General features: G+C 49.0%; 40 protein-coding genes and 1 tRNA gene (1 of these 41 running past the window's edge). 23 read left to right on the forward strand and 18 right to left on the reverse strand.

Annotated elements, in window-relative coordinates; translation table 11 throughout:
• Positions 1-129 precede the first annotated feature (129 nt).
• The 4 genes from E5331_RS20645 to E5331_RS06305 all read right to left on the reverse strand — a co-directional run bounded on the left by E5331_RS20645 (position 130) and on the right by E5331_RS06305 (position 8,547).
• Entirely contained in the window at positions 130-1,167 is a 1,038-nt protein-coding gene (locus E5331_RS20645; protein WP_123483660.1) for a PD-(D/E)XK nuclease family transposase, read from the reverse strand.
• A gap of 328 nt (positions 1,168-1,495) precedes the next feature.
• A complete protein-coding gene (locus tag E5331_RS06295) occupies positions 1,496-3,910 on the reverse strand; it encodes a glycoside hydrolase family 127 protein (RefSeq protein WP_123483661.1) in 2,415 nt (804 codons plus the stop codon).
• Between the two features lie 116 nt (positions 3,911-4,026).
• A complete protein-coding gene (locus tag E5331_RS06300) occupies positions 4,027-6,423 on the reverse strand; it encodes a family 43 glycosylhydrolase (RefSeq protein WP_135984116.1) in 2,397 nt (798 codons plus the stop codon).
• A gap of 138 nt (positions 6,424-6,561) precedes the next feature.
• Positions 6,562-8,547 (reverse strand): glycoside hydrolase family 97 protein, encoded by a 1,986-nt coding sequence (locus tag E5331_RS06305; protein WP_135984118.1) that lies wholly within the window; start codon positions 8,545-8,547, stop codon positions 6,562-6,564.
• A gap of 219 nt (positions 8,548-8,766) precedes the next feature.
• Here E5331_RS06305 and E5331_RS06310 point away from each other — a divergent pair, with 219 nt between their 5' ends.
• From E5331_RS06310 to E5331_RS06350, 9 genes are all read left to right on the forward strand, one after another.
• Positions 8,767-11,220, forward strand: coding sequence for a glycoside hydrolase family 127 protein (locus E5331_RS06310; RefSeq protein WP_275441111.1), 2,454 nt, complete (start codon positions 8,767-8,769; stop codon positions 11,218-11,220).
• A gap of 29 nt (positions 11,221-11,249) precedes the next feature.
• Positions 11,250-14,294 carry a SusC/RagA family TonB-linked outer membrane protein gene (locus tag E5331_RS06315; protein WP_135984120.1) on the forward strand — a complete coding sequence of 1,015 codons (3,045 nt, stop codon included), beginning with the start codon at positions 11,250-11,252 and terminating at the stop codon, positions 14,292-14,294.
• Between the two features lie 12 nt (positions 14,295-14,306).
• Entirely contained in the window at positions 14,307-15,974 is a 1,668-nt protein-coding gene (locus E5331_RS06320) for a RagB/SusD family nutrient uptake outer membrane protein (protein ID WP_123483665.1), read from the forward strand.
• A gap of 30 nt (positions 15,975-16,004) precedes the next feature.
• Positions 16,005-17,018: a DUF4859 domain-containing protein gene (locus E5331_RS06325; RefSeq protein WP_123483666.1), complete on the forward strand. Its 1,014-nt coding sequence runs from the start codon at positions 16,005-16,007 to the stop codon at positions 17,016-17,018.
• A gap of 56 nt (positions 17,019-17,074) precedes the next feature.
• Positions 17,075-17,473, forward strand: coding sequence for a hypothetical protein (locus E5331_RS06330; RefSeq protein WP_123483667.1), 399 nt, complete (start codon positions 17,075-17,077; stop codon positions 17,471-17,473).
• 6 nt (positions 17,474-17,479) lie between these two features.
• A complete protein-coding gene (locus E5331_RS06335) occupies positions 17,480-18,739 on the forward strand; it encodes a BACON domain-containing protein (RefSeq protein WP_123483668.1) in 1,260 nt (419 codons plus the stop codon).
• Between the two features lie 78 nt (positions 18,740-18,817).
• Positions 18,818-21,106: a DUF6055 domain-containing protein gene (locus E5331_RS06340; protein WP_135984122.1), complete on the forward strand. Its 2,289-nt coding sequence runs from the start codon at positions 18,818-18,820 to the stop codon at positions 21,104-21,106.
• Between the two features lie 476 nt (positions 21,107-21,582).
• Positions 21,583-22,032, forward strand: coding sequence for a hypothetical protein (locus E5331_RS06345; RefSeq protein ID WP_135984124.1), 450 nt, complete (start codon positions 21,583-21,585; stop codon positions 22,030-22,032).
• 265 nt (positions 22,033-22,297) lie between these two features.
• Entirely contained in the window at positions 22,298-22,735 is a 438-nt protein-coding gene (locus E5331_RS06350; protein WP_168355162.1) for a DUF2442 domain-containing protein, read from the forward strand.
• 195 nt (positions 22,736-22,930) lie between these two features.
• Here the strand turns inward: E5331_RS06350 and E5331_RS06355 are convergent, their stop codons facing one another.
• Both E5331_RS06355 and E5331_RS06360 read right to left on the reverse strand, forming a co-directional pair.
• Complete coding sequence (locus E5331_RS06355; protein WP_275441112.1) at positions 22,931-23,536, reverse strand: GNAT family N-acetyltransferase; 606 nt, start codon at positions 23,534-23,536, stop codon at positions 22,931-22,933.
• 3 nt (positions 23,537-23,539) lie between these two features.
• Positions 23,540-23,719: a hypothetical protein gene (locus tag E5331_RS06360; protein ID WP_123483673.1), complete on the reverse strand. Its 180-nt coding sequence runs from the start codon at positions 23,717-23,719 to the stop codon at positions 23,540-23,542.
• A 353-nt stretch (positions 23,720-24,072) separates the two neighbouring features.
• Here E5331_RS06360 and E5331_RS06365 point away from each other — a divergent pair, with 353 nt between their 5' ends.
• Both E5331_RS06365 and E5331_RS06370 read left to right on the forward strand, forming a co-directional pair.
• Positions 24,073-25,458 (forward strand): DUF6055 domain-containing protein, encoded by a 1,386-nt coding sequence (locus E5331_RS06365; RefSeq protein ID WP_275441115.1) that lies wholly within the window; start codon positions 24,073-24,075, stop codon positions 25,456-25,458.
• Positions 25,459-25,469: 11 nt separating this feature from the next.
• The gene (locus E5331_RS06370; RefSeq protein ID WP_136013227.1) at positions 25,470-29,438 is read left to right on the forward strand and encodes a hybrid sensor histidine kinase/response regulator transcription factor; all 3,969 of its coding nucleotides are present in this window, start codon (positions 25,470-25,472) and stop codon (positions 29,436-29,438) included.
• A 204-nt stretch (positions 29,439-29,642) separates the two neighbouring features.
• Here E5331_RS06370 and E5331_RS06375 read toward each other — a convergent pair whose 3' ends face one another.
• The 6 genes from E5331_RS06375 to E5331_RS06400 all read right to left on the reverse strand — a co-directional run bounded on the left by E5331_RS06375 (position 29,643) and on the right by E5331_RS06400 (position 37,403).
• On the reverse strand, positions 29,643-31,241 hold the full coding sequence (locus E5331_RS06375) for a xylulokinase (RefSeq protein WP_135984132.1): 1,599 nt from the start codon (positions 31,239-31,241) through the stop codon (positions 29,643-29,645).
• A gap of 11 nt (positions 31,242-31,252) precedes the next feature.
• On the reverse strand, positions 31,253-32,782 hold the full coding sequence (gene araA, locus E5331_RS06380) for an L-arabinose isomerase (RefSeq protein WP_123483676.1): 1,530 nt from the start codon (positions 32,780-32,782) through the stop codon (positions 31,253-31,255).
• Between the two features lie 174 nt (positions 32,783-32,956).
• Positions 32,957-33,643 (reverse strand): L-ribulose-5-phosphate 4-epimerase, encoded by a 687-nt coding sequence (araD, locus tag E5331_RS06385; RefSeq protein ID WP_123483726.1) that lies wholly within the window; start codon positions 33,641-33,643, stop codon positions 32,957-32,959.
• A 77-nt stretch (positions 33,644-33,720) separates the two neighbouring features.
• Complete coding sequence (locus tag E5331_RS06390; RefSeq protein WP_123483677.1) at positions 33,721-34,380, reverse strand: NUDIX hydrolase; 660 nt, start codon at positions 34,378-34,380, stop codon at positions 33,721-33,723.
• A gap of 42 nt (positions 34,381-34,422) precedes the next feature.
• Positions 34,423-36,120 (reverse strand): sodium:solute symporter, encoded by a 1,698-nt coding sequence (locus E5331_RS06395; RefSeq protein ID WP_135984134.1) that lies wholly within the window; start codon positions 36,118-36,120, stop codon positions 34,423-34,425.
• 122 nt (positions 36,121-36,242) lie between these two features.
• Complete coding sequence (locus E5331_RS06400; protein ID WP_135984136.1) at positions 36,243-37,403, reverse strand: aldose epimerase family protein; 1,161 nt, start codon at positions 37,401-37,403, stop codon at positions 36,243-36,245.
• Between the two features lie 427 nt (positions 37,404-37,830).
• Here E5331_RS06400 and E5331_RS06405 point away from each other — a divergent pair.
• A tRNA-Leu gene (locus E5331_RS06405) sits at positions 37,831-37,915 on the forward strand.
• A 69-nt stretch (positions 37,916-37,984) separates the two neighbouring features.
• Here E5331_RS06405 and E5331_RS06410 read toward each other — a convergent pair.
• Positions 37,985-39,313, reverse strand: a complete 1,329-nt coding sequence (locus E5331_RS06410) for an OmpP1/FadL family transporter (protein WP_123483680.1) — start codon at positions 39,311-39,313, stop codon at positions 37,985-37,987.
• Between the two features lie 147 nt (positions 39,314-39,460).
• On the opposite strand from E5331_RS06410, the gene E5331_RS06415 reads away from it, so the two are divergent.
• The 9 genes from E5331_RS06415 (at position 39,461) to hisIE (ending at position 48,792) form a co-directional block, all read left to right on the forward strand.
• Positions 39,461-41,362: an AAA domain-containing protein gene (locus E5331_RS06415; protein WP_123483681.1), complete on the forward strand. Its 1,902-nt coding sequence runs from the start codon at positions 39,461-39,463 to the stop codon at positions 41,360-41,362.
• A 227-nt stretch (positions 41,363-41,589) separates the two neighbouring features.
• Complete coding sequence (gene hisG / locus E5331_RS06420; RefSeq protein WP_123483682.1) at positions 41,590-42,441, forward strand: ATP phosphoribosyltransferase; 852 nt, start codon at positions 41,590-41,592, stop codon at positions 42,439-42,441.
• Complete coding sequence (gene hisD / locus E5331_RS06425; protein WP_123483683.1) at positions 42,441-43,736, forward strand: histidinol dehydrogenase; 1,296 nt, start codon at positions 42,441-42,443, stop codon at positions 43,734-43,736. The genes hisG and hisD overlap by 1 nt, the downstream gene beginning before the upstream one ends.
• Before the next feature lie 5 nt (positions 43,737-43,741).
• Positions 43,742-44,776 (forward strand): histidinol-phosphate transaminase, encoded by a 1,035-nt coding sequence (hisC, locus tag E5331_RS06430; RefSeq protein WP_123483684.1) that lies wholly within the window; start codon positions 43,742-43,744, stop codon positions 44,774-44,776.
• 25 nt (positions 44,777-44,801) lie between these two features.
• On the forward strand, positions 44,802-45,908 hold the full coding sequence (gene hisB / locus E5331_RS06435; RefSeq protein WP_169477639.1) for a bifunctional histidinol-phosphatase/imidazoleglycerol-phosphate dehydratase HisB: 1,107 nt from the start codon (positions 44,802-44,804) through the stop codon (positions 45,906-45,908).
• A complete protein-coding gene (gene hisH / locus E5331_RS06440) occupies positions 45,905-46,489 on the forward strand; it encodes an imidazole glycerol phosphate synthase subunit HisH (RefSeq protein ID WP_420813759.1) in 585 nt (194 codons plus the stop codon). The genes hisB and hisH overlap by 4 nt, the downstream gene beginning before the upstream one ends.
• An 18-nt stretch (positions 46,490-46,507) precedes the next feature.
• A complete protein-coding gene (gene hisA, locus E5331_RS06445) occupies positions 46,508-47,230 on the forward strand; it encodes a 1-(5-phosphoribosyl)-5-[(5-phosphoribosylamino)methylideneamino]imidazole-4-carboxamide isomerase (protein ID WP_123483686.1) in 723 nt (240 codons plus the stop codon).
• Positions 47,231-47,264: 34 nt separating this feature from the next.
• Positions 47,265-48,020 carry an imidazole glycerol phosphate synthase subunit HisF gene (gene hisF / locus E5331_RS06450; protein WP_123483687.1) on the forward strand — a complete coding sequence of 252 codons (756 nt, stop codon included), beginning with the start codon at positions 47,265-47,267 and terminating at the stop codon, positions 48,018-48,020.
• A gap of 163 nt (positions 48,021-48,183) precedes the next feature.
• Entirely contained in the window at positions 48,184-48,792 is a 609-nt protein-coding gene (gene hisIE, locus E5331_RS06455; protein ID WP_123483688.1) for a bifunctional phosphoribosyl-AMP cyclohydrolase/phosphoribosyl-ATP diphosphatase HisIE, read from the forward strand.
• A gap of 28 nt (positions 48,793-48,820) precedes the next feature.
• Here hisIE and E5331_RS20310 read toward each other — a convergent pair whose 3' ends face one another.
• Positions 48,821-48,964, reverse strand: coding sequence for a hypothetical protein (locus E5331_RS20310; RefSeq protein WP_168355163.1), 144 nt, complete (start codon positions 48,962-48,964; stop codon positions 48,821-48,823).
• 228 nt (positions 48,965-49,192) lie between these two features.
• Between E5331_RS20310 and E5331_RS06460 the strand changes: the two genes are divergently transcribed.
• A complete protein-coding gene (locus E5331_RS06460; protein WP_168355164.1) occupies positions 49,193-50,782 on the forward strand; it encodes an ATP-binding protein in 1,590 nt (529 codons plus the stop codon).
• 66 nt (positions 50,783-50,848) lie between these two features.
• Positions 50,849-52,420: an ATP-binding protein gene (locus E5331_RS06465; RefSeq protein WP_123483728.1), complete on the forward strand. Its 1,572-nt coding sequence runs from the start codon at positions 50,849-50,851 to the stop codon at positions 52,418-52,420.
• Positions 52,421-52,904: 484 nt separating this feature from the next.
• Here the strand turns inward: E5331_RS06465 and E5331_RS06470 are convergent, their stop codons facing one another.
• The 4 genes from E5331_RS06470 to E5331_RS06485 all read right to left on the reverse strand — a co-directional run.
• A complete protein-coding gene (locus E5331_RS06470; protein WP_275441116.1) occupies positions 52,905-53,627 on the reverse strand; it encodes a Bax inhibitor-1/YccA family protein in 723 nt (240 codons plus the stop codon).
• A 143-nt stretch (positions 53,628-53,770) separates the two neighbouring features.
• On the reverse strand, positions 53,771-55,546 hold the full coding sequence (argS, locus tag E5331_RS06475) for an arginine--tRNA ligase (RefSeq protein WP_123483691.1): 1,776 nt from the start codon (positions 55,544-55,546) through the stop codon (positions 53,771-53,773).
• Positions 55,547-55,739: 193 nt separating this feature from the next.
• A complete protein-coding gene (locus E5331_RS06480) occupies positions 55,740-56,003 on the reverse strand; it encodes an HU family DNA-binding protein (protein ID WP_123483692.1) in 264 nt (87 codons plus the stop codon).
• 236 nt (positions 56,004-56,239) lie between these two features.
• Positions 56,240-57,671: the 3' portion of a glycoside hydrolase family 3 N-terminal domain-containing protein gene (locus tag E5331_RS06485; RefSeq protein ID WP_123483693.1), read on the reverse strand. Its footprint extends 908 nt past the window's final position; the window shows 1,432 of its 2,340 coding nt (coding positions 909-2,340); its start codon lies off the right edge, out of view; it ends in the stop codon at positions 56,240-56,242.

Raw genomic sequence — 57,671 nt, forward strand, 5'->3', positions numbered from 1 at the left:
TGTAAAATCCGGTGTTCTGGATGCCGTTTTTCGGAACGTCAAACTGAACACCCTACAAAATAGGGAAAGGGATGGAGTCTGAGACCCCATATTCATACACTTCATTTGGAAGATGCCGATATTTCCTGTTTATTTTTTCAAAAGTTTAGATATTTCTTTTTCAGAGAGATTTGTCATGGATGAAATCTGTTGTAGTGTATAACCGGCATCCAGCATATTCTTTGCGACAATATACAATCCTTCAGCACGTCCTTCAGCACGTCCTTCCGCACGACCCTCTGCACGTCCTTCCGCACGTCCTTCCGCACGTCCTTCGGCAAGTCCTTCGACACGCCCCTCTGCGCGCCCCTCTGCGCGCCCTTCGGCAAGTCCCTCTTCTCTGGCATGCTTTCGTGCGTATGACATCTCTGCATGATAGTCTCGTGCTTTCTTGAGGTCATATTCATACTGATAACGCTGTTCAGGACTTAACGTGGCTAAGTTACTCACAGAGGCGAGTCGCTGAAATATTTCCTGATGGGAGGTAAAGGGCATTGTATTCATAGTTCTCATGTTTTTAAGTGCAAAAATCCATTTCTCAAAATCTGTCCGACATTCCTTCTCATCATTGATTGTAAACGCCGGAAGTTGTATAAAAGCATAACGCATTGCGTTGCCGATAGGTTTGTTGTTGTCGGTATCGCAGAGCCTGCCATGTGTGACGAGTTTATGCTCAAGACCATGTATATAGAAATTGGAGAAGAACACTCCCACTACCGGAATAAGCTCATAGTTCCAATATTTTTTGTCGTTGTCATTATTCTCGTTGCCTGCTACAGAATCATTTTTGTCGGAAAATCTCCCCTTATAGCCTTGATATGCGATTGACCGAGCGACATAGTATATTGCACGACTAAGGAAATTCTCCTGTGGGTTTTTCTGCATCTCGACAATGAAACGATGCCCATGTGACGTCTCGCAATACACGTCGTAGACAATGGTCTTCCCCTCTATCCATTCACGCACGTTCTCATTGTTGAGATAACGCACGCTGACAATCTCCTCAAAGTCCGGTTGACCCTCAAAGAGGGCGTTGAGGAAATATTTCAGAATCTCGTTTGAGACATTATTAAGACCGAACACTATCTTAAAGCCCGTGTCAGTAAACGGATCAATATACTTAGCCATACGTCAATATATTAAAGCATAAACAACTTCATCTGCAAAGATACTAATATTTTGTATAATATTCAATATCCGTAAGTTGAAAATCGATGGTATATTTTAATGAAAATATGGAATGGGGTCTTATTTTGCTTGACATCAAATTAGGTTACAGTTTTGAGATATGATGAATGAAAGGTGTGAGATGTGGGGATGGTCAATGAGGAAGTAGTTGATATGTAGAAAGAAATGTCATGAGCGACTTAGAACTTTGATTCTGTTCCCAAGTCGCTCATGACATATTGTAGATGGTATGATATCAGTTGTGATTCGTTATTTACCGGTTGTCAGATCAGTCGAGTTGCCACTCGAATATGCCGGCGGAGTTATCGTCCGGGAGAACCACTTCAAGTTTCATGGCTTTTGTCTTAACCGGGTCAAAGTTGACCGTGTTTGCGGCTCCTTTGACTGTGCCGTACTTGTCAGCTCCGGTGACAGGTTGCCAGTTGCCTGAGCCATCCTTGTAGTATATCTTCCATGACTTCGGCACGCGGCATCCACCCCACGGTCCATCGTCATACCAATAGACAGTTGCACTCTGCACGGTCTCCTCTTTCGGTAGTTCGTAGGCAATCCATTCAGTAGTGCCCTGTTTAGGCCACCAGTGAGTGTATGGTACCGAACGGTCGTTCTCATCCTTCGGTACGAGTCGGTCGTTGAGTGAGGAAAGAGAACCCATCTTCTGCGAAGCCGTTACCTTGCTCTGAGATGCGAGTGTCGGAGGCATTACCGGACGCGATGCGCTCAACTCCTGCGGTAGCCACACTGCCATGTTGCCGCTTCCGCGATGACACCATGCGTAGTAGGGGATGAGGTTCAGTTTCACATCCTTTGCTGCGAGACGACCCTTGTCGTCGTAGCTGAGCACCTGTCCGTCGGTCGTGAGAGTCACGATACCTTCAAGAAGTTCAGGCTTCTCAGTGACGGTGAACTGCGGTTTCTGATTTACGAATATGCTGAGCACGTCAAAGTCATTGTCAGGCCATTCGGCGCAATATACAATAGGACCTCTCTCCACAGCAATTCTGCCACGGTCAGCCTCCACACGGTTGTCTGCTTTCACGGTGCGCGGCTCCATGTCGAGATGAAGCTCCACCTTGTCACCCTTCTTCCAATTGCGGGCAATCGAGTAATATCCGTCGGCTGTCAGAGTGCCATCGGCAGGTTTGCCATTGACAGTCACAGTATAGCCGAGACGTTTGCCGTCGCTATATTTGTAGAGGTCGCTCGGCACGGGGCGGTTCTGTACCCATCTCGGAATACGGAGTTTCAGGTCGAAGTTGCCTGCCTTATTCTTGTCTACGGTGAAAGCAATGTTGCCGTTCCAAGGATAATTTGTCTGCTGGCTTATCACCACGTCCTTACCATTGACTTTAAGGTTTCCGGTGTTCGACATGAAGAGGTTGACGTAGACATCATCCCCGTTGACCGCATAGACGTAGCCTGGAAGCGACGGGATGAAACGTGCGATGTTGGAGGGGCAGCATGCACATCCGAACCATGGCTGACGCTGGTGCTGACCCATGCTTTCGAGTGGGTTGGGGTAGAAGAAGCCACCCCCGTCAAGAGCCACGCCGGAGATAAGACCATTATAGAGAGTGCGCTCCACCACATCGTAATATTTTGAATCGCCGTGGAGAAGGAAGAGACGGTGGTTCACGTAGACATTGCCGATTGCGGCACAAGTCTCGCAATAAGCCGACATGTTGGGTAGCTCATAATTCTTGCCGAAAGCCTCACCGTTGCTTGTTGCGCCGATACCGCCGGTGATATAATATTTCTTCCCTACGATATTATCCCAGATGCGGTCTATAGCCTTGATATATGCGGAGTCGCCTGTGAGGGCTGCCACGTCAGCCATGCCGGCATACATGTAGGCTGCACGCACTGCGTGACCGACAGCCTCATCCTGCTCGACCACCGGCTTGTGAGCCTGGCTGTATTCATCTGTGCGGGATGTATAGCCGCGTTTGTCGAGGAAATATTTGGCCTGGTCGAGATATTTCTTGTCGCCGGTGACGAGATAGAGCTTTGCAAGAGCCATCTCCGCGATCTGATGCCCCGGCACGCGTGCCACCTGACCCGGACCGTCGCCGATCTCGCGGCATACGCAGTCGGCATATTTTATTGCGATCTCAAGGAAATTCCGTTTCCCCGTAGCTTGATAGTGGGCTATCGCACCCTCCACCATGTGTCCGAGGTTGTAGAACTCATGGCTGAGGTCCTCCACCATCTCCCAACGCTTCGAGCCTGCCCATTCGTGAGGATGTTTCGGGTTCATAGTGCGCGATGTGTAGAGATAGCCGTCGGGTTCCTGAGCGGCAGCCACAATTACGAGCACACTGTCTATATAGTTCTCCAGTTTCTTGTCGGGATAAGTCTGGAGAAGATAGCTTGCGCCCTCGATAGTCTTGTAGACGTCGGTATCGTCAAAAGCGAGACCACCTACGTGTATCGTATCGCTCGGATGGGCTGCGTTGACGAAATTAGTGTATCGTCCTGTCTCCTCGCATTTACTGAAAGCGAGGGGTATTGTCACTTCGCGACTCGCCTTCAGGCGTTGTCCCCAGAAATCATCGGTGACTTTCACAGAGGTGAAGGGCACCGGATCAATCGGATAGCCATGATGGGAGGCTTTCTTATCCGATTTAGCCATAGCCGGGATAGCAAGGGAGGCTATCAGGGTGGCGGTGAGTAATTTTTTCATGTGTATATGTGTTAGGAATTTAGAATTTAAAATTTAGAGTTGAAAATTTAGAATTTAGAATTTAAAGTCAAATATTAACGATAAATTCTCCATTTTAAATTTTCAATTTTCCATTCTCAATTATCCATTATCTCGTCGGAGAGTCGGAGCGAATGGATGTAGCCGGTGAAGGGCCATTCATTCTCCGCATTGCGTCCGAGTGTGACAAACTGTGATGGTTTCACGAGTAGCTGAATATCCTTCTCGCTTACCAGCTTGCCGTTGATGTAGACCCTCTCGATGCGTCCGTCGAAACATACTCGGATGGTTTGCCATTCTCCGGCAAGATCCTTCACGTCTTGCCATCCGGCATCCTCATACCAGCCGTAATGATTCATCATTCCGCAGCGAGGTTCAGTGCCGTTCACTCCCATGATTTTCTCCAGCTCATCGTGAGAGGAGGTGAAGTCTGCATAACACTCATTCTCCGCTATCTCCGGATTGAGGATGACGGCTTCAAGTGTGTATGGGGTGTTGTCGCGTATCGTGGCGGGTAGTGGGAAGGAGGAGCGGAAGAACGTGTCGCCGTCGAATCGGAACGCCTTCTTCCCCTTGATCTCCTCCACTATAGCGGGCTTCTCGACAGCCTCGAAATAACCTCCGGTCAGGGCGGTGTTAGGTATGTAGCCCACTGTGTCGCCGGGATTGAACGCATCGGCGTTTATCTCCACGACAGTGCCTAAATTCTGCCGCTCTGCCACGGGATTACGTCTCAACGGATTTGTGGAGTCAAATCGTTTCTCACTGTCGGTAAGCTCCCAATTGTAATAGCGAAGGTTAGTGAGAGTCAGGGGTGACTGACCGCTTTCTATCGTCAGTCTGCCGTCAGATATACATTTGCCGAGGTCAGCCGCCCTCCACTCCTTCCCGTCGAATGACAGGGCGGAAAGTGTATGCGGTTTTTTCGGGTCGATTAATGCGCTTTCATACACGAGCTTAGTGCCGGGGGAGAGCACAATGGCGTCATGCCCGTCAATTCTCTTCGACTCCACGTGCCCCTGCAAGAGACGGAATGAGCCGCCGAGTTGTCCGAGATTGTTCCTCCATTCCGTGCCGTTCCAGTCCATACCGTTCAGCCCGATCCATTGCTGCGGTGCGCTGTCTTCAATGCCGTCGAACACTTTCACGTTCCACAGTGCACCATTAAAGCCGCGTTTCTCGCCACCGGTGGAAGTGATGCGGATGTAGCGTGCACGGGTATCACCGAAATCCACCATCGGGCTCCCTGCCAGACGGTTGTCGCGCTTATCGGCAAACACAGTCCAGTCCTTGCCGTTGTCTGATGTCTCGATAAGATACTGATAGAACTGGGTGCCATATTCCCACTGCGTCCATATCGTCCTTATGGGTTCGCTCTTGCCGAGGTCAATCTCGATCCATTCCTGACCCATACCGGCAGGACGCCAGAGTGTGCCGTTGTTGTCGTCTACGGCATATTCCGGCTTGAAATTCTCATCATAGAAGGAGGATGCCCTTACGCTTTTCCCTGCGGCAAGGTTTCTTGATGTCACAGAGGATTTGGTGGGGAAACTTACCCCGGCATGAGAGGCGTTGACGGGGCGAATCCTACCTTTCTTGTCAAATTCAAGTTTGTCGATACATATCTGGCGATGGAAACCACGGTTGGAATGAGGATTGTCGTGGCGGTGATAGACTATATAGTAGTCATTACCCTCCTGGAGCACGCTGTGATGCCCCGGACCATGTATTGTGCCGTCAGTATTCGTCTCAAGGATGCACCCCTGATATTTGTAGGGACCGAGCGGCTTGTCGCTTGTGGCATACTGCACACGGTAGGTGTGGTCATGACATGAGCCGGAGGAATACATGAAATAATACTTTCCGTTCCTCTTAAGCACGAAGGGTGCCTCAAAGAAATCGGTAGCCTCGGTGTTGGGGATGAGTCTTGTTTCAGTAAACCCCTTCATGTCGGGAGTCAGTTTGCCGGCACCGCATCCGAAACCGTCGTATATGCCCCACGTGCCCCAATACATATAGATTGAGCCGTCGTCATCCACGAATGTCTGACCGTCGAGTGTGATGGCATTCTTCACGAAACGGTCGGGCACGAGCACCGCCTCGCTCTCACCGAGGATATTCTTCCAGGGACCGCGTGGAGTGTCGCCGACGCCTACGTGTATCTTGCATGGCTGGCAATACACGTAGTAATATTTCCCGTCGTTGGCATTCTGCATCACATCGGGAGCCCATATCCAATGGCTGTCGGGCCAGTTCATCGGCATAAGCGTCCAGTTCTGGAGATCCTTGCTCTGCCAGAGCTGGGCGGGACCGAATCCGGCACCGCTCCCGTCGGTCGTGGCATACACATAATATGTGTCGCCGAATTTCTTTATGGTTGGGTCGGCGAAATACCCAGGAATGATTGGGTTGAGTGCGCCGGGTGCGTCGAAAGCCACATCTGCAGCAGCCGACATCGACGCGAGAAGCAGAGATATAGATAGGAGATGTTTCATGATAGAGGTATAGCGCCCCCCTAACCCCCGATATGGGGGATTATAAAGAGGGTAAATATGGTAGAATTTGTATAGGGTTAAATTATTAGATTGATATTTAAACTTCCCCCCCCTTAGAGGACAGGGGGGATGAGTCGTCTAAGGAATCAGACGGATTGCGAAGCCGCCGCCGGGAGCCATGTGGATCGTCTTCTTGGTGCCGGAATTGACCGTCAGAGTCTCCAGCTCATAATCCTGTGCCTGCTTCGTTGCGTTTACGCCATCTTTAAGAATCGTAACCTTGAAATCTTTCCCCGATGGGAGAAACGCAAAATCTACGGTATAGTCCCGTGGATTCCAATCCGTCTGTCCTCCTATGAACCAACTATTATCTTTCTTCCTTAAGGTCACGATATATTCACCCATTTTTCCATCCATTATTGAGGTTTCATCAAAGACGGTGGGTATGGCTGTTATGAAATCTGTACATTCCTGATTGTCGAGATAGTTGGAGGGGGAGTCTGCAAGCATCGTGAAAGGGGAGTCCTGCACGATGTAGTTTGCCACCTGATGTGCGCGGGTACCTTGGCTCTCAGGATTATAGTAGACAGCCTTCCAATCCTTTTTTGAGGCATTGCGCATCGCGCCGGGTGTGAAATCCACCGGTCCGCACATCATGCGTATGTAGGGGAATGTCACGTCATACTCCGGCATATCCACCGATGTCGGGCTCCATTTCATCTCCTCCATGCCGAAGACGCTCTCAAAATTCACCACGTTGGGATACGTGCGGTTCAATCCTGTCGGCTTATAGAATCCGTGGAGGTCGAGCATAAGGTTATGCCGGGCAGTGGCATCGGCTATGCGGTAGGTCATATCCACGGCTGTCTGGTCGTCGCGGTCGAGGAAATCCACCTTAAACCCCTTTATGCCGAGGTCGCTGTATTTCTTGCACGCCTCCTCCAACTGTGTGTCGAGCACGTTGAAGACAGTCCAGAGCCATAGCCCCACACCCTTCTTGTCGGCATACTTCACGAGCGCAGGAAGGTCGATCTCCGGTATCGTCGTCAGCATATCGCCGCTTTTCGGCACGTACCAACCTTCATCAAGCACCACATACTCTATCCCGTTATCGGCTGCAAAGTCGATGAAATAGCGGTAGGTTTCATTATTTATACCAGCCTTGAACGGCACTCCGCGCAGACCCCAGTCGTTCCACCATTCCCATGCCGCCATACCAGGCTTTATCCAGCTCGTGTCAGCCACGCGCGACGGTGATGCGAGGGCATACACGAGGTTATTCACCGGCATCTGTCGGTCGTCGGTAGTCACGGCAAATATCCTCCAGGGGAAATTGCGTTTGCCTGAGATCTTGGCGATATAGTTCTCACGTCCGGTGACGTACTCCTGTTTCCTCCAGGGGTAGAAATCGGTTGAGGAGGGGTATTTTGCGAAGACCCCCTTCAGCGAACGGGATGTGGAGTCAGCCTCCACAAACATTCCGGGGTAGCTTTCGAGGTCAGATTCAAGAATGGTCATCTTCAGCCCGTCGCCATAGTCGAGAGTCGTTGGGAGGAACGCGAGCAGAGGCGACGCGCTACTGATCGGTGTGACGGTGTAGAAATTCTGGAACGCCATAGCCTCCGGAGCCTTCTCATTGGTGGAGTGAGGGAGATAGATGGTGGGGTTGCCCGCCACATTATATAATGCCTTTTCATCCGTCACCACATTCCCCGTCTTGCCGTCGGTCGAGAAGCGGTAAGCCACCCCGTCGTCGTAGGCGCGGAACGTCACGCTGTTCCCGTCGGTGAGGCGCACCGTCAGTTCGTTGCACTGCGTGGTGAAATGCGGGTTGCGGTAGAAGGGAGCGTCGAAACTCTCCTTTATATCCTTTTTAATAGATGTGGATTTTATCTTCCTTGCCTTTTTGCCCCCTTCAAAGTCCATCGCTATCTGCGAGGGGAGGAGCAGTTTCTCGCCGTTGGCGGATATAGAGAAAGTGAGGTTGCCGTCGGGGGCATCCTCCACCGCTACGGAGATGTTGCCGGAAGGGGAGAGGAGAGTGGCGTTCTTCGCTGTCGCGCTTACTGCCGACGTGGCGAGGAGAGCCGCGATTGCTGATGTTATGATGAGTTCCTGTTTCATGATAAAGGGTAACAAATTTTCACAATGCAAAGATAATTCAAAGAATTGGAGTTTCATGCAAAATCCGTACAAACGAATAATAAAATCGTACAAAAATACTATTTTTCAGTTGTTTTGGACGATTGTATCATAATATTGGACGATTGTGTTGCCGTTTTCGATTGAATGGATATTAACTTTGCGACAGATTTTTTAACGTTTTAATCGTTTGACCACACCATGAGACTTAACCTATTCACAATGCTACTTCCGGGATGCGCGGCACTGGTGGGCTTCACCGCATGCACAGGCGCGGAAGCCTACGAGCGTCCGGATGCGCCCGTAAAGGAGGTAGCCTTCACTCAGGTGCACATTGACGATAGTTTCTGGGCACCACGTATAGAGACCAACCGTAAGGTATCGATCCCCTCTGCCTTTAATGAATGTGAGAAGAACGGACGCTTTGATAATTTTGCAATTGCAGGCGGTCTGAAGAAAGGGGAGCATCGCGGCGACTTCTCATTTGACGACACCGACCCCTATAAGATCATAGAGGGCGCATCATATTCCCTCGCTGTGGAATATGACAAGCAGCTCGACAATTATCTCGACAGCGTGATTAACCTTATAGCTGCCGCGCAGGAACCTGACGGCTATCTGACCACGTGCGTCACCAATAAATGCACACGTCTCTCCGGATGGTGGGGCACCCACCGCTGGGAGAAGATCAACAGCCACGAACTCTACAACAGCGGCCATCTCTACGAGGCTGCCGTGGCGCATTACCTCGCCACCGGGAAACGTTCGCTCCTCGACGTGGCTATAAAGAATGCCGATCTCGTCTGCAAGACCTTCGGCTATGGTGAGGGACAGATACAATACCCCTCCGGACATCCCATCATCGAGATGGCACTTGCCAAACTATATAAGGTGACCGGTGACAAGAAATATCTCGACGAGGCTAAATATTTCGTGGAGGAGACAGGACGCCTCTCCAACGGACGCAAGCCCAGCCCCTATTCGCAGGATCATCAGCCCATCCTTGAGCAGGAGGAGATAGTGGGTCATGCTGTGCGTGCCGGCTATCTCTATTCCGGAGTTGCCGACGTTGCATCGCTCACCAACGACTCCGCATATTTCAATGCCCTGACCCGTATCTGGGATAATATGGCAAGCAAGAAACTCTACATCACCGGCGGCATCGGAAGCCGCGCACAGGGTGAGGGTTTCGGTCCGAACTACGAGCTTAAAAACCACACTGCATATTGCGAGACCTGCGCATCAATCGCCAACGTCTACTGGAACTACCGCATGTTCCTCGCCACCGGCGATGCCAAGTATGCCGACGTCTACGAGCGCGCCCTCTACAACGGCGTGCCCTCCGGCGTATCCCTCTCCGGCGACAAGTTCTTCTACGACAATCCGCTCGAGAGCATGGGTCAGCATGAGCGTCAGCCTTGGTTCGGGTGCGCCTGCTGCCCGGGTAATGTGACCCGCTTCATGGCGAGCGTGCCACAGTATATGTATGCCACTCAGGGTGATGACGTTCTCGTCAACCTCTACATACAGTCTACCGCCGACATAAAGACCGACGGCAACAGCGTGAAGCTGCGTCAGACCACCGACTTCCCTTGGAACGGTGCCGTCAGCATGGACGTGGATCCGGAGACTGAGGGTGAGTTCGCGTTGCGTCTCCGCATACCGGGATGGGCACAGGATGCTCCGGTGCCAACCGACCTCTATTCCTACGTGGAGAAACCCTCAGCTAAATATGAGCTGAAGGTGAACGGCGAGAAGGTGAATGCCATGACAGGCGACGGATATGCCACCGTGAAGCGCGTATGGAAGAAGGGTGACAAGGTGGAGCTTACTCTCCCGATGGACGTGAAGCGTGTTAAAGCTAACGACAACGTGGATGACGACAAGGGTAAACTTGCCATTCAGCGCGGACCGCTCATGTACTGCTTCGAGGGTCAGGACCAGAAGGATAGCCTCGTGCTCGACAAGTATATCCCGACTGATGTGAAGTTTGCCGAGAAATTCGAGCCTCAACTTCTCAACGGCGTGATGACGCTCTCCGTGACGGGTAAGAAACTCCTTGCCGACAATAAGCTGGAGGATGTGACCCTCACCGCGATACCCTACTGCACATGGAATAACCGTGGTGCCGACCAGATGGCGGTGTGGATGCCGACCCAGGCAACGTATGCCGTGGCAAAGCCGGAGCCGTCGTTGGCAAGCGGTGCACAGATGTATTCCGAGCCTACAGAGCTGACCTCCGACGCGCCCGCCGCCACCTCCAACCTCAACTGGGCGTGGGGATACAACGATCAGTGGGAGCCGAAGAGCAGTGCCGACACCTCGAAGCCATACCATTACTGGTGGCTACGTCAGGGCACAACGGAGAATGTGTGCTACCGATTCAACGAGCCGAAGGAGGTAAGTTCTGTCGATGTCTACTGGTTGGCATTCAACCACTACGACGGCGACTATGAGACGCCGGAGAGCTGGCAACTCTATTACCGCACCCCCGACAACCGTTGGGCACCGGTGAAGACCGCCGACACCTACGGCGTGGAGAAAGACAAGTATAACCACGTATCATTCGAACCGGTGACGACCACCGACCTGAAGGTCTCGGCGAAGTTGCGCGACGGCAAGAGCGGCGGCGTCATCGAATGGAAAGTAAACTAACAAATATTAATTAAATACCTTAACATCTTATGAAACCGCGAACAATCTCACCTATTCTCAGCGCAAGAGTGCTGAAGATTGCGGCGTTCGCATTGCTGGGTGGCACATGCTGCATCCCGGCTGCGTATGCGGAACCTTTGCAGGCCGTCGCGCCTGCCGAAGCGGGACCCGTCACAGGTGTTGTTGTCGATTCGGAGGGTGAACCCCTTATCGGCGCGACTGTACTCGTGAAAGGTTCGTCAACAGGTGCTGCCACCGACATAGAAGGCAGATTCACAGTAAAGGCGGCTCCCGGTCAGGAACTGCAGATCTCTTACGTAGGCTATCAGACCATCACCATCAAGGTGCAGGCAGGGAAAGCCAACCTCGGCAACATCGTCCTTGCCGCCGACTCACAGGTGCTCAACGACGTGGTAGTCATCGGCTACGGCACTCAGAAGAAAGGCGACGTCACTTCAGCCGTGGCATCCGTGAAAGCCGAAGACTTCACGGTGGGTGCAATCGGAGATGCTGCCGAACTTGTGAAAGGTAAGGTGGCAGGTCTTACAATCGCGAAAGGTTCGGGCGACCCGAACGCCGAGTCTACCATACGTCTGCGTGGTGTCATCTCCCTTATGGGCAGTTCAAGCCCACTTGTCCTTATTGATGGCGTTGAGGGAAATTTAGGCACTGTTGCCCCGGAGAATATCGCGTCAATAGACGTATTGAAGGATGCATCTGCAGCGGCTATCTATGGTACGCGTGGTGCAAACGGTGTGATCCTTATCACTACTAAAGCCGGCACACGTGAGAGTAGTGCAACGGTAAGTTATTCCGGATACGGCTCTTGGGCAACGCTTGCCAAGAAACATAAATTCATGACCGCGGATCAGATCCGTCAGGGACTTACCAACTATTCCGACCGTGGTTATGACACTGATTGGCTTGATGCAATCACGCGCACAGCATTCACTCATAACCATGACGTGCAGATCAGCGGCGGTTCAAAGAGTACCACTTATTCCGGCAACTTCTCATATAAAAAGGCGGAGGGTGTCATCCTTACTACCTTCAATGAGGAGATGAAGATGAATTTCGATGTGTCGCAGTGGTTTTTCAACGACATGATCAAACTTCACCTTGGTCTTTTGAAGGCATATCATAAGGATAACGGTCTTGATGCGGGCAGCGAGATTTACCGTCAGGCAATCATGCGCAACCCAACCGAGCCTATATATGACGCTGATGGACTTCCATACGAAAACTTCGGTATCACCTACTACTACAACCCGGTAGGACTCATTCAGGAGCGCGATGGCGACGGTAAGAGCGAATGGAGCCGAATGACCGGCGACATAACGGTGGAGCCTATCAAAGGATGGCAGACGAAAGTGCTTCTTTCTACCAATAGGAGCAACTATCATAGTGCTGATTTTAAATCATCCAACTATCAATCGCATCGTCTTGATGGCAAGGCAGGTGATGCTGGTCATAGTTATGGATATACGAAGACCGACCTCTTGGAGGTTACCTCGAATTATCGTACCACACTTGCTGACAAGCACCGTCTGGACGTACTCGTCGGCTATAGCTGGCAAAAGAATATGAACGAGGGTTTCAGTGCTTGGAATGCAGACTTTAATAACGATACGTTCAAGTGGAACAACATTGGAATCGGTCAGGAGTTGAAGAATGGTAAGGCCTCTATGGGCAGCTATAAGAATGATAACAAGCTCATCGGCTTCTTCGGTCGTATCAGCTACGGTTTTGATAACCGTTATAACATACTTGTATCCATTCGTCGTGAAGGATCATCTAAGTTCGGTGCCAATCACAAATGGGGTAGCTTCCCATCCGTATCAGCAGGTTGGAATATCATGAATGAGGAATTCTGGGGCAAGCTTCCTGTAGCTGAATGGTGGAATATGTTCAAGCTGCGTGCAGGTTATGGTGTGACCGGTGTCATACCGGGAGATTCGTACCAGTCTCTTACTCGCTATCTTTTCGGAAAGTATGAAAATGGTTCTGGAATGTATTTCTATAATAACGGGAAATGGATCCAGGGTATGCAGATTGCCTCCAATCCGAACCCGGATTTGAAATGGGAGACTTCCGGAGAGTTGAACGTTGGTCTTGACTGGGAGATGTTCAACGGTCGTTTCGGTGGTAGTTTTGATTTCTATAATAAAGAGACCAGGGATATGCTATGGCAGTATGACGTTCCGGTTCCCCCGAACCGTTATCCTTGGACGTTGGCGAATGTAGGCAAGATGCGCAACTGGGGTGTCGAGCTTATGTTGAAGGCGATTCCTGTCACTACAAAAGATTTCGAATGGAATACAACCCTGACACTTTCTCATAACTCCAATAAACTGATATCGCTCTCCAATGACCTTTACGAGACTGCCAACGAGCATGAGACGGCATATCTTGGCGAGCCTATCTCTCAGGCATCTCACCGTATGGAGGTTGGAAAGGCAGTTGACCGTTATTTCGGTATCAAATCCGTAGGGGTGAGTGATAATGGACTATGGTTGGTGGAGAACCCGACTACAAGGGAAGTGGCGGAGTTGACTGATGCGATGCTTCCGGATCCGGATTGGAAACAGGATCTTGGCAACTCTCTCCCGAAACTTTATCTCGGTTGGGGTAATACTTTCCACTATAAGCAGTTTGACCTCTCGATGCAGTTCACCGGTCAGTTCGGGTTCAAGATTCTCAATGAGGCACGCGCTTACTATGAGAATAATTCAGTCAACTATAACCGCCTGCAGTCTGTGCTTGATGCTCCTTACGGAGGTGAGAACACACTTGCAGGAAATCAGAAGCAGACATTCGTAAGCTACTATCTTGAGAATGGCGATTTCTTGAAACTCACCAACCTCACATTGGGCTATAATGTGCCTTTCAAGTCAAACAAATGGATCGAGGGTTTGAGAATCTATTTCTCGGCAGAGAACCTTTTCACCATCACAGGCTACAAGGGTCTTGATCCGGAGCTTCAGAATGCCGATGCCGGTTCTTCCGGTATTGAATGGCGCGATAATTATCCTACGACACGTTCATTTACAGTAGGTCTTCAGGCAACCTTCTAAATTATTAAAGACATGAAAACAATTAAATCAATATTATATTCCGCTGTCGGGGTTGCTATGCTTGGCATGTCTGCCGGGTGCACCAACCTTGATGAGGTAGCATATTCAGAAGTTGTGGATGATGGTCACGAGTTTTCCGAAATGGAGAGGACTGCGATGTTCTATCCCGTCTACAATTCACTCCGCGATTTTGTGTGGGGTTGGTTTGGTTTTACCGATCTTGCGGATATGGCATCCGATCTGTGGTGTGTCCCTTATCGTATAGGTATCGGTTGGGGCGACCTCTATGTGCCCACTCATAAGCATGAGTTCCATAGCAAGATTGACTTTTTTGACACTGCATGGAACCGTGCATTCGCCGGCGTTACAGCCTGCAACACTCTCCTTCAGGATAAGATAATACAAGAGGATGCCACCTCTGTGGCACAGCTTCGTGCATATCGCGCACTCTACTACTATTTCCTCTTTGATCTCTTCCGCAATATACCGTTTGATGATGGATCCGTGCATGAGGCGGGTTGGCTCCCGGAGCAGGTTACCCCTCAGGAGATGTTTGATTATATCGTTTCCGAATTGAAGGATGTGGAGGGTGCTTTCGGAGAGTTGAATGAGCTTGGCAAGATCAATAATGCCACGGTCAATATGCTTCTGGCAAAGATGTATATCAACCATAATGCGTGGTTCAACGTGGAGGATGAAAATTATTACCGTCTCTGCATCGACGAGTTGAATAAGATCATCGCCATGGGCAAATATTCTCTCGCCCCGAATTATAAGGATAATTTCCGCGAAAGCATCGCCGGTTCACCGGAGGTGATTTTCGGAATCCCATACGAGGAGAAATATGCTACCGGCAACTATTATGCCAATCTCTGGATGTGTAATGCCGGACGCGCCACATGGGGCTTCAATGGATGGGCTACCTCCGGTGGTGGTGCGCATCCCCAGTTTATCGAGACTTACGATGTTGACGACCAGCGTTACAAGGATTGTTGGATTTCCGGTCCGCAGTTTGATAAGGATGGTATGCCTATCTATATTGATGGCGTTCAGTTGAACTATACCCATGAACTCCGTTCGATTGACAAGCCCGGATGCTACGAGCAGGAGGGTGAGCGTCTCGTGAAATATGAGATTCTTGGTGGTGACAAGGGTAGCGGTTGTGATGATCAGGTCATCTTCCGTTATGCTGATGTGCTTCTCATGAAAGCCGAATGTCTTCTCCGTATCACCGGTTCTCACAATGGTGAGGGTGAGTCAGTTGCCGCTGATCTTGTGACTCAGGTGCGTCAGCGCAACTTCTCGTCAAATCCGGCAAAGGCGATACGCACAGTCGCACAGCTCCGTGGCGGCAGTTGCTATGACTATGGACATCGCGAGAATAAGGCGGAGATGGATCAGCCCGATAATTGGATTATCACTCATGAGGGTGGTGACGACGTGCTTCTCGGTGGGCTCCTTGATGAATTGGCATGGGAATTTGTGGCAGAGGGACATCGCCGTCAGGATCTCATCCGCTTCAAGATGAGCAACGGATGCAACGTATGGAATGGCAAATCATGGTTCTGCAAGGATGCACTTACCGATCCTGCCGATCATCATTATGACATATTCCCGATACCGAAGGGAGCGATGGACGGCAACCCGAAACTGGTGCAGAATCCCGGATATGCCGGATAATATCAGTTAACACTTAAAAACTGAAAGACAATGAAAAAAGCATATATTTATATAGTTGGTGTTCTGTTGGGCTTTACAGGAGTGAGCTGTAACAGCGATGATCCGATGGATGCCACAGAGAAACATGTTTACACAGAAGGTGAAGCTCCCTATCTCCGTGCAGATGCCGGAGCAACTACTGCTCTTGAAATGGACTTTCCAGTTGCTAATATTGAGAAGTCACAGTATATTAATCTTAAGGACTACGCATCTGTATTCCATAAGAAACTAAACATGACGGTTGATGAGACACTTTCAAGTCTGATTAATGGCGATGTGGTGTTTTACACAATTAATGGTGCAAGACAGCGTTGGAATCTGACTTCTCCAAATTATGGAGATTATGGTTGGTATTACTCAAAGAATGGTATCTGCAATGCAGAGGATGCAACGTTTACAATTTCGCTTGATTTGGATAAGAAAAGGGTAGAAATCAAGGCTGTTGGTGTTCCGGCAGTAGGTACTCTTTGTGATTTTGATTTTGGATTTGCTAAGAAAAATGGTACAGATTTTGATGATTATGTCCGTTTTACATCACATGCAAGTGTGACCGATCCGAGTAAGGTTATCCTTTCTGCCAAGATTCCGGGCACATCGTATGGTGCCTATAGTATCAATTTCAAAAATTATAGTGAATCCATAATGCTTGCTATGGGATTGACTGTAGATGACTTTATCAAGAAACTTGAAAAAGATGAGATTGATGTTTATCTTGTTGATAAAGACGGTAAACGTGTTGTGACTGCAGATAAAAAGCGTCCGGATTATACATCAGGAGGTTTAGGCTATTGGCTTGATCCAAATTTAAGTATCACTACTTGGAGTGATGATGGGTATCCTAAGAATCTAATGTTTATGGAATATGTAGGTGATGGAACATATAATCTCGGAAATGCAAATAAGCCTACCCCTGCAGGAACCCAAGTGACATTGACGTTTGATTTCGTTGAAATTGCAAATACAGACAACTTCTTGCAGTTTATAGTAGCAGTGACTTTCAATTGAACTATTAATAGGAGTAACATGGTGATTGCCATGTTACTCCCCAATAAATTCTTAATATGAAAACAATAGCAGTTTTATTTATAAGTTTGGTGAGTTTATTTTTCTCACCTATGATATGTGCTCAGAATTATGATTCTGAAGCAGAGACAGTGGAACCTATGGATGCATCGGTATCGGAGTATTTATATGTTGATGTTTACGGAACTGGAAATGTGAAATTTACAATGCCTATCGATAAAACCATTACGTCCCAAGGTACTCCAGTGTATACACAAATTCCGGTAAAATATGGCACTGTTCCTGGAGTGGGTATATTAGTTACCTTTTCTGTGTCAAAATATGCATTCATAACAACCAGTGACAATCAAACATTTGGTATTTCTTCTGGTGAACAGAAACAAATTTTGATTAAAAATTTGAGTTATCCTCAAATAACAATCCAGTTTCAAAACTAATATCCAATGAAATCAATGAAAACATATAGCAAATGGCTCCTTGCATCGGTGGTGTTATTGTCGGCTCCTGTCTTTACGGCTTGTAGCGATGATGATAACGATGAACCGGTCGTGAAGGTTCCTGAAAATTTTGAGATGAATCTCGCTTCCCTCAATATATCTTGGGACGAGAGTGAGGGCGTTGTGGAAGTGGCTGCAAATGCCGATTGGAAAGCGGAATCCACCGACTCTTGGATAATGATAGATCCGTCAAGAGGTAATGCCGGCGACTTCCGTATGTATCTTAATTTCGAGCATAATCCCTATCGTTTGCCTCGTACCGGAACCGTCAATGTCATTTGTGGCGAGAAATCAGGTGTTGTGACTGTCACTCAGGCAGGTTGTTCCGACGATTCGCAAGTGGCTCCATCTGTGGCAAGTATCGAGGTGGAATCTCTTGACTATGCCACCACTGAAATACCATTCTCTACTTTCGCTGCTGCTATTGAAGGCAATCTCGGTCTGAGCATCGCGGATTTTGGAAAAGGTGTGGATGATGAGGGGAATCTTGAATTCTTTATGGTCGGCAAAGATGGCAAGTGGCTTTCTGCCGGAACGGGTGGCACCCGCTGCAGCGCATGGCTTGATTCGGAACTTAACGTGACGAATTGGAATGGCGACGGTTATCCTGCGAATGCTTGTTTCGTAGAGGTGTACGGAGGTGATGAACCCACGTTGGTGGTGGGTCGTGCGCCCGGTCTGCCTGATGATACGGAATATACACTTAACTTCGGATTCACATTTGCTGATGATCACAGCAAGTTCTCTCTGTTTAAGGTAGATGTGGTCTTCCCGAAGATGGATCTCAAGGGCGAGATAGTAGGCACCATAGATCTCGACGTAAATATGGGTCCCGTAGGTTATGCACCTATCTATGTTCCGTTTAATGCGGATGAGGTTTGCTCGCTTCTTGGTGCCAATAATCCAACTCTCTGCAAGGTCGTGGCATACGATGAAGAGGGTGAGTTCGTACCATTCACTGGCGGCAACGGCTACTGGTTCAGCAAGACGGGAGAGATCTGCAACTGGGGCGACGGAGCAGGCTGGTTCATTGAATATCACGGTGGTGGCGATGAGGCAACCGATGAGGAGAATGAATCATGGGCAATCGGCACATTCCCCGGAGTCACCGACATATCCGGCACCTCTCATATCGGTCTTTGGTATAATGCCAAGGTTGTGATGTTTAACGTCAACGTTACGGTTTCCGGAGCTGTTGAGGAATAATTTGTAGAACTTTATGAATCATCCGGGATTCCGAATTATTGTAGGAAGACCGGATGATTCAATCTAATAACCTATCTTATGAGATTAAAATTTTTAAATATCGCAGCTTTATCCGCTTTGCTGCTGTGTGGAGGATATGTATCGTCATGCAGCGAGGATAAGGATGAGCCGGTTCAGGTGGCAAAGGAGTTTGCAGACCTTCCGGAGTCAAAAGACCTTCCCTTCTCGTATGAAAGCGAAGCTAAAAAGATCAGTTTCACTTCGCCCGGACAATGGCGGGTGGAGCTTGAAGGGGGCGTGGATTGGGTGTATTTCGCTCCATCATCGGGAAAAGCCGGTAAAAACACACTTGAGGTGAAAGTGGCTCAGAATACCGGTAAAGAGGGGAGAGCCGCCACATTCAATCTCGTCAGTGGCGACCAAAAGGTGATGTTCACGGTTCGTCAGCCGGAATTCGGTGGCACACTTCCGGATATAGTTGGGGGAGAAACCGGTACGATTGATCCGGCTACTATCCCGGACTATGACAAATTCTTTGCCAACTCCGAGCATGGCAGGGGCATACTGTATAAAGGTTCGCAATTCTCATTTGCAAGATATAAATCATCGGAACACTTCTTTGTATTCTGGGCTCCCGAGTTTGGCGACAATCCGAATGGACCGACTGTGCCTGCCGCAATGCGCGTGGATATAGACGATCTTCTTGCGAAGGCTGAACATTTCTTTGATACGAATATCAACAAGCTCCACATGGCTACCTTGGGAGAGGGGAAATCTGTGCTTGACGACTATAAGATGCAGATTTATCTCCTTTATCAGGATGAATGGCTTGCAACCGGTTCAGGATATGACGATATGATCGGTGCGCTCTGGATAAATCCCTCGACGTGCCAGCCTGTAGGGTCGACTATCGCACATGAGATCGGACATTCATTCCAGTATCAGACTTATGCTGACCGTGTGCAGAAGCAGGGTGCTTCAAATGATCATCAGAGCGGTTTCCGCTATGGTTTCGTCAATCTGGATAGCGGTTGCGCTTATTGGGAACAGTGTGCGCAGTGGCAGGCACAGCGCGATTATCCCGTTGAGCAGTTTGAAAGCTACAACTATTCCGTATGGCTTGCCAACTGTCATCGTCATTTCCATCATGAGTTCCAGCGTTATGCATCTTATTGGCTTCAGAGCTATTGGGTGGAGAAGCATGGTGTTGAGGCGTATGGTAGAATATGGACTGAATCACATGCTCCCGAAGATGCCATAATGACATATACGCGTCTTTATAACGGCGATGATTATGCCAAGACACGTGAGGAACTGTTTGATTATGCAATGCGCATGGCTACATACGATATCAAGGATGTGCGAGACTATGCAGCAGGTTATCAAGGAAGATACAACACTCATTTTGTTAAGAATGACAAGGGTGAGTATCAGGTGGCGTATGACAATTGTCCGGGAGCTACAGGCTTTAACGTGACTCCTCTTGTGGTGCCTTCTGAGGGAGGGACTGTCAAGGTCAATTTCCGTGGACTCGGTTATGGCGAACCGCTTGCCGCCAAGGATAAGAGCAATATTGAGGATGGCGATGGTAATCCGAAAGGGAAACCATCCAAATATAATGCTGCCGGGGGTGCTTCAAACATGGGCTGGAGATATGGTTTCGTAGCTCTCAATGGCAATACGCGCACGTATAGCGAGGTAGGCAAGAATGCTGACGGCTCGTTGAGTTTCAATGTGCCTGCCGGCACGGAGCATCTGATGCTTGTGGTGCAGGGTTCGCCTGAGACTTATATGTCGCACGCTTGGGATGAGGATGAGACTAATGATCCGCAATTCCCGTATGCCATCACCTTAGAGGGCACTGATCTTCTGAAATATACGGAGCCTGCAGAGGCTAAGTTTAGTGAGAAGGATGGTGAACTTGTCGGTAATCTGAGTCTTTCAATCAATTCTTCCGATACGGAATGGATTGCAGCTACCTACGACATTGCGGAGAAGGCGGTATGCGATTATTTCGGTCTTGATGCGTTGGCACTTGCAAATGCAATCGTGCAGCCGGTCAACGGCACCAAACAGGAGGCTCAGGAGGGTAAGATCGTAGTCTTCAATGGTGAATCCGATGGTTCATTATCTGCCATGCCGACTGCGAATGTAGGATATTGGCTTAATAAGGATGGAAATGCTGTTGCATGGGGCAACGGTCATGCAGTCTATTATGAGATTAATGGATCGGTGCTAAGCCTTGGTAAGTTAGGTGCTGAAGCCGGTGTGGCTGGCGATGTGATAACGATGCGTCCGGTCTTTGTCTATACCTCCGGCGGCAAGACAAAGACATTCAGATTCAACATCACGTATAATTTTAAGTGATCAGTTCACTTAAAAGGTTTAAGGTTTAAAGTTTATGGTTTATTATCATTACATTTTGTATAATGAAAAGATTCGTAGATTTCCGTGAATCTTAAACCTTAAACCTTAAACAATAAACTTTAAGCCACTGAAGTGCAGCTTGCGAAACTTCGGTTACTTACCAATCGGCAGGATCTTCTTGCTTATGGGTCAGGATCAAACATGGGGATGTAAAAAAAATTATGATTTTTTTTGCATTCCCATGCAGTATTTTGGTAATTCTGTTATCTTCTTATTGAAGAGGATTATTCCTCATGTTTTATCCTTTTATAAAAGGTTTATGGTTTAAAGTTTATGGTTTATTATCATTACATTTTGTATAATGAAAAGATTCGTGGATTTCCGTGAATCTTAAACCTTAAACAATAAACTTTAAACCACTGAAGTGCAGCTTGCGAAACTTCAGTAAATTTATTCACTAAACTATATCGTGATATATGAAACTGATAAAATCATTATCATCTCTGTGTGTCGCAGGCTTGACAGTCTTTGCGGCGGGTTGCTCATCCAATGATGATGAGCCTGGCAAAATCAATCGAGACTTGCCGTTTGGTCGTTACAGTATTAAAGGCAACGTGAGCGCAGCCGACTCCGGTGAGCCGTTGGAGGCTGAGATGCGTATCTCCATTCCTACCGATCCTTCCGGTGTCAAATCCATTCAGACCAATAAAACGGAAGATGGTGGCAAATATCATTTTTTTGATGAGACTAACGTGTATGAGGCGTTCAAGGTGGTGTGTATACCGAAAGATACGGCATACGAGCCGGATTCGGTTGTGGTAAAACTTAGATATTGGTTGGAGTGTTATGTGGAAGGTATGGATCCTATGTATAATGGAGATGCATTTCATGAAGTGAATTTCCAGCTAAAGAGAAATAAAAACTAAAAGATACCGCGTTATCAGCAGTTAAACCACCGCGAAGGTCACGGAGAACACGGAGAGATTATAAAAAAACTCAGTGGTCTTTGCGCTCTCAGCGGTTAATCTACCACGGAGACACGGAGAGATTATCGCACGAAGAAATATAAGAAAAGAAAGAAATTTTATAATATATTTTACTGCGATATAGTTTTTTAATAAAAATGGATTTCTTTTATTTCTTTTGTTTCTTCGTGAGAATCTACCGAGGATGACGAAAAAATTGATAGGTATGAATGATAGGATTGTGAAGGTATGGTTTGGGGATGGACGTATTTATGTCTTGACGGAGACTGGTGTTGAGTTGAGTCAACCGCTGGAGGTGTTTCCGGCATTGCTGTATGCGTCGTCAGCTGAAAGGGAGCAGTATTATCTTTGGGATGACGACCGGAGTATCCGTTGGGATATTATAGATGAGGATATACATATCTCTCATTTTTATGAGAGGGAGATGGTCAATTATAATAATGAGGTGAATATGCTTCTGTCACGTTTCCCTTGTCTTGATATTAAGGCATTTGCCGGATATATAGGTATGCACTGGACAAAATTGGCACGTTTCCGTTATGGGGTGTGGACTCCCTCGCCTGATGTGTTGCAAAGAATCCGTGACGGACTCTCCTCGATTCGCAAACAGATTACAGAAGTAGAGTTACCTCAACTCAGTTAACCTCACTTAGAATCACCATCAAGGTCACGGAGAACGCGGAGATTATAAAAAACCTCAGTGTTCTCTGCGCTCTCAGCGGTTAAACCACCACGGAGGTCACGGAGAACGCGGAGATTATTAAATAAAAAACCTCAGTGTTCTCTGCGCTCTCAGCGGTTAATCTATGCGCTGGAGGAGAGATGGAAGGATATAATTTTAATGAGCGATTAGTTTTAGATCAAAATAATAAATCCTACTTTTCAAAGGGTAGTCGGAAGGTATGCCAAACGCTTCTTTTTCTCCTTCTTCAGAGCGATATAGAGGTTTGAATCCATTCTTTTGGTAGTAGTGTGTAGTGGATTCTGTATTGTAAGCATCAACCAACATATACCGGCATGCAGCTTTATTATTTTCATCAACGAACCAATACTTAAGGGCATCCATAAGCTGAGACCCAATATTCAGCCCTTTCCCTTGATAGTGTTTGCTGACACCAAGCCTGCCTATCAGAACTGCCGGGTAACTGCGGTGTCTTTTTTGATGAGGAATTTTTCTTAAGAATGCGTTTCTGGATGGGTTGTCAAGAGTGAATATCTTAATACCATCATAAGACAAAGTAGCAATAGCGACTATCTCACGTTGATTTTTTTTGTCAATCCAGCAATATGTCTTGCCAAGCAATTCTTTTTCGTAAAGAAACACATCGTTGTTAAAAAAGTCATCAAGATCTTCATCTCCACAAGAAAAAGGGTTACAGTAGTCGGCAACCGTTTTTGTGTAGGGAACCATGAATGTATTTTCTACGAAAGAGAAATTTGGCATGATTTAATGGGTGACTGGTGGGAACATGATATTCTTGGCACTCTCCAGCATTGTAGAAAGTGTTTTACGTTGGATAGCGTTGAGTTTAGGCGTAGGCAACATACTGTTACGTTCAGCCTCTTCCATGAATATTCGGGCATCTTCTCCCCACAATTCGGGGGATGTCTTGATTGTCATTGCCATAGATTGATATCTAAATCATTTGATATTTATTATACAACGAAAATATTCTGATAATGTTTTATCGAAAGTGGTACAGAGAGGCTAAAAACTCTGCTCTCAGCGGTTAATCTACCACGGAGACACGGAGAGATTATTTCACGAAGAAATATAAGAAAAGAAAGAAATTTTTATAATTTATTTTACTGCGATATAGTTCTTTAATAAAAATGAATTTCTTTTATTTCTTTTGTTTCTTCGTGTGAAAATAGGGGGATTGGACGATTTTTGTATGTTTTTGGATTTTTGTGGCATCGTTTTATGGGGGGAAAGGTTAATTTTGCAGAAATTTATCATAACATTCTAAACTACCTTCCATGAAACTCCGACATCTTTTTGTCTCCTCTCTTCTTTTGGTGCCGTCGTTGCTTGCGGCACAGGATAACGACCCTTCGAAGTCGGGCGTCATCGCCCTTAACCCTGATGAGGCGTATCCGGCTGCCGCGACGGTGCCGGTCGTCACCCGCGAGGGTAAGGCTATCTATATACCGAAGGATCTGCGCGAGATGGATCTCAACAGTCCCGACAGCAAATGGAGCTTCAAACGTATGGTCTCCACTCCCGATGTGGCTCTCTTCTGGGCGAAGGAGTTTGGCGACGACATAACGCAGGCTCCCGACCTTGACGGGCACAACATGAAGGTGGATCTCGCTAACCTCATGGCGCGTCTCCAGCGGTTTTATGATTATTTCTACCATGACCTGAAATTTGTGAAGCCCGGCACGAAAGCCGACAAATATAAGATGATGGTGATGCTTGACTATTCGTTGGAGGGCACTGCCTACGGCGGCGACTACGACGGACAGATCGGTGCCCTCTGGATTGCCCCGAACCGTGTGCAGGACAAGATGCTTAACTGCATAGCCCATGAGTTGGGCCATTCATTCCAATTGCAGATCTCATGCGACGGTGAGGGGGATGCCTGGGGAGGATGTGGCTTCTATGAGATGGGGGCGCAGTGGATGCTCTGGCAGGTGAATCCCGACTGGCAGACGGATGAGAATTTCCATCTGAATGCCTTCCGCGACCTGACGCATAAGGCGTATCTCCATATCGACAATATCTATCACAGCCCCTACGTTATTGAATTGTGGGGGGAGAAGCATGGCACACCCTTCATCGCCGAACTCTTCCGTCAGGGTAAGGTAGGCGAGGATCCCGTGATGACCTACAAGCGGCTTGCAGGAATGGATCAGAAGTCGTTTAATGACGAGATGTGGATGAACTATGCGCGTCTTGTGAATTGGGACATTGACCGCGTGCGCGAGAATGCACGTCCGTATGCCAACAAATGGGGAACAAAATTAGTGGATGCCGGCGGTGGCTGGCAGCGTGTGGCGCCGGAGAATTGCCCGGAGAACTACGGCTTCAATGTCATCGCGCTCCCTGTGCCGCAGAAGGGCAAGGGGGTGAAGGTGCAGTTCCGCGGTGAGGCGGGACGCAAGGGGTATTTCACCAAGAACAAGGATAAGGCAGGCTGGCGCTACGGCATAGTGGCTGTGGATAAGAATGGGGGCACACATTACGGCGATATGCAGTCGGCAGCCAAGGGGAGTGTCAGCTTCGCTGCTCCGGAGGGTATGGACGTGGAGCATCTCTGGCTCGTGGTTATGGGCGCGCCCACGGAGCATTGGCGTAACATCGACGGCGAGGAGAACCCCGGCGATGCTCAATGGCCCTATTCAATCAGGGTAGCTGATTAAACATACTTGAAATGATAAGATTAATTCTTCTGATATTTGTGGCGTCGCTTATTCCGGCAAGAATGAGTGGCGCCTTTACCGCTCCGGAGTTTAACTTCACGCATTACACGACGGAGAACATCTTGCCGTCGAACAGCGTGCGCGACATAGTGCAGGGTCCGGAGGGGTTTATGTGGTTTGCCACCGATGGTGGACTTGTGAGGTTTGACGGCACAACGTCGAAGGTGATGGTGCCGGAGGATGAGGATGGTGCTGATTTCTTCATACATTCCCTGTGCAATTCTGATAAAGGGTTGATTGTAGGCTCTGACCGTATGCTCTACCGTTATGACAGCCGGAAGGAGTGCCTGGTGCCATTCCCGTTGAGATATTCCGACAAGGTGAAAGAGGAAATATCAGGGGTGGTTGAGGATATCAGTACCGACTCGACGGGTGGAATATGGGTGTCGGTGGATGGAAAGGGTGTGTTTCACATCAATTCTGACGATATGGTGGATTTTCATCAGGATTTTCCGGAGATTGCGAATTTCATCGGTATGATCTACGTGGATGCGTCAGATATTGTATGGTGCGTGAGCACCGCAAACAGAGGCGGGATGTATCGCTTTGATAGAGGGCGTGCACGATTCGAGCCGTTTGAAATCAAGATAGGAGGCAACAAGACGCAGGTCGGTGCGCTGGCAATGATGTGCGACACGCATGGCGACTATTGGCTTGCCACGTGGGATCAGGGGATATTACGTTTTAACGGTCGCACCGGTGCGGCTGAATGGGTGCTTGGTACGGAGGATGCCGGAAGGGTGTGGCACGTACATTCTATCATGGAATACTCCCCCTCGATGCTTTTGGTGGGTTCGGACAGCGGGTTGACACTGATTGACAAGGCTACGGGTGATTGCCGCGTCTACAAATCGGATGAACTGAATCCGCAGAGCCTTTCCGACAGGTTTGTTTATCCAATAGTGCGGGATGAGGAGGGTGGTCTCTGGGTAGGCACTTACTACCGAGGGGTCAACTACATGAGCCGCGATTCGCAGCGGTTCAGGAGATGGAATCATTCGCGTTTCGCCAATTCGGTGAGTGGGAATGTCATATCGCGATTCTGTGAGGATGAGCGGGGCGACGTGTGGATAGGTAGTGCCGACGGCGGATTGTGCCGTTATGAACCCGACACGGGTCATTTCACCCATTATCCGCTGGGCGGAAAGAATGAGACCGACAACGTCAACGCTCTTTTAGCAGATGGCGACCGTCTGTGGGTCGGGACGTATTCGAAGGGTGCCGGGGTGCTCGACATGAAGACGGGTGCGTGGCGCAAGGTATCTGTTGAGGGGGATTACGTCTACAGCAGCTATGCAATGAGCAAGGATAACGCGGGCAACGTGTGGATGGCTTCTACCGATATGCTGACGCGCTATAATAAGGAGAATGATTCGTTTGAGAATGTGGCTAACCTTGGGGCATGGATAATCGGGATAGAGGAGGACCGTAATGGTGAACTCTGGATTGCCACGCAGGGGCGTGGTCTTTTCCGCATGAATACCGCCGACGGGAAGATGAAGAACTACACCACGTCGAAAATGCCCGGAGGTCTGCCTCATAATCATATCAACTGTGTGCATGTCGGGAGCGACGGGGAGGTGTATGTCGCCACTATCTACGGGGTCTACCGTTATGACCGGAAGAATGACAGCTTTGAGCATATAGATATGGACGCGCCGAATATTGTGCCGTTGTCGGTGGTGAAGTCGGGCGATGACCTATGGGTAGCCACCACGTCGGGGCTCGTGAGGGTGAACGGTGCAGGTAAGACGCGCCTCTTCACGTATGCCGACGGCATAAGCGACAATCAGTTTGTGCCGGGGGCATCGCTCCATGCCTCCGACGGAAAGATATATTATGGCACGGTGCATGGTTTCTGCCGTGTGGATCCGATGGAGGCACGCAATAATGCCGCGCCCCCGAAGATAAAGTTTACGGGTCTTGACATAATCAACACTCCGGTGGAGGTGGGTGAGCGGAATCTGACGGAATCGCTCAACAGCATCGACCGCCTGATAATGACTCATGCCGACCATACGTTCAGCATCTATTTCTCAGCGTTGAGCTATGCGAATCCGTCGGGTAATGCCTACCGCTACCGTCTGGAGGGGTTTGACAAGAGTTGGCATGAGGTGGGGAAGGATAACCGCGCCACATATTCCAATCTACCGTCGGGCGACTACGTGCTTCGCGTGCAGGCGGCGAATGCCGATGATGTATGGAATGATGAGGGTATAAGCCTGAGGATTGTGGTGGAGCCGGCATGGTATGCCTCCGTGTGGATGAAGACTCTCTACGTGCTGGCGGGTGTGGCTCTGCTGCTTTTGGGATTGAGATATATGGTGAGCCGCATGGAGCGTAACCATGTCATTGAACTTGACCGCATATTGGGTAATAAGGAGAAGGAGATGTTTCGCTCCAAGATGAAATTCTTCACGGTGGTGGCGCATGAGATACGCACTCCGGTGTCGCTTATAATCGGTCCGTTGGAGAAGATACTTGATTCGAAGGAGGAGTTCTCTACGGGTGTGAAGGATGATCTGAAGGTAATCCAAAGGAATGCGCGGCGTCTGCTTTCGCTCGTCAATCAGCTTCTCGATTTCAAGAAGGTGGAGGACAACGCCCTTACCGTGGGTTTCCGGAGTGAGTTGATAACCCCGTTGATAGAGAATGTCACCGAGCGTTTCCGTCCGTCGCTCGAACAGAAGGGCGTGAGCCTGACGGTCAGTTGCCCGCCTGCTGATGTACGTGTGGATGTGGATCCGGAGGCTGTCACCAAGCTCGTCAGCAATCTTCTCAATAATGCCCGGAAGTTTACGAAGGATATGATACGACTGGAATGTCAGATTCTGCCTGACGGTAAGAGATTCATGATAAGCGTGGAGGATAACGGTATCGGTATCACGAAGGAGAACCGCGACAAGATTTTCAAGCCGTTTTTCCAAGTGCTCGACAATATCAGCGAGGCACGTGGCGGCACCGGTCTCGGACTGTCGATCGTGAAGAGCGTGGTGGATGCCCACGGCGGAGAGATAGAGCTTGACAGTGTGCCGGGTAAAGGGTCGAAATTCACGGCTATATTCCCGGTAAGACAGGAGAATGTGATGCCTGCCGAGGAGACCGATGTGGTGGAGCCGGATGCCGAACCACAGGATGCTGTGGTGAAGAAAGTGGATGGCAGTAACCGTCCGGTGCTTCTTGTGGTGGATGACAATGAGGAGATGGTTAGATTCGTTTCTTCAAGTTTCGATGCCAATTATGAGGTGGTGACGGCAAACAACGGCAAGGTAGCTCTCGAGAAGATGTCGCGCCATAGTGTGTCGCTGATAATATGCGACTGGATGATGCCCGTCATGGATGGTGTGGAGTTTCTTAAGAGGGTGAGGGGTGATGAGAGATTTTGCCATGTGCCGTTTGTGATGCTGACTGCCAAGACCGATAATATGTCGAAGATAGAGACGATGAAGTCGGGGGCGGATTTCTATCTGGAGAAACCGTTCTCCACCAATTATCTTGCCGCCTGTGTGGCAAATCTTCTGGAGATGCGCACCATGCTGAAACGTAAGTTTGCCGACATGCCTCTTGAGCCTATGACCACTCTTGCCTCAACTCAGGTGGATAACGAGTTCCTGACCAGACTTCAGACTCTCATAGAGGAGAATTTCTCCAATCCGGAGCTTAACGTGGAGTTTCTTGCCGACCATATCGGCATAAGCCGCAGCGGACTCTACACCAAGATACGCAGTCTTGCCGACGTCACGCCTAATGAACTGATCCAGATAACGCGTCTGAAGCGTGCCGCCGCATTGCTGAAGGAGGGTAAATACCGCATCAATGAGGTGAGCTATATGGTGGGGTTCAACAGCAGTTCATATTTCGCCCGATGCTTCCAGAAGCAGTTCGGTATGAAGCCGGGTGATTTCGTAGCCGAAAGCTGATGCGGAAAAAGAGGATGTGCGGGTTGCGCACATCCTCTTGCCAATTTTTACTTAAGGTTTATAGTTTATGGTTTATAGTTTATGGTTTAGGTTTTAGGGTTTAAGGTTTAAGGTCGTACATTTGTACCGTTTATCATAACCCATAAACTATAAATCCTACCCCATAAACCATAATCTATCCCCCATAAACTATAAACTATAAACCTATTTCTTATATTCCACGGCGGCTTTCTCCACGGGGAGTGCCTCCATGTAGTTCTCGATATATACGTTGAAGCCTGCAACGTCTTCCTCTGTCGGGGAGATGCTCACGCCGGTGTTGCCGGCGAAGACCTCCATCTCAAGGTAGTCGGCGAGGTTGCGGTCATTGTGGTTGTTGACCAGATAGCCTGCAAGGAGAGCCATGCCCCATGCGCCACCCTCTCCGGCTGTCTCCATTACGGAGATGGGGGAGTTGAGGGCTGCGGCAAGTATGCGCTGACCCACGCCCGGAGTCTTGAAGAGACCGCCGTGTCCGGTGATACGGTCCACCTTGATCTTCTCGTCGTTGAAAAGGATGTCGTTGCCGATCTTCAGGCACGCAACGGCTGCGTGGATGTTGGCACGCATGAAGTTGGCGAGGTTGAAGCGGTTGCCGACTGAACGCACGAAGAGCGGACGTCCCTCGTTAAGTCCGGTGATAGGCTCGCCGGAGAAATAGTTGTAGGATACGAGACCACCACAATCCGGGTCGCCGGTGAGAGCGTTGTTGTAGAGCTTGCCGAAGATTTCGTTCATGTCAACGGGCACGCCGAGAAGTTCGGTATATTCACGGAAGAGACCCACCCATGCGTTGAGGTCGGAGGTGCAGTTGTTGCAGTGCACCATTGCCACGAGGCTACCGTCGGGGGTGGTCACCATGTCGATCATCTCGTAAGGCTTGCTCAACTCTTTCTCCAGAACGATCATCGAGAATGATGACGTGCCGGCAGACACGTTGCCTGTGCGCTGCTTCACGGCGTTGGTTGCCACCATGCCGGTGCCTGCGTCGCCTTCAGGCGGGCAAAGGGGTGCGCCTGCCTGGAGATTGCCGGAGATGTCGAGTCTCTTGGCACCCTCTTCAGTGAGTGTGCCGGCGTTTTCACCTGCCAGGAGCACTTTCGGAAGCACATCCTCCAGTTTCCAAGAGAAACCTTTGTCGGCGATGAGGTTGTCAAACTTCTCCACCATAGTGGCGTCGTAGTTCTTTGTCTCCGGATTCACGGGTATCATGCCGGAGCCGTCGCCTATGCCGATGACTTTCTCTCCGGTGAGCTGCCAGTGGATATATCCGGCGAGTGTGGTGATGAACGCCACATCTTTCACGTGCTCCTCACCGTTGAGGATAGCCTGGTAGAGATGAGAGATGCTCCAGCGGAGAGGTATGTTATACTGGAAGAGCTCGGAAAGGATGGATGCAGCCTCACCGGTGTTGGTGTTGCGCCATGTGCGGAACGGGGCGAGCATGTTGCCATCCTTGTCGAACGGCATGTAGCCGTGCATCATCGCGCTGATGCCGATAGCGGCAAGCGAGGTGATCTCCACGCCATATTTCTCCTTCACGTTCTCGCGGAGGTCGCGGTAGCAGTCCTGAACGCCAAACCAGATAGCCTCCAGGCTGTAGGTCCAGAGATTGTTGACAAACTGGTTTTCCCATTCGTGGCTACCCTGGGCTATGGGGTTGTTGTTCTCGTCGATGAGGACAGCCTTGATGCGGGTAGAGCCAAACTCTATACCGAGGATGGCTTTACCCGACTCTATGGTTGCTTTTGCTTTTTCAGGCATGAGGGGAGGGATTAGCAAAGTGATTTGTTAAGCATGTAGTACACCTCGTTCCAGCGGAGTGAATCCTTGAATGCCGGGATTGTGGTGTGGGCGTTGATGTGTGCCATCTCGATGCCTGCGATCTCTGCGTAGTCTTCCCAGTATTCGGGGGTGAGCTCGTAGGAGAAGCAAGAGTGGTGAGTGCCGCCGGCGAGAATCCATGCAGCCGCGCCTGTCTCGAAGTTGGGCATGGGAATCCAGAGAGCGGATGCCACGGGAAGCTTCGGAAGCGGTTTCGACTTGATGCACTCTACGTCGTTTGCGATCAGACGGAAACGGTTGCCGAGGTCAACGACTGTGGCAGTGATGCCGGGGTTCGGACGAGATGTGAACACGAGACGTGCTGTGAGGCTCTTGCGGATACCGATGCCGAGGAAGTGAACTTCCAGACGAGGTTTCTCCTCTGCGATGAGGGGGCACACCTCAAGCATGTGCGCCTGGAGGATTGAGCTGTTCTTGCCGTCGAAGTTGAGAGTGTAGTCCTCAAGGAATGAGCAGCCTTTACCTTCCGACATCACCCATACTGTGCGGTAGAGAGCCGCGCTCTTCCAGTCGCCCTCTGCGCCGAAGCCGTAGCCTTCAGCCATGAGACGCTGAGAAGCGAGACCCGGAATCTGGTCGAAGCCGACGAATTTGGGATCGTTGATGTCGTTAGTGCCGAGGTCGTCGAAGTTTGTGGTGAAGCCTTTCGCACCCTTAGCCTTGAGTATTGCGCGGAGAGTGAGCTCAGCGTGAGCGGCGTTCCAGATCTTCTTGTATTCCTCAGTAGAGGGATCTTTCAGATTGTCGGCTACAACATATTCGTTGAAGTAAGTCTCCACGAGAGCCTTGATATCCTCCTCCTTGATCTGCTTGTGGTATTCCATCAGCTCGCTTACGGGGGTGTAGTCCACGTGGTAGCCGAGACGCTGTTCAGCCTCCACCTTGTCGCCGTCGGTCACGGCAACGTTGTTCATCTGGTCGCCGAAGCGGAGGATGAGGCAGTCCTGAGCATCAGCCCAAGCTACAGCCACGCGCTCCCATACGGCGATTTTTTTCTGAGCCTCGGGGTCGCTCCAATGTCCTACGACAACTTTGCGACGGATGCGCATGCGGGTGCAGATATGACCGAACTCACGGTCGCCGTGTGCACTCTGGTTGAGGTTCATGAAGTCCATATCCATGTCGTTCCATGGAATTTCGGCATTGTATTGTGTGTGGAAGTGGAGCATCGGCTTGTTGAGCTGCTGCAGACCGCGGATCCACATTTTTGCGGGTGAGAATGTGTGCATCCAAGTGATGACACCGGCACATTTGGGGTCGTTGTTGGCAGCGAGCATGATTTCGCTTACCTCTTTTGATGAGTTGGCTGTGCCTTTATATACTACTTTTACGGGAAGGTTGCCTGAGTTGTTGAGACCTTCTACCATTTCGCGTGAATGAGCGTCGACTTTGACAACTGCATCGCCTCCGTAGAGGAGCTGGGCACCTGTTACCCACCAGATTTCATAGTTTTCAAACATGGTTGTATTGTTTTTTTAGGTTGTTGGTTTTGTTTTTTGTTGGTTTTGGTTGTTTTGTTGTATCATGATGTATCATGATGTAACATGAGGTATCATGATGTAACATGTTGTATCATGATTTATCATGATGCATCGTGTTATATCATGGGGTAGCATGAGGATGCTGCGGCGTGATTATTGCCCGTAGTAGGCGTTGGGACCGTGTTTGCGGTTGAAGTGCTTTTCTACGAGGAGCGGGTTCATCGTGAGCTGCGGGTTGAGGGTGAATGCCACGAATGCCATCTTTGCCACCTGTTCGAGCACGACTGCGTTGTGTACTGCCTCGTGGGGTGTCTTGCCCCATGTGAAGGGTCCGTGGTTGTTGACGAGTACGCCGGGGGTGTGCATTGGGTTCATGCCCTCGAATGTCTCGATAATCACGTTGCCGGTCTCCAGCTCGTAGTCGCCTTTTACCTCCTGCTCTGTCATTGAGCGGGTGCAGGGGATTGCCTCATGGAAATAGTCGGCGTGTGTGGTGCCGATATTCGGGATCGGATTCCCTGTCTGAGCCCATGCAGTGGCGAATGTGGAGTGGGTGTGTACTACACCGCCGATTTCGGGGAATGCACGGTAGAGTGCGAGATGGGTGGGGGTGTCGGAGGAGGGTTTCAGTGAGCCTTCCACCACTTTCCCTGTGGCAAGATCCACCACTACCATATCCTCAGGTTTCATATTGTCGTAGCTTACGCCGGAGGGCTTGATCACTACAAGACCGCGTTCACGGTCGATGCCGGAGACGTTGCCCCATGTGAAAATCACGAGACCGTGAGCCACAAGTTCGAGGTTGGCTTCACAAACTTTTTTCTTAAGTTGTTCGAGCATATAGCTAATTATTAAGAGAGTCAGAATTAAATTGAAAAATATTATTTGACCTGTGCATGCCGTCATCCTTACGATGGTCATGCAGGATGCACAAACCGGTATAGACGTGCACCGCGTTTCGATGATTCCTTATCGATGAGGTCTGTCTGTTCGAGTCCAGGTATCTCCGCTATGCGTTTGCGGAAATTCCGTTTGTCGAGTTCCTTGCCTGTCACTGTCTCCACGAGCGTCTGAAGCTGCGTGAGTGTGAAATATTCAGGCAGAAGGTTGAATGCGAGTGCATCGGTCAGAATCTTTCGCCGCATCACGGAAAGAGCCTTGCTGATCATTCCCGGATGATCAAACCCGAGTGGCGGTAGCGTGTTGACGTTCACCCAGTCGGCATTGTATTCCTTAAGGACCTTCTCATCCACTTCATTTCTATTGAGCAATGCGAAGTATGCCACAGAGATCACCCGTGCACCCGGATCGCGGTCAATTTCACCGAAGGCACCAATCTGACGCACGAAGACGTCGTTGAGACCGGTCAGCTCCTGAAGAACTCTTCGGGCGGCTTCGTCAACGCTCTCATTGTCGTTGACGAAGCCTCCGATAAGCGACCATTTCCCTTTTTCCGGTTCGAAATCACGCTTTATCAGCAGCACGTTCAGGCTGTCGTTGTCAACAGCGAATATGATGCAGTCGACTGAGACGTGAAACCGTGGAAAGGAGGAATATGCCGTTAGAGGAGTTGTCATTATCCCTTTGAATGATTACTCGTTTTTGGTAAAATATCCGGATTACCAGAAATAGTAGTAGAATGCAGCTGTGATGCCAAGGATGATGATAGAATGGATCACGTCCCACTTGTTCCAGCTTGCGCGGGTAGCAGCACGCTGTTCGGGTGTGGATGTGCCGAATACGAGACCCTGGATCTCAGCTTCAGGTTTGGGTGTGGTGAACAAGCTGACGAGGATAACGACTGCCAGACAGAATACGAGCATCCAACCGCAGAAGAAGAGCCAGTTGTAGTCGTAGAAGAGTGTCTGCATCAAGCTTCCGCCGCCTGCGCCTTGCTCAAGACCACAGATGCCGCCATAGTAAACTTTTGCACCAAGACGGATGAGACCGATTGCCAAGCCGGAGATAAGACCCCACATGCCGCCAAGCGGAGTGGCGCGTTTCCAGCAGATACCCATAAGGAATGCTGCTGCGATGCCCGGGGCAAGCACTGACTGAACGTCCTGCAGATAGAGATAGAGCACGTCGCCTACTGAACGCATCACGGGAATCCAGAGGATGCCGAGAACCACGATGACGATAGTGGCTGCTTGTCCGATCTTAACCACTTTCTTGGGATCGGTCTTAGGACGGAAACGCTGATAGAAGTCGATGGTGAAGAGGGCTGCTGATGAGTTAAAGAGTGATGCAAGTGAACTCATGAGGGCTGCGAGGATACCGCAGACGATAAGTCCTTTCACACCGGCAGGAAGCAATTTAGCTACAAGAGTGGGGAAGGCTGCGTCAGTGATGGCGTTGCCTGTGGTGGGATCAAGGGGGAGGAAGCTGCCCATTTTCTGATGAAGGGCGAATGCGATCATACCGGGGATAAGGAAGAGGAATACGGGGAGGAGCTTGAGGTAAGCACCGAAGATTGTGCCTCGGCGTGATTCCTTCTCGTTCTTACCGGAGAGCACACGCTGAACGATGAACTGGTCGGTACACCAGTACCAGAAACCGATCACGGCAGAGCCAATCAATGCACCGAGCCAAGGATATTGATTATCGCTGTTGCTGCGGATAAGGTTGGTCATTGTGTCGCCATATTCATTTACTTCAACAGCAGAGCAGATTCGCATCATTTCGTCCCAACCGCCAAGTTCTTTAAGACCGAGCACGAGGATGATGAGTGAACCGAGAAGGAGGATAGGGGTCTGGAGTACAGAGGTGTAGAGCACTGACTTCATACCGCCGAAGATTGTGTAGAGAGCTGTGATCACAACAAGACCTACGGCTGCAATCCAGAAGAAATCGATTCCCCAGAGTGTGTCGATTCCAAATACCTGTTGGAAGACGAGACCTCCGGCGTAGACTGTAACGGCAACCTTAGTCAATACGTAAGATATAAGGGAGATTACAGAGAGAATAGTGCGGGATGCACCGTTGTAACGACGTTCAAGGAATTCAGGCATGGTTATGACCATCGAGCGAGTGTAGAAGGGCACGAATACCCAGCCGAGAAGAAGGATCATCCAGCCTTGGATCTCCCAGTGTGCCATTGCCATACCGGAGGATGCACCTGAGCCGGCAAGACCGATGAGATGTTCTGAGCCGATGTTGGATGCAAATATAGACGCACCGATAGCAATCCATGTAGCATCCTTACCTCCGAGGAAGTAATCCTCGGCGTTTCCTTGTTTTTGACGCATTACCCAGACGATAATGCCTATGAGTGCCAAGCAGAATAGTGCGATGACAATCCAGTCTAAGGTTTGCATAATTTAGATTTGTTAGATGTTAGAGTTTTTGGTAATTATTAGGTTGAGCTATTAGAGCATAACATAATAGGTAAGGAAGGGGAGAGGAGGGAGGAGAGAGGTATCGATTTTGATTCGCGTTATTATTTTACACTGAATTTGTAGATACATTCAGAATTGTAGGTCTCACCCGGATTCAGACGGACGCTGGGCCACTGTGGTTTGTTGGGAGAGTCGGGATAGTGCTGCGACTCAAGGCAGATAGCGGCGTGCTGATTGTAGACGATACCTTTCTTGCCTGTCACCTTTCCGTCGAGGAAGTTGCCGGAATATACCTGCATTCCCGGCTCGTTGGTGTAGACGTCGAGCACGATGCCTGATTCCGGGCTATAGAGCTGTACGGCGAGGTTGTCGATGCTGCCGTTGTTGTCAAGCACGAAGTTATGGTCATAGCCGTTGCCGTTCTTGATCTGCTGGTTGGAGAAATCCTTTATGAACTCACCGACGGGGCGTGCTGTGCGGAAGTCAAACGGAGTGCCCTCGACAGTGGCGATTTCGCCTGTAGTCATATAGGTGGAGTCTACCGGAGTGTATCCGTTGGCAACAACCTGCATGAGATTGTCGGTGATGGGGTGAGTCGGATCGCCGGAGAGGTTGAAGTAGGAATGGTTTGTAAGGTTTACGATAGTGGGTTTATCGGTAGTCGCTGTATATTTAATATCGAGAGCATTGTCACCGCGAAGTGTGTAAGTCACGGTTGCGGTCAGGTTGCCCGGGAATTTGTTGTCGCCGTCGGGAGATACAATTGTGAGGGCGAGAGTGGAGTCGTTGAGCTGCTCTGCCTGATATACGCGATACTGCCAGCCGAGATCGCCCATCTCACCGCCGCCGTGGAGGCAGTGACCGAAATTGTTCTTAGGAAGCTGGATTGTGTCGCCATCAATGACGAAACGACCTTGGTTGATTCGGTTTGCATATCGTCCGATAGATGCACCGAAGTCAGAGAGATTGTTTTCAGGGAAGTATGCCTGTATGCTGTCGAATCCGAGAACTACATCTTGGAAATCACCGTTCTTGTCGGGCACCATCATTGACACGAGACGACCGCCGAAGTTGGTTATGCAAGCCTCTGCGCCGTTTGCGTTGACGAGAGTGAACAGGGCGGTAGAGTCGCCTTTGAACTCTGCCTTGAATTTTTCCGGATTAAGACCGGACTTTGTCAGCTGGACATTGCCGTTGCCACTTCCGCAGGCTGCGAGGGCGAGAAGTGCACCGATGCCTGCTGCGATTCGTAGTTGTTTCATTGTTTGGAGATGTATTTAGATTAAATAAAAGTCAAATATCTTAGATGAAAGAGTTTTTCTTTAGGTATAGAGAGGTCTTTTTCTCTAAGTTCTAAAGGCTTTTTGATTTTGGGTGTAAAATTAACACTCAAAATTTCGGCTCCAAATTATTTTTATATGTTTTAAAACATATTTTGCTAAAATCGGATAAATTGGACAATAATCGGAATAATCGGATAATGATTGCAGGAGCTTATAGGCGGCTAAGAAGTCAAAGTGGTCCAAGTGGTCTTAAGACTTCTTGGACTTCTTGGACTACTAAGACTACTTGGACTACTAAGACTACTTGGAATTTTGCTGAAAAGTTAAAAAATGTTTAAATTGGCGGAATGACGAGTAAAAGCATTATCTTTGCATCCGCAAACAGCACCGACAGGTGGCTTTGGCTGCAGGAATGGTGGAATGGTAGACACGAAGGACTTAAAATCCTTTGGCCCTTACCGGCTGTGTGGGTTCGAGTCCCACTTCCTGTACGAAAAAGGAGAGCATCACAGATGCTCTCCTTTTTTGTAATATGTAACATTGCGCGTAGCGCACGCGTATTAAAATGAGAGGGAGAGACCGACGGAGGCTGTCCAGGAGTGAACGCGGTAGTCGGCTGTGAATGTCTCCGGCTGTTGGGTAAGTACGTTAGTGGAGGTGTAGGAGGCGTTGTCGATTCCGCATCCTGCCACGTACATCGCTGCCAAGTTGACTCCAAGGCATGGTATGGGGCGGAATGTCAGACCCAATGTCGGTTCGATTTTTGTCATGCCCGGTGTCTCCGGATTATAATATTCCTTATCGCAGGGGGAGAAATCGACCATAAGACCTGCACGAAGGTCAAGACGAGGGGTGGTTTTCCATTCCACGCCTGCACGCATGAGCCATGAGTTATGGTAGTTCTTCTCAAGATGCTGGTCAAACTGTGAAGCACCGTCGAATGATATGTCAAGACTCTTATAGGCGTTCCAGAATGTGAGCTGGGCGTCGAAGTCGGCTACTACGCGGTCGTTATGCCATGATGCTCCGAATCCGAGAGTGGCGGGACAGGGCATCTCTGCTTTGAAATCTGTCTTTGAGATTCCGTCAAGCTTTGAAGTGAGGAGCGCGAGAATAGTGGGGTCGGAGGTGGCATAGCTGACTGTGGTCTCACCAGCCTTCACCTTCATCATGCTTTTTGAACGGAAATTCACACCGGCACTTACATGTTCTGAAAAATCATACATCACGCCGAGATTCACGCCGAATGCCATATCCGCCTTACCGTTGAGATTGACAGAGGCAGGCGTCACATCCCCAAATCTATATTGGCTGCCTATTGCGGCGAGCATTGCGTCGAGGGTCTTGCCGTCGATGAGTCCTTTGTTGAGATTCACCGATCCCCATGTCATGGTCAATCCCGCGCCGATAGAGAGGTTGGGCAATATTTTCCAAGAGATTGTAGGCTGCACAGTATAGGCTGCGAGACTTACAGACTGGTTGAGGGTCGCGCCGGGCCAGTTGTCGGTCCAGTCGATTGAACTGCCGTAGGGGGTATATACGGATATACCGGCTTTGAGATTGTCGAAGATGCTGAACGCGCCGAAAATACTGAAGGGTGTGGAAGCCTTGTTGTCGGTGGTGTACTCCTTCCCTCCGACGGTGGCGGTGCATGTCGGGAATATGGCATTGAAAGAGGCGGAGAGATCCACCTTGTCGTTCATGAATGCCATTGCCGCAGGATTGAAGAACTGGCTTTCCGCACCAAGTTTCATACCGATTCCGGCATGTCCCATGCCGAGCTGTCGTGTGCTGAGAGAGTTTACCTGATACCCTTCCGCTATTACAGATGCGGAGGGGAGGATGAGAGCGGCTGCGATAGCCGCGCTTTTGATAGTGGAAAATTTCATAATAAAGTTAATTTCGGCTGCAAAGGTAATATTAAAAAATCGAAAAACGGCAATAAATATCCTAAATTTGCTTATTAGTTGGTCAATATTTCGTATTTTTATGTTAGATGAGCGCTTTGTAGCATATTGTGTCTTTAATTTTGCGGTATGGATAGAGCATTATATGCGCTGACGGAGCAACGTCGTCTCCTTCAGCTGGAATATCAATCGGAAAAGGAGTCATATTGCCGTATGACGGAGAAGATCGGCGTGAGCAGGCTTGCAGACCGTGGGGATGCATGGTTTCCGCTGCGTATCGGTCGCACATATTATAATTCGCTCAACCAGCGGGTGCTGGAGGTCATGCGGACTTCGGGGGATGATGCCGATCATAATTTTGAGTATGGCAAGCCGGTATCGCTGTTTGTCGCCAAGACAGATGGCATCGTGCGTCATATCTTTTCCGGTACGGTAAGTTTTGTGGATGAGGACCGTATGGCTGTCACGATTGCGGAATCAGCCGACGTGTCGGCACTCTCTACCGGTGAGGCGGGGGTGGTCATGTCGTTTGATGAAACCACCTACCGTCTGATGTTTGAGGCAATTGACAGGACCATCTCCGCAAAGGGTAGGCTTGGAGAGTTGCGCGATCTGATATATTCCGGAAGGAAATGTGAGGAGTTGACGTTCACTCCCATGCGCTTCCCATATCTCAACTCCACACAAGAGGAGGGTGTCAACAAGGTGTTGCGTGCCAAGGATGTGGCGATAGTGCATGGTCCTCCGGGCACGGGTAAGACCACTACGCTTGTGGAGGCTATCCATGAGACGCTGCGGAGGGAGAGTCAGGTGCTTGTGTGCGCCCAAAGCAATATGGCTGTGGATTGGATTTCAGAGAAACTGACCGACAGGGGCATCAATGTTTTACGAATCGGTAATCCGACAAGGGTGAACGACAAGATGCTGTCGTTCACGTATGAACGTAGGTTTGAGACACATCCGGATTATCCAACGTTGTGGAGCATACGCAAGACTATCCGCGAACTTCAGGGGGCGCGTCGGCATGGCACCGACCAGTGGCATCAGAAGATGGATAGGCTTAAAAGCCGTGCCACGGAGCTGGAGATCAGGATAAACAACGATCTCTTCAGCAGTGCCCATGTGATAGCATCCACGCTTGCCGGGAGTGCCAACAGATTACTGGAGGGTATGAAATTCTCCACCTTATTTATAGATGAGGCGGCTCAGGCTCTTGAAGCGGCGTGCTGGATACCGATGCGCAGGGTGGGGCGCGTGATTCTTGCCGGCGACCATTGTCAGTTGCCTCCGACTGTGAAGTGCTACGAGGCAATGAAGGGTGGACTTGGAAAATCGTTGATGGAGAGAATCGTTGAGAATCATCCGGAGACGGTGACGTTGCTGCGTATGCAATACCGTATGAATGAGGAGATCATGCGATTTTCAAGCGATAATTTCTATCATGGTGCCATGGTGGCTGCCCCCGACGTGAAATATCGTGGCATTCTTGACTATGACTCACCGATAGAATGGGTTGACACTGCCGGACTGCATGGTTTGGAAAGTGGCGAGCATGAGGAGAGCAAGGATATGGTGCAGTTTCGTGAGTCGTTGACAAATGGAAGTTATGGGAGAGTCAACCGCGACGAGGCTTTGCTGACGCTACTGACGCTACAGAATTATATCGAGAGAATCGGGAAAGAGCGTTTCTTGGAGGAGCGGATAGACGTCGGGGTGATTTCACCGTATCGCGCACAGGTGAGGTATCTCCGTCATCTGATAAAGCACACGCCTTTCTTCAAGCCGTTCCGAAGCAGCATAACGGTGAATACTGTCGATGGCTTCCAGGGTCAGGAGAGAGACGTCATTGTCATATCTATGGTTAGGAGCAATGAGGAGGGTAACATAGGTTTTCTGCGCGATCTCCGTAGGATGAATGTGGCTATGACACGTGCGCGTATGAAACTTATAATAATAGGAGATTCCACTACCTTGACGGCACATCCCTTCTACCGCAAACTATATGTGCGCATTGCGCAAGGTGATATGTAACATGTGATATGTGGCAGGTGACAGGTGATAGGTGATTTGTGACAAATTATGCACTATTTATTGATATTATATTAATTATTTTATGATTTTAGTAATATAATTTGCATTAATGTAGTTTATAAGGTAAATTTGTGGTCATAAAGTAAACGGGGCGGGATATAAATCCTGCTTATAAGGTAAAAATTGGTAGGACTTAGCTATAAGTCTACAGGTAAAATATAGAAATTATGCTCACAATCGCCATTCAGAACAAGGGACGTCTGAACGAAGACACTGTATCGTTGATGGCTGATGCCGGAATCTCGGCGTCGGCAAGCCATCGTAAGTTAATATCCGATGCCAAGGGTTTCCCTTTGCATGTGCTGTATCTCCGCGATGATGATATTCCCCAGGCGGTGGCTATGGGGGTGGCAGACATTGGTATAGTCGGACTTAATGAGGTGCTTGAGAAGGAACAGGATGTTGACGTCAGGATGAAACTCGGATTCGGAGCGTGTCGTCTCTCACTTGCCGTGCCTAAAGGGGTGGACTATCCAGGGGTGAAATGGTTTGAGGGGAAACGGGTGGCAACGTCTTATCCGGTCATACTTCGCAATTATTTCAATGAGAATAATATCCATGCTTTTGTGCATGAGATAGCAGGATCGGTAGAGGTGGCTCCTGCCGTGGGTATGGCTGATGCCATATTCGATATAGTGTCGTCGGGCGGCACTCTGATACAGAATGGTCTGTGTGAGGAGGAGACTGTCATCAATTCGGAGGCTGTACTGATTGCCAATCCTCATCTTGATGAGGAGAAGGAGAGGGAGATCGGGAAACTGATGTTCCGTTTCAAATCTATTCTGGAGAGTCGTGGCATGAAATATCTTCTGATGAACCTTCCGAAGGAGAAGGTGGAGGAGGCGGTGCGCCTGTTGCCCGGTATGAAGAGCCCGACAGTGCTTCCGTTGGCAGACGAGGATTGGGTGTCGCTCCACGTAGTGGTGCATGAGGATGTGCTTTGGGAGAAGATTGAGAAGTTGAAAGAGATAGGGGCTGCCGATATCCTTGTGCTTGCTCTTGAAAATATAATAAGATAATGGAGTTGATAGTTAATCCGTCGCGTAGTGAATGGGATTCGCTGTGCGAGCGCAACATACCGGACGATAAGGATATCGAACGTGCCGTAGAGGATATAATCTCGACGGTGAGGGAGCGTGGCGATGCCGCTCTGCTTGAATATGCCCGCAAGTTTGATAATTTTAAGGGTGAGTCATTGTCGGTCACGGATGATGAGATTTCCCAAAGGATCGGGATGGTGAAGGAGGATGTGGCGGAAGCCATACGTAAGGCTGCCGAGAATATCACGGCGTTCCATAAGGCTCAGTTCCCCGCTCCGGTGGAATGTGAGACAATGCCCGGTGTGACCTGTATGCAGAGGGCTGTGCCTATACGCCGTGTGGGATTGTATATCCCCGGAGGTAGGGCACCGTTGTTCTCCACAGTGCTGATGCTTGCGCTGCCGGCAAGGATTGCCGGATGTAATGAGATTGTGTTGTGCACTCCGGAGAACGGTGAGCATGGTATATCTCCGGAGATATTGTTTGCAGCCTATTTGTGTGGGGTCGATAAGATTTTCCGTGTCGGTGGTGCACAGGCGATTGCTGCTATGGCGTTCGGCACGGAGAGTATCCCGAAGGTTGATAAGATTTTCGGACCCGGCAATAGGTTTGTGACGAAGGCAAAACAGATGGTCAGCCGTTTCACTGCCATTGACATGCCTGCCGGACCGAGTGAGGTGATGGTGCTTGCCGATGATACGGCTTCTCCGACATACGTTGCCGCCGATATGCTTTCGCAGGCGGAACATGGTCCCGACAGTCAGGCTATAGCAGTGTGCTCTTCGGAGAGTATTGCGGAGAGTGTAAGGGCTGAGGTGGAGCGTCTTGCCTCACGGCTTCCGCGTCGCGATTCTATAGAGGGTTCGCTTTCGCATAGCCGTATAATCACGTTTGCCGACCGTGAGAGTATGATTGATTTTGCCAATACCTACGCTTCCGAGCATCTTATAATCTCGATGAGGGATCCGTGGAATGTGGCTGAACGCATCACTGCTGCGGGTAGCGTCTTTATCGGTAATTATTCGCCGGAGAGTGCCGGGGATTATGCGTCGGGCACAAACCACACGCTTCCCACGTCTGGATGGGCGCGTTCGTTCAGCGGAGTGAATATCGATAGCTTCATGCACAAGATCACGTATCAGGAGCTTAAACGGGAGGGCTTGGATGGTCTTGCCGATGTCATCACCACGATGGCACGTGCCGAGGGTCTTGATGCCCATGCCTTGGCGGTGGAAGTGAGAGTTGGGAATTGGGAATTGAAAAATGAGAATTAGTTAAGATGAATCCAGTTGCTCTTATAAGGAAGAATATTCTTCGTCTCGAACCATATTCCACAGCCCGCGATGAGTTTCAGGGCGGGGATATATCCGTGTGGCTCGATGCCAATGAATCGCCCTATCAGAATGGTGTGAACCGTTATCCCGACCCTCATCAGCGTCGTCTGAAGGAGAGGATTTCCGCACTGCTGGACGTTAAGCCGGAGTCGATATTTTTAGGTGGGGCAGGTAGCGACGAGGCAATAGATTTAATCTTCCGGGTGTTTTGTGAGCCGGGAGTGGATAATGCAGTGGCTATCACTCCGAGCTACGGGGTGTATAAGGTGTCGGCTGCCATAAACGATGTCGGGTTGCGCGAGGTGCAGCTGAATGAGGATTTCTCTCTCCCGGTGGAACGCATACTTACCGCTACTGATGAGCATACCAAATTGATATGGATATGCAGTCCCAATAATCCTACGGGCAATGCATTCCCTAAGGAGGAGATAATTGCGTTGGCGGAGAGATTTCACGGCATGGTGGTGGTGGATGAGGCTTACGTCGATTTCTCGGAGAAGGGTTCGTTGCTTCATGACATAGAGAGTCTTCCCAACATAATAGTGCTTCGCACGTTCTCCAAGGCTTGGGGAATGGCGGGCATGAGGTCAGGCATGGCGTTTGCGGTGCCTGAGGTGATAGAATATTTCGGACGCGTTAAGTATCCCTATAACATGAGCCAGCTCGTGCAGGATGAGCTTCTTCGCCGCATAGATGGGGGCACATCCGACCATATCGATGAGATAAAGAGATGGGCGCGTATCATGTATGAATCATTGCCGGAGGCGGAATGTGTGGTGAAGGTGTATCCTACGGATGCCAATTTCATCTTGGCAAAGGTGACGGATGCGGATGCTGTCTACGACTATCTTATAAAGAATGGGGTGATAGTGAGAAACCGTTCACGGATGCCGGGATGTGCCGGCGCGTTGCGTATTACGGTGGGCACTCCGGAGGAGAATCGCCGCACGCTTCAACTTATAAAGGGGTATGGGAAATGAACCCTCTCATAAATGACAACAGGAAATGAAGGATATTAGAAAGGCTATATTCATAGATCGCGACGGCACCATAATAAAGGAGCCTGCCGATGAACAGATAGATTCATTGGAGAAACTGGAGTTTGTGCCGGGTGTGATCTCCGCCCTGCGTTCCCTTGTGGGGAAGGGGTATGATCTTGTGATGGTGTCGAATCAGGATGGTCTCGGCACGGAATCATTCCCTGAGGAGACGTTTCATCCCGCTCATGACAAGATGCTTACCACTCTTGCCGGCGAGGGGGTGGAATTTGACGAGCAGCTGATAGATTGCAGTTTCCCGGAGGATAATCTGCCTACGCGCAAGCCGGGTGTGGGTATGTTGAAGGGGTACATGACCGGGGATTATGACCTTGCCAACAGTTTTGTCATAGGCGACCGCCTGACAGACATGCAGCTTGCCGTCAATCTCGGTGCGCAGGGTATTCTGCTTGGAAAGGCAGACGGCGATATGCCCGACGGCGCGGTACTTGCCACTGACGACTGGCATGAGATAGCGCGTTTCATCCTTTCTCACGGACGGAGCGTCAGGATAGAGAGGGCTACGTCGGAGACATCGATATCCGTAGAAGTGGATCTTGACGGATATGGTAAGTCGGCAATCGATACAGGTCTGAAATTCTTCGACCACATGCTTTGGCAGATTCCGCATCATTCCGGCATATCTATGACTGTGGAATGTCGTGGGGATCTGGAGGTGGATGAGCACCACACGATGGAGGATGTGGCGATTGCTCTCGGTGATGCGCTCCGTGAGGCTCTCGGCGACAAGCGAGGAATCGGACGGTATGGCTTTGTGCTCCCGATGGATGAGAGCCGGGCGATGGTGCTGATGGATTTGGGTGGAAGGATAGATTTTCAATGGAACGTGGAGTTTACGCGTGAGTACGTGGGCGACACGCCTACCGAAATGTTTAAGCATTTCTTCCAGTCGCTCTGTTGCGCCATGAGGTGCAACTTGCATATCTCCGCAAAGGGGGAGAACAATCATCATCTTATAGAGGGAGTGTTTAAGGCGTTCGCGCGTGCATTGCGTATGGCTGTCAGCCGCAACCCCTTCAGTTATGAACTACCGTCAAGCAAAGGAATATTATGATAGCAGTCATTGATTATAATATGGGCAACATCTGTTCGCTTGGGAATGCACTCGGCAGACTCGGAGCGGAGTGGGTGCTGACCGCCGACCATGATGTGATAAGGAATGCCGACCGCGTGATACTCCCCGGTGTGGGGAATGCCGCCGAGGCTATGGCTAACCTGCAACGTCTTCAACTCCCGGAGCTGATATGGAAGCTGCGCCGTCCCGTGCTTGGGATATGCGTGGGTATGCAGGTGATGTGCCGCCATTCGGAAGAGGGTGACGCGGAGTGCATGGGTATCTTCGATGCTAAGGTGAAGAGATTTCCGGCTGTGCCGGGTATAAAGGTGCCCCACATGGGTTGGAGCCGTATCTCAAACCTTGAAAGCAAACTCTTCAAGGGGATTGAGAAGGGTAGCTACGTCTATTTCGTGCATAGCTATTATGCTCCGCTATGTCCTGACACGATTGCCACGTCGCGCCATCCGGAGATGTATTCCGCTGCCTTGAAATATGAGAATTTCTATGGCACGCAGTTTCATCCCGAGAAGAGCGGGGATGTGGGCGAGAGGATAATAAGGAATTTTCTGGAAATATAATCGGCTGATATTTGAATCATGATAGAGATAATACCCGCAATAGACCTTATCGACGGCAGATGTGTGCGTCTGTCGCAGGGGGATTATGGGAAGCAGAGAGTGTATGATGTGTCGCCGGTGGATATGGCACGCCGATATGCGGAAGCCGGAGTGAAGCGTCTTCATCTTGTGGATCTTGACGGGGCGAAAGCATCGCATCCGTGCAATCTTGCGAGCCTTCGGGAGATCGCATCGTTGGGATTACCGGATGTGGAATGGGGTGGAGGCATAAAGAGCCGGGAGCATCTGGAAGAGGTGTTTGCCGCCGGTGCCGGACACGCCATCATCGGGAGTCTTGCCGTAAAGAATCCGGAATTGTTTGAGGCGTGGCTTGAGGAGTTCGGCGGCGACAAGATCATATTGGGTGCAGACTTGCGCGACGGGAAAGTGTCGGTCAGCGGTTGGCTTGAGGATTCATCATTGTCGATTCATGACCTTATGGAACGTTTCCTTCCCCACGGTCTGAAGGAGGTGATTGTCACGGATATATCGAAAGACGGGATGCTTCAGGGTCCTTCAACCGAGCTATATGTGGAGTTGAGCAGACGTTATCCCGATGTGATTTTTACTGTTTCGGGGGGCATATCCTCAATGGATGATATCAGGGAACTTGATCGTCGTGGGCTTCAGCGCGTGATTGTAGGAAAAGCTATCTATGAGAACCGTATCTCGCTCGACCAATTGAAGGAGTTCAATTCCTGATTTCTCTTCCCTCTAAACTCTTACCTAAAAAAGTATGCCAGCAAAAAGAATTATACCATGTCTTGACGTCAAGAACGGCAGGACAGTGAAAGGAATAAATTTCGAAGGACTTGCCGATGTAGGTGATCCGGTAGAATTAGGTGCCCGCTATGCGAAGGAGGGTGCCGATGAATTAGTGTATCTTGACATAAGCGCATCGAAAGAGGAGCGCGCCACATTTACGGATCTTGTCAGACGTATAGCACAGCGTATCAACATCCCGTTCACGGTGGGTGGCGGTATATCCTCGGTGGAGGATGCCGCGAGGTTGCTTGATGCCGGAGCCGACAAGATTACGGTCAACAGTGCGGCGGTGGCTAATCCGCAACTCATCACCGATATTGCTGCACGTTACGGACGGCAGTTCGTGGTGGTGGCGATAGATGCCCGTCAGATAGACGGGGAGTGGAGAGTCACAACTCATGGTGGTTCCCGTCTTACCGACCGTGAGCTTTTCTCATGGGCGAAAGAGGTGGAGGAGAGAGGTGCGGGGGAGATAATGTTCACCTCTATGGATCATGACGGCACGCGTAGCGGTTATCCGTGCGATACGTTTGCGCGGCTCTGCGACTCATTGTCAATTCCGGTGATAGCATCCGGAGGGGCAGGGAGCGTAGCTGATATTGCGGAGGTGCTCGATGCCGGACATGCTGACGCGGCGTTGGCGGCAAGTATCTTCCATTATGGCGAGATAACGATCGATGCGCTTAAGCAGCAGCTGACAGAGAAAGGGATCGAAGTCAGGAGATAAGTATAAGGTCCTTAAGGTCCTTAAGGTCCTTAGGGTCCTTAATGTCAGTAATGACAATATTGTCAATACCGTCAGAAAAGACAATACTGTCAATATCGTCATTAATGACAATACTGACATTACTGTCAGAAAAGAGAATAAATCATAAAATCCGGAAGAAAAGATGAATGATATAAAGTTTGAGGATTTGAATCTGTCGAAATGTGCCGATGGGTTGTTGCCGGTGATAGTGCAGGATGCCGTTTCGATGAAGGTGCTGATGCTCGGTTACATGAACCGGGAGGCTTTTGAGAAGACAATGGCTACGGGGAAGGTGACGTTCTTCAGCCGTACACGTAATCAGTTGTGGACGAAGGGTGAGACGTCGGGAAATTTTCTGAACGTGGAGGAGGTGTATCTTGACTGTGACGGTGATACACTTCTTGTGAAGGCACATCCGGTGGGTCCCACCTGTCATCGTGGCACCGAATCATGCTTCGACACACCCTCCGAAGAGGGTTTCATACGTAAACTCTCAGCCCTGATACAGCAACGTCATAAGGAGATGCCGGAAAACTCCTACACTACGCGCCTATTCATAAAAGGCGTCAAGAAGATAGCACAGAAAGTAGGGGAAGAGGCAGTGGAATCAGCCATAGAGGCAGTAGACGGCAACCGTCCGCGCTTCATCTACGAGGCCGCCGATCTCCTCTACCACTACCTCGTGCTCCTCGAACAAATGGGTTGCGACCTCACCGACATAGAGAAAGAGCTTCTCTTCCGCCACTCCTAAGAGTGCGGAAGAGCCTTCTTTTATAATGTTATGATTTGGACTCCCTTGCAAGTCGTTGTTCCCGCAAGAGCTTGAATTGAGCGAAGTATTCTTCCGGCTTCAGCGGATGCTGATTCCAATAAGTTACTGATGCTTTCTGTTTTATGATGGTCTGTTTGTGATATTCTGTCATAATTCATACTGTTTAGAATAATAACAAGCGAATGAATAGTGTGATGTCTCAAAATTACAAAAAAAAGATGGATTGGCAAATTATTTTGTTTGCAATCAGGGCAACAGCATGAATTTTGATTTTATAAATTTCATACGATAGCCCTGATTTATTTGAAGGGATGGGGGTGGAATCGGAATATTTGTATTATCTTTGTGACTGAATCTTTTTAGGGAGATGCGGAATGTTATGAAGGAGAATAGAATCAAATATCCGATTGGATTGCAGTCTTTTGAGGAATTGCGGCGAGGAGGGTATGTGTATGTCGATAAGACCGGTTTTATCCCGTCGTTGCTGGATAAGAAGTATTATTTTCTGAGTCGTCCGAGACGATTCGGGAAAAGTCTTACTCTGTCGATGCTGGAGGCTTATTTTTGTGGAAGAAAGGATTTGTTTGAAGGACTTTCCGTGTATGATTGGGAAAGGGATTGGATTGAATATCCGGTGATACATATTGATTTTAACTCAATGAAAGGGGTGGAACCGGATGAGATAGTTGAGGAACTTCGTCAGATGCTTTTTGAGATTGCCGGAAATTACGAGGTGTCACTTCCGTTTGAATCCTATTGGACGCGAGAACGTTATCCGATAGGACGCCTATTTTTTGATCTTATTCGTCTGATGAGTGAGCAATATAAGAGAAATGTGGTGGTGCTTATTGATGAATATGACAAAGGTATCATAGAGGTGCTTCATGATGAGCAGTTGCGTATGAATGCCACTGACCTCTTGCGTCCTTTTTTCAGTGTGCTGAAATCGGCAGATAGATATATAAAATTTGCGTTCATCACGGGGGTATCACGTTTTCGGAATACTACTATTTTCTCCGGAGCCAACAACTTGTCGGATATTAGTCTTGATAGAAGATATGCATCTTTCTTGGGTATTACGGAGAAGGAAATGCTTACTTATTTCCAACCTGCATTGAATGATATTTCAGAGCGATATGGTTGGAGTTATGATAAAGTTGTGGAAGTGCTTCGCGATCGTTATGATGGTTATCGTTTTACTTCTGAGGAGGAATACGTTTATAATCCGTTCAGTCTGTTGAGTGCATTGGATTTTGAGGCATTTCAGGATTATTGGGTGGCTACCGGCACGTCAAAAGTGCTTGCCACTTATCTTAAAGCGTCGAAATTTACTTTCAGAGATCTTACACGCCGTTGGGTGTCGGCAAATCAATTGGGATCTACTTATACAAAGGAGAATCCTCTTTCGCTTTTTTTTCAGACCGGTTATCTCACCATACGGGATTTTGACGGGTTTAATGCCTATCGTCTTGGTATCCCCAATCAGGAGGTGCAGAATGCATTGGTGGAACTGATTATTCCTGAATTTGTTGAAGGTGTTGATGCTGATACAATAGGAGATATGACAATGACGCTTCGCAAAGCGATTAATTCTGGTGATGTGGATGACATGATGCAGACCCTACGCTCATTGATGGCTTCAATTCCTTATCATGAGATTGATGTTAAATTATTGGAGAAACACATGCATTTGTGTATGTATGTTGTGTTCCTTATGTTGGGCGTTGATACGAAGTGTGAGATTGTGGAATCTGCTGGACGTGTTGATATGGTGGCTCAAACTCCGTGGAGAGTATATGTTTTTGAGTTTAAGATTGACAAGAGTGCAGAAGAGGCATTGCGACAGATTGATGAGAAGGGATATGCAATTTCGTGGGAAGCGAGTGACAGAAAAGTTATTAAGATAGGCGTGAATTTTTCGTCAAAACTTCGTACCATCGATAGTTGGATTGCAGAGGTGCGATCATAGATGAAGGATAGCTGGTTGTGTCGGGATTTAAGAGAGTGTTGTTATGAAGATGATTAAGGAATGGCTATGAGTGAAATATTATATCCGATAGGAATACAGTCTTTCTCTAAGTTGAGGGAGGAGGGATATGTGTATGTTGACAAGACTGAATATATATGGCGCCTTGTTTCAATGAGTCAGTATGTGTTTCTGAGTCGTCCGCGACGTTTTGGAAAGTCGTTGCTTCTCTCTACGATAGAGGCTTTTTTTGAGGGTAGGCGGGATCTTTTTGAGGGTCTTGCGATTGAAGGGAGTGATCATGATTGGGGGGAGTATCCTGTGCTTCGGATAGATTTCACCGGCTCGAATTTCAATTCACCCGATAGTCTGAAAATTCATCTTGATTTTATGCTTTCCCATTGGGAAAAGAGGTATGGAATCGCTGTTACTGCGAAGGATGCGTATGGATTGCGTTTCGGACAGGTGATAGAGGAGGCTCACCGGCAGACGGGGAGGAAGGTGGTCATACTGATAGATGAGTATGACAAGCCATTGCTGGAGACTGTTAGCAATGAACCGTTGCAAGAGATATATCGTGGGGATCTTCGTGCGTTTTATAGCAATCTGAAGAAGCAGGATGATCATATACGCTTTGCAATGCTTACGGGCGTCACGCGTTTCGGTCATCTGAGTATCTTCAGTGATCTCAATAACCTTCAGGATATCTCTATGGATGAGCGTTATGCCGGGATATGCGGCGTAACGACAGAGGAACTTCACCGTTATTTCCAATCAGGAGTGGAGAATTTCGCTGAGCGGGAGGGAATGAGTGTAGAGGAGATATATGAGGAGTTGCGGCGAAATTACGACGGCTATCATTTCACTCCGAGAAACAGTCCGGATATATATAATCCATTCAGCTTGCTCAATTCGTTGTCAGCGGGTAGCTTCAGCGACTATTGGTTTCGGACGGGCACCCCGTCTTTCTTGATAAGGATGATACGTGATGGTAGGATACCGTTGCGCAGTATAAGTGATTGTGATGCGGATATACGCTCATTGTCAGACGTGTCGTTTGACTTGTCAAACTATCTCTCGGTGCTCTATCAGAGTGGCTATCTTACGATAAAAGGGTATGACCGGGAATTTGGATCAGTGACATTAGGTTTCCCGAATATGGAGGTGGAAAGAGGTTTCTTTGATAGTCTGTTCCGCATCTATACCCCTATGCCGGAACAGGAGACTTCATTTGCCATAAGGAAATTTGTACTTGATATAAGGAACGGTAGGACAGAGGATTTTATGCAGCGTCTTCAGAGTTTCTTCTCTGATTTTAAATATGATTCATTTGATCTTCAGAATCTTGAACGTCATTATCAAGACGTAATCTACATACTGATGAAGTTGATGGGCTTCTATACAGACATAGAATATAAGACGGCTTCCGGCAGGATAGATATGGTTGTCAAGACATCAGCGTATATCTATGTGTTCGAATTTAAGATTGACAGGTCTGCACAGGAGGCAATGGCACAGATAGACAGTAAGGATTACTTATTGCCGTTTAAGTCTGATGGCAGGACCTTGGTAAAGGTTGGAGCCAATTTCTCTACGGAGACTCGCTCAATTGACAGTTGGATTACGGAAGCGATTTATTGAAGTTAGATAGGGTCCTGTTTTTGAAGGATTATTTATGGGGGTATTATACACAATGAAAGCCATCTTTCGGGATGGCTTTCGTCGTGAATAAGGAATGTCGGCAGATATGTCTGCCTGCTGACGTTGTGGTCAGCCGAAGATGCTCCTGATCTGGAGACACATGAGGGCAAGTCCTAATGCGCATAGAGTGGCGAACCCTAATTGTGACAAGTTGGCAGATGTCTTGCGTTGAGATGTAGTCTTCATGATTGTTTTGTGTTGAATGTTTATAAATCTGTTTGGCGTCGGCGGTCGGTCGCTGTAATGGAATCAAAAGTTGACCGCCTTACTTTTGATGTTGCAAAGTTAGATTCTTTAACTGCCATTATTGGGCAGTTAAATGTTAATATGTATTAATAGTTGTTGTGGGATTGCTAATGTGCATAAAAAAAGGAATCTCCGGATTTCCGGAAATTCCTTTTTTAGTTAGAATCTGAGAATTGTCTCAGTCGCGTGAGCCACCGCCGAAGATGCGGAGAAGGAAGAGGAAGAGGTTGATGAAATCGAGGTAGAGATTGAGCGCACCCATAGTGGCGAGTTTGTCGGCAAGCTGCGGATCAAGATTAGCGGCTGCGAGACGTTTCACTTGCTGGGTATCCCATGCGGTGAGACCTGTGAATATCAGGACACCTACGATTGAGATAATCCATTCCATTGTGCTGTTGGCCCAAAAGATGTTGACTACGGATGCAATGATGAGTCCGAATAGAGCCATCATAAGGTAGGTGCCCATCTTTGAGAGATCAGACTTGGTGAAATATCCGTAAACCGACATTGCGCCAAACGTACCGGCAGTGATGAAGAATGTGTATACGATAGTGCCTATGCGGTAGGCTATGAATATCGGAGCGAGCCATACGCCCATTATTGCGGAGAATACGCAGAAGAGCAGAAGGCAGGTTGAGGTAGACATCTTCGCCATACGTGTGGGTAGTATCCATGCCATTGCAAGCATTACGATGAACATGCCCCAGAATACAAGCTGGTTGCCGAAGATGAACTGCATGGCAGCTGCGCTTGATGCTACACCGAGCGCACAGAATGCCGAGATCAGAAGACCGATGAACATGCGCACGTAGACGCGTTTCATCACGGAGTTCACCTGATTCACGATTGCGCCTGACCCATAGTAGGGTGGAGGCGTCATGTTTTGATTCCTGTAATCCATATTGATTGAATTAGTTTTACTTTTGTTTAATTGTTGTGGAAATGATCCGGAATATCCGGAGATAACATAAATCTGTCGTCTGTATAATAAGACAACAAATTATATGCCAAGTTTATTTGCCACGAACGATTTTTTTATGTGAATCACATTCTTTCAGGCATTTCCATGCCGAGAAGTGATACTCCGGACTTCAGTGTGCGGGCCACGACAGCTGACAGCAGGAGACGGAACGTGCGTTTTGCCTCATCTTCCTCCTTGAGGATGGAGTAGTCGTGATAGAACTGGTTGTACTCCTTAGCAAGATCATAGCAATAATTGGCGATAAGGGCGGGGGAGTAGGTCCTGCCAGCCTCCTTCACTACCGATGGGAAGTCTGCCACTTTCTGAATCAATGTGGATTCCTTCTCGTTGGGAGTGGTCTGCGGTGTGGCTGACATGTCGATGCCTCCGGCGCGACGTATCACTGACTGGATGCGTGCGTAGGTGTACTGAAGGAACGGACCCGTGTTGCCGTTGAAATCGATTGATTCCTTCGGATTGAAGAGCATATTCTTCTTGGGGTCTACTTTAAGAAGGAAATATTTCAGCGCACCGAGTCCAACCATACGTGCCACTTCGGCAGCCTCTTCCTCCGGCATATCGGCAAAGCGGTCGGCAGAGGTCTCACGTGCGGAATCCACCATCTGCTGTATGAGGTCGTCGGCATCCACCACAGTGCCTTCGCGAGATTTCATCTTACCTTCAGGAAGCTCAACCATACCGTAGGAGAAATGGGTGAGATCCTTGCCCCATTTGAAACCGAGCTTGTCAAGTAGGAGCGACAGCACCTGGAAATGATAGTTCTGCTCGTTGCCCACCACGTATATCATCTTGTCGATGGGGAAATCCTGATAGCGCAGTTTCGCGGTGCCGATATCCTGGGTCATGTAGACGGATGTGCCGTCAGCACGAAGCAGAAGCTTATGGTCAAGACCGTCGCCTGTGAGGTCGGCCCATACTGAACCATCCTCCTTGCGATACATTATCCCTTTCTCAATACCTCCGAGCACGAGATCCTTACCTTCAAGATAGGTGTCGCTTTCATAATATATCTTGTCGAAGTTTACACCAAGACGACGGTAGGTCTCATCAAATCCTTCATATACCCATTCATTCATAGTCTTCCAGAGAGAGCGCACCTCCTCGTCGCCGGCTTCCCATTTGCGAAGCATCTCGCGGGCCTCCAGCATGAGGGGGGATTCAGCTTCTGCCTCCTCCTTGGTGCGTCCGTTATCCATAAGTTCCTTCACTTCCGCCTTGAAATGCTTGTCGAATTCCACGTAGAAATCGCCGATAAGGTGGTCGCCCTTCTTCCCGGCTGATTCAGGAGTGGCACCATTTCCCCATTTCTTCCATGCGAGCATCGACTTGCAGATGTGTATGCCTCGGTCGTTGACGATGTTGGTCTTCACCACTTTGTGACCGTTAGCCTCAAGTATGCAAGAAAGGGAATATCCGAGAAGATTATTCCTTACGTGACCGAGGTGAAGAGGTTTGTTGGTGTTGGGGGATGAGTATTCCACCATTACGAGGTCGGAATTTTCATCAGCTTTCTTTATGCCGAAGTTGGAATCTGCTGCAATATCGTGGAGGATACCGAGCCAGAATGCCGGGTTGATTGATATGTTGAGGAATCCTTTCACCACATTGAATTTCTCCACTGCCGGCTCATTGGTCACGAGCCATTCGCCGATTTCTGTGGCAGTGGCTTCGGGCGACTTGTGGGATGCCTTCAGATATGGGAACACCACGATGGTGAGATTGCCTTCAAATTCCTTTCTTGTAGCCTGTGGCACGATGGATGCCGGATCAATTGAAACTCCGTAAAGGCTGGAGATCGCTTTTGCAACAGCACCAGAGATTATTGATTCTACTGTCATTGTCGTTGTTGTCTGTGAGAATGTTATGATTAATTGACAAGGGGGAGTGTGCAGATTGTGATAAAATGGCTGCATTGCTCCTACCACGTTGCAAAATTAGCAAAAAAAGAGCGCTTTCACAAATAGTGGAAACGCTCTCTTACTTTATGAGTCACAAAGATTGATGCTTCGTGTGTCGCTTTAGATGAGAATGTTACTTGCCGAGCCCGTCAGCAGGTTTGAATTTAACGGTCTTGCGTGCTGCAATCGTGATTTTCTCCTTAGTCTTGGGATTGATACCGGTGCGTTCCGGTTTTTCCACCACTGAGAATGTGCCGAAGCCGATGAGCTGCACCTTATCGTCATTGGCGAGAGCCTGTGCGATAGATTCAAGACAAGCATCAAGAGCCGCTTTTGCAGCCACTTTGTTCATATCCGCTTTTGCAGCGATTTCATTGATGAGATCTCCTTTTGTCATGATTTCAATATGTTTTTTATGAATATAAAATAAATTTATGCAAATGAAGTTGATTAAACTTCATTTCTATAGTTTATAATATAGAACAATAGAAAGGTGTAAAAGTATTACGAAAATAGAGAAAATGTTAAGTAATCGTAAAAAAAGGGGGGAATGGAATGAAAAAGCGTGCGGTATGGATGATACCGCACGCAAATTATCATATCAATATCCTCAGTTATTTCCGGATGATTTTATCAGATGTTGGGCTTTGACCACACTTTGGTCTCGGTGCAGTTGGCTTTAATTTTCTCGCTTCCGATTGTGAACTGGAACTCACCCTTCTCGATTGTCCATTTGCCGTCGTAATTCACGAATGCAAGGTCGGATGCCGGAATCTGGAAATCGAGTTTCTTACTTTCGCCAGCCTTTAGGTCGAGTTTGTCGAACCCTCTCACGCGGAGCACGTCGGGAGTGATCGATGCTACGAGGTCAGAGCTGTAAAGGATAACCGGTTCCATACCGTCAACGTTGCCGCTGTTGGTTACAGTGATTCCGATAGTCAGGATGTCGTCGGCAGAGAAATCTGTCTTGTCGATGGTTATGTCGGAATATTTGAAGGTGGTGTAGCTCATGCCGTATCCGAAAGGCCACTGCACGTCGATGTCAGCATTATAGTTGTATGCGCCCGACATTGTTTCGACAGTCTCACAAGGTTTGTGGTCGTATGTGGCGAGAGCGTTGATCCATTTCGGATATGTGTAGGGCAGTTTTGCACTGAAGTTGCGTTTGCCGGAAAGGAGCAGGGCGAGAGCGTCACCACCATAATTCCCGGGGAGCAGCACGTCTACAACTGCACTTGCGAGGGGCTCGATCTCACGGATGATGCGCGGACGTCCCTCATTAAGCACGAGCACGATGGGTTTGCCGGTAGCTGCAAGAGCTTTCACCAGTGCAGTCTGGCGTGGTGAGAGGGTGAGGTCATTCGTATTGCCGGGAGTCTCACAATATGAGTTCTCTCCGATACAAGCAACGATCATGTCTACACCACGGGCAGCCGCCACGGCTTTCTCTATGCGCACGTTGGTCTCAGCCTCCCATTTGCCGAAGTCCTGCACGTAGTCCATACCCTGTTCGAGCACCACATTTGATGTGCCATATTCGTTGCAAAGAGCCTCATATATGGTGTTATACTGTGAATGGAACTTGGGATCGTCAGTGCCTTGCCAAGTGTAAGACCATCCTCCGTTGAGAGAACGCATTGTGTTGGCGTTTGGACCGGTCACGAGGATGCGTTTCCCTTTGGCAATGGGGAGAACGTTGTTCTCATTCTTTAGAAGCACCTCACTCTGCACAGCCAGCTCAAGAGCCTTCATAGCGTGCTGTTCGCTGCCGAAGAGAGGATAATCCTTCGGATTTGTGGCAGGGATCTCGAAGAGTCCGAGACGCAGTTTGAGGCGGACAATTCTTGACACAGCGTCATCAATACGTTCTTTTGACACCTTACCCTCCTCGACAAGTTCCTTCAGCAATGTGCAGAACTCCATGTCGTATGGGGTCATCGACATGTCGATTCCGGCATTGATCGCCATCATTATTGCCTCCTTATAGTCGGCAGCCACCTTGTCGCGTTTCCAGATATTATGAATGTCTGCCCAGTCGGTCACGATCATACCGTCCCAGTTTAGG

The organism is Lepagella muris (assembly GCF_004793975.1).
Classification (GTDB): domain Bacteria; phylum Bacteroidota; class Bacteroidia; order Bacteroidales; family Muribaculaceae; genus Lepagella; species Lepagella muris.

Bases quoted from the DNA above. Each gene is read 5' to 3' on its own strand.
- E5331_RS20645 (WP_123483660.1), bottom strand. From the start codon at position 1,167: ATGGCTAAGTATATTGATCCGTTTACTGACACGGGCTTTAAGATAGTG.
- E5331_RS06295 (WP_123483661.1), bottom strand. From the start codon at position 3,910: ATGAAAAAATTACTCACCGCCACCCTGATAGCCTCCCTTGCTATCCCG.
- E5331_RS06300 (WP_135984116.1), bottom strand. From the start codon at position 6,423: ATGAAACATCTCCTATCTATATCTCTGCTTCTCGCGTCGATGTCGGCT.
- E5331_RS06305 (WP_135984118.1), bottom strand. From the start codon at position 8,547: ATGAAACAGGAACTCATCATAACATCAGCAATCGCGGCTCTCCTCGCC.
- E5331_RS06310 (WP_275441111.1), top strand. From the start codon at position 8,767: ATGAGACTTAACCTATTCACAATGCTACTTCCGGGATGCGCGGCACTG.
- E5331_RS06315 (WP_135984120.1), top strand. From the start codon at position 11,250: ATGAAACCGCGAACAATCTCACCTATTCTCAGCGCAAGAGTGCTGAAG.
- E5331_RS06320 (WP_123483665.1), top strand. From the start codon at position 14,307: ATGAAAACAATTAAATCAATATTATATTCCGCTGTCGGGGTTGCTATG.
- E5331_RS06325 (WP_123483666.1), top strand. From the start codon at position 16,005: ATGAAAAAAGCATATATTTATATAGTTGGTGTTCTGTTGGGCTTTACA.
- E5331_RS06330 (WP_123483667.1), top strand. From the start codon at position 17,075: ATGAAAACAATAGCAGTTTTATTTATAAGTTTGGTGAGTTTATTTTTC.
- E5331_RS06335 (WP_123483668.1), top strand. From the start codon at position 17,480: ATGAAATCAATGAAAACATATAGCAAATGGCTCCTTGCATCGGTGGTG.
- E5331_RS06340 (WP_135984122.1), top strand. From the start codon at position 18,818: ATGAGATTAAAATTTTTAAATATCGCAGCTTTATCCGCTTTGCTGCTG.
- E5331_RS06345 (WP_135984124.1), top strand. From the start codon at position 21,583: ATGAAACTGATAAAATCATTATCATCTCTGTGTGTCGCAGGCTTGACA.
- E5331_RS06350 (WP_168355162.1), top strand. From the start codon at position 22,298: ATGAATGATAGGATTGTGAAGGTATGGTTTGGGGATGGACGTATTTAT.
- E5331_RS06355 (WP_275441112.1), bottom strand. From the start codon at position 23,536: ATGCCAAATTTCTCTTTCGTAGAAAATACATTCATGGTTCCCTACACA.
- E5331_RS06360 (WP_123483673.1), bottom strand. From the start codon at position 23,719: ATGGCAATGACAATCAAGACATCCCCCGAATTGTGGGGAGAAGATGCC.
- E5331_RS06365 (WP_275441115.1), top strand. From the start codon at position 24,073: ATGAAACTCCGACATCTTTTTGTCTCCTCTCTTCTTTTGGTGCCGTCG.
- E5331_RS06370 (WP_136013227.1), top strand. From the start codon at position 25,470: ATGATAAGATTAATTCTTCTGATATTTGTGGCGTCGCTTATTCCGGCA.
- E5331_RS06375 (WP_135984132.1), bottom strand. From the start codon at position 31,241: ATGCCTGAAAAAGCAAAAGCAACCATAGAGTCGGGTAAAGCCATCCTC.
- araA (WP_123483676.1), bottom strand. From the start codon at position 32,782: ATGTTTGAAAACTATGAAATCTGGTGGGTAACAGGTGCCCAGCTCCTC.
- araD (WP_123483726.1), bottom strand. From the start codon at position 33,643: ATGCTCGAACAACTTAAGAAAAAAGTTTGTGAAGCCAACCTCGAACTT.
- E5331_RS06390 (WP_123483677.1), bottom strand. From the start codon at position 34,380: ATGACAACTCCTCTAACGGCATATTCCTCCTTTCCACGGTTTCACGTC.
- E5331_RS06395 (WP_135984134.1), bottom strand. From the start codon at position 36,120: ATGCAAACCTTAGACTGGATTGTCATCGCACTATTCTGCTTGGCACTC.
- E5331_RS06400 (WP_135984136.1), bottom strand. From the start codon at position 37,403: ATGAAACAACTACGAATCGCAGCAGGCATCGGTGCACTTCTCGCCCTC.
- E5331_RS06410 (WP_123483680.1), bottom strand. From the start codon at position 39,313: ATGAAATTTTCCACTATCAAAAGCGCGGCTATCGCAGCCGCTCTCATC.
- E5331_RS06415 (WP_123483681.1), top strand. From the start codon at position 39,461: ATGGATAGAGCATTATATGCGCTGACGGAGCAACGTCGTCTCCTTCAG.
- hisG (WP_123483682.1), top strand. From the start codon at position 41,590: ATGCTCACAATCGCCATTCAGAACAAGGGACGTCTGAACGAAGACACT.
- hisD (WP_123483683.1), top strand. From the start codon at position 42,441: ATGGAGTTGATAGTTAATCCGTCGCGTAGTGAATGGGATTCGCTGTGC.
- hisC (WP_123483684.1), top strand. From the start codon at position 43,742: ATGAATCCAGTTGCTCTTATAAGGAAGAATATTCTTCGTCTCGAACCA.
- hisB (WP_169477639.1), top strand. From the start codon at position 44,802: ATGAAGGATATTAGAAAGGCTATATTCATAGATCGCGACGGCACCATA.
- hisH (WP_420813759.1), top strand. From the start codon at position 45,905: ATGATAGCAGTCATTGATTATAATATGGGCAACATCTGTTCGCTTGGG.
- hisA (WP_123483686.1), top strand. From the start codon at position 46,508: ATGATAGAGATAATACCCGCAATAGACCTTATCGACGGCAGATGTGTG.
- hisF (WP_123483687.1), top strand. From the start codon at position 47,265: ATGCCAGCAAAAAGAATTATACCATGTCTTGACGTCAAGAACGGCAGG.
- hisIE (WP_123483688.1), top strand. From the start codon at position 48,184: ATGAATGATATAAAGTTTGAGGATTTGAATCTGTCGAAATGTGCCGAT.
- E5331_RS20310 (WP_168355163.1), bottom strand. From the start codon at position 48,964: ATGACAGAATATCACAAACAGACCATCATAAAACAGAAAGCATCAGTA.
- E5331_RS06460 (WP_168355164.1), top strand. From the start codon at position 49,193: ATGAAGGAGAATAGAATCAAATATCCGATTGGATTGCAGTCTTTTGAG.
- E5331_RS06465 (WP_123483728.1), top strand. From the start codon at position 50,849: ATGAGTGAAATATTATATCCGATAGGAATACAGTCTTTCTCTAAGTTG.
- E5331_RS06470 (WP_275441116.1), bottom strand. From the start codon at position 53,627: ATGGATTACAGGAATCAAAACATGACGCCTCCACCCTACTATGGGTCA.
- argS (WP_123483691.1), bottom strand. From the start codon at position 55,546: ATGACAGTAGAATCAATAATCTCTGGTGCTGTTGCAAAAGCGATCTCC.
- E5331_RS06480 (WP_123483692.1), bottom strand. From the start codon at position 56,003: ATGACAAAAGGAGATCTCATCAATGAAATCGCTGCAAAAGCGGATATG.